The organism is Amycolatopsis sp. NPDC026612 (genome assembly GCF_040638285.1).
GTDB lineage: Bacteria > Actinomycetota > Actinomycetes > Mycobacteriales > Pseudonocardiaceae > Amycolatopsis.
In genome coordinates this window covers 56532-112888 of the sequence record NZ_JBEZYB010000018.1, presented here as the reverse complement: position 1 = coordinate 112888, position 56357 = coordinate 56532, and the positions used below count along the sequence as shown (strand labels likewise).

Sequence of the window (56357 nt, the reverse complement as noted above, 5' to 3'; positions counted from 1 at the left end):
CCGATGGCCAGCGCGTTGCCCGCCTTGGCGGCGTCGAACACGCCCTTACCGGAAGCGCCGGCGGCGTGGTAGATGACGTCCGCGCCCTTGGCGATCTCGGCCGCGGCCTTCGCGTTGCCCTTCGGCGGGTCCTGGAACCCGGAGAAGTCACCGGCCGGGGTGAGGTACTGGTCCTCGATCTGGATCTTGCTCGAAACCGTCTTCGCGCCCTGCAGGAAGCCGGCCTCGAACTTCTGGATCAGCGGGGTGTTGACGCCACCCACGAAGCCGATGTGGCAGGCCTTGCTCTTGTACGCGGCGGCGACGCCGGCCAGGAACGAACCCTGCTCCTCGGCGAAGACCAGCGGGGTCACGTTCGGCAGCGTGATCGAGTCGTCGTCGACGATGGCGAACTTGGTGTTCGGGTACTTGGCCGCGATGGCCTTGACCGCCGGCGCGTAGGCGAACCCGACCGCGACGATCGGGTTCAGGCCCGAGGAGGCCATCTGGTCGAGGCGCTGCTGCTTGGCCGACTCGGCCTCACTGGCGCTGGCGGTGCTCTCGCTGACCGTCGTCACGCCGAGGTCGGACTTCGCCTTGTCGGTACCCGCGGCGGCGGCGTCGTTGAACGACGCGTCACCCCGGCCGCCGACGTCGAAGGCCAGGCCGATCTTGAGCTGGCTGCCGTCGACCTTGCCACCGGCAGCGGCCGAGCTGCTCGCCGCGGCGGGCGCCGCGGGCGGCTTCTGCGCGGTGATGCAGTCCGAGCCACCCGACGAAGGCGCGGCGCTGTTGTTGCTGCTGCCACCGCTCGAGTCCTTGGCGCACCCGGCCAGGGTGAGCACCCCGGCCATGGCCACGGCGGCCAGCGCGGTTCCACGCATGCGACGCAACGTGTTTCTCCCTCCCCGCTGATCCAGCGGATGGTCAAGGGCACGACCCGGCCCTACTGCCGGGTCGACCGCCAGACCGTACCCGGCGGACCGGAATGCGCCATAGGAAAGGCACGCTACGTAACACAAACGTTTACTCACGAGTCGCGCGCGCGACGAACTGCACACCGAACGTGATCATCACCCCGACTCGACGCCGCTTTCGCTGATTCAGTGGCGGCGGGAGGCACCCGAAAGGCCTTTTTGTGTGACTCAGTGTGCCGGGCCGGCCCGCGGTAAGGCCGGCCCGGTCACTCTGTGGGAGGACGGCGCTCAGGCGCACGTCAGCCGCGCGGACGCCCAGTCGCTGCGGTCGTAGGAGTTGCCGTCGCCGCCGTCGGTGACGACCAGCCGCAGGTAACGGGCCCCGTGGAGGTCCGCCGCCAGCGGCACCGCCGGGTCCTGCCACGTCCGGATTCCCGTGGCGGCCACCTTCACGCCGTCGGCGTACACCTCGAACGTCGCCGAGCCCTGCTTGTTCGTGGCCTCGCGCTCGTCGTCGACGCCGACGTCCGCGGTGAACGCCGTGCAGCGGCCGCCCAGGAAGAAGACGACCTCGCTCGGCGCGTGCGCCCCCAGGCCCTTCGGGTAGACGACGCCGTTGATCGTCAGCGGTTTGCCGTCCCCGGCGGGGACGCTGCCGTTGGACATGTCGCGCTCGACCGGGCCGTACCCGTTCTTTTCCGCCGCCCAGCGCAGGTCACTGGCCCACGCGGGCGCGGTGGGCGGCGGCGCCGGCACGGTCAGCTGCTGCTCACCGGACCAGGTGACCTGCCCGAACCCGAGCGCGCGGTAGGTGACGCCGCCGCCCAGCACCGCCGTCGTGCCTTCGGCCCCGGCCGGCGGAGTCACCCGCCAGCGTCCTGCCGCCCGCTCGCCGGTGCCGAGCACGACGGCCCGCGGTCGCGCCACCTGTTCGACGTGCCAGCCGGCGGGCGCGGTGAGCGTCACGCGGGGGTCGAACACCGGAACGCGAGCCTCGTCGGTGGCGGACACCGTGACCTCGAAGGGCTGCCCGGCCGGCGTGATTTCGCCCGGGACACCCGGCACCGGCGAAGCCAGCTCGATGCCGGTGCTGACCAGCGGCGCGTTCCGCCACCACGAGCCGCCCGCGTGGACCCGGTAGACGACCGTCGCGTGCGGCGGGACGACCGCGGAGACGCGGGCCGCCGTCTGGAGGTCGCGGTGCGCCCAGAGGTCGCGCGCGGTGTACCCGGCGGCCTGTGGCAGCCCGGCGGCGGCCGCGGTGGTGCCGATCGTCGCACCGGACGTCGTCTCGTTGAACAGGGCGATCGCCACGTCGCCACCGGCGAGGGGCTTGGCGAACACCCAGTGTCCGTCCTGGTTGGACAGGACGCGGGCCTGGACGCCGCGGCGGTCCTGGTCGAGCGCGATGACCTCGGTGTTGCGCAGGACGTCGAAGTTCGCCGGCGACACCTTGCGCAGGTCTGCCCCGATGAGCAGCGGGGCGGCCATCATCGCCCACAGCGAGAAGTGGGCGCGGTACTCCTCGGTCGTCATCCCGCCGTTGCCGACCTCGAGCATGTCGGGATCGTTCCAGTGCCCCGGCCCGGCGTACGGCGCCAGCGGCGCGTTCGCCTTCAGGATCTGGAGCATCTTGGCCCAGTTGTCCTTGATGTCGCCGGTGGTCCGCCACAGGTGCCCGACGTCGGCGCCCCACTCCCACGGCTTGTTCTCGCCCCACTCGCAGAGCGAGTACACGATCGGGCGGCCGGTCTTCTTCAGCGCGTCGCGCATCTTCGCGTAGCGCTCGAGCGCGGGCCGTCCCTGGTTGTTGCAGTTGTCGTACTTGAGGTAGTCGACACCCCAGTCCGCGAACGTCTGTGCGTCGACGTCTTCGTGGTCGAGCGCGCCCGGCTGCGTCTTCGCGCAGGTCAGCGTGCCCGCGCTGGTGTAGATGCCGAACTTCAGCCCTTTCGAGTGGACGTAGTCGGCCAGCGCCTTGATGCCGCTGGGGAACCGGGCCTTGTTCGCCTGCATGCGCCCGTCGGCGTCGCGCTCCGGCTCGGCCCAGCAGTCGTCGACGTTGACGTACTCGTAGCCGGCGGCCTTCAGTCCTTTGTCGACGAAGATGTCGGCGGTGTCGCGGATGATCCGCTCGTCGACGGCGCAGCCGGTGGTGTTCCAGTTGTTGAAGCCCATCGGCGGGGTCGGCGCCAGTCCGTCGGGCAGTGCTCGTGCAGGCGTGACCGACACCACGGGCAGCAGGGCCGCGACGGCGATCACCAGGCCGAGTCGTCTCATCAGACGTCACCCCATCGTGAGAGATCCGATGTTTGCTCGAGCGACGGTAGGGATAGGGCCCCAGTTGGTCAATGACGCACGAATCGCACCAGCCATTCAGCGTAGCGCATCAGATATTAGATTCTACAAACATCAGATGACCACTCAGTGGGACCGAGTGCGGCCCCACGCCGCCGAGTGCGCTGCGCCACACCGCCGGGTGGCGGCGCGGGAATGCCGGTGTCTGGTCCATCACAGAGGGGAACCCGGAGGTGAGCCACGGTCCGGGTGCGGGTCTAGCATCCGAATCATCCAGGCTCGATGACGTTGACTTCGGCATTGCCGCCCCTCCGGCAGCGACTGCGGACCTCACCGGCCACCGGGCGCACAGTCAGACGTTGGAGGCCGTTCACCGATGTCCACCACGGCGAGCACTGCCCCGCAGGCAGAGGCGAGCGATCGGGCGGGTGCCTCACGCCGGCAGGGGACCTTCTACCGGGGCGACCCCGGCATGTGGTCCTGGGTGCTGCACCGCATCACCGGCGTGCTCACATTCTTCTTCCTGTTCGTGCACGTGCTCGACACCGCGCTGGTGCGCGTGTCGCCGAACACCTACGACCAGGTCATCGAGACCTACAAGACGCCGATCGTCAACCTCCTGGAGGTCGGCCTGGTCGGCGCGGTGCTCTTCCACGCGCTCAACGGCATCCGCGTCATGCTGGTCGACTTCTGGTCGAAGGGCCCGAAGCTGCAGAAGGCGATGCTGTGGGTCATCGGCGTCGTCTGGGTCGTCGTGATGGTCCCCGGTGCGTTCTTCATGCTGAAGCGCACCGTCGAAACGCTCTTCGGGGGTAACTGACATGGCCGAGTCGCTCGCCCTCGACAAGCCGCGCTCGCCGAAGCGCCCCGCCGCGCGCCGCAGCAACTTCGAGCTCTACAGCTGGCTGTTCATGCGGATCTCCGGGCTGGTCCTGGTCATCCTGGTGCTCGGCCACCTGCTGATCATGAACATCCTCGACGGCGGCGTGCACCGGATCAACTGGGGCTTCGTCGCCGGCCGCTGGGCCTCGCCGTTCTGGCAGTTCTGGGACCTCCTGATGCTGTGGCTCGCCGAGATCCACGGCGGCAACGGGCTGCGCACGATCATCGACGACTACGCCCGCAAGGACAGCACGCGGTTCTGGCTGAAGATCCTGCTGTACGTCTCGATGGTGCTGATCCTGGCCGTCGGCACGATGGTGATCTTCACGTTCGACCCGAACATGCCCGCGAACTGACTCCGGAGACCTCCCACCATGCAGTTCCACAAGTACGACGTGGTGATCGTCGGTGCCGGCGGTGCCGGCATGCGCGCGGCCATCGAGTCCGGCCAGCGCGCCCGGACCGCGGTCCTCACCAAGCTCTACCCGACCCGGTCCCACACCGGCGCGGCCCAGGGCGGCATGTGCGCCGCACTGGCGAACGTCGAAGAGGACAACTGGGAGTGGCACACCTTCGACACGATCAAGGGCGGCGACTACCTGGTCGACCAGGACGCCGCCGAGATCATGGCGAAGGAGGCCATCGACGCGGTCCTCGACCTCGAGAAGATGGGCCTGCCGTTCAACCGCACGCCCGAAGGCAAGATCGACCAGCGCCGCTTCGGCGGGCACACGCGTGACCACGGCAAGGCCGCGGTCCGCCGCGCCTGCTACGCCGCGGACCGCACCGGGCACATGATCCTGCAGACGCTGTACCAGAACTGCGTCAAGTACGGCACGGAGTTCTTCAACGAGTTCTACGTGCTCGACCTCCTCACCACCCCGGACGAGCACGGCAACCCGGTCGCCTCCGGCGTCGTCGCCTACGAGCTGGCCACCGGCGAGCTGCACGTCTTCCAGGCGAAGTCGATCGTGATGGCCACCGGCGGCGCGGGCAAGATCTTCAAGACGACGTCGAACGCGCACACCCTCACCGGTGACGGCCTCGGCATCATCTTCCGCAAGGGCCTCCCGCTGGAGGACATGGAGTTCTTCCAGTTCCACCCGACCGGCCTCGCGGGCCTGGGCATCCTGATCTCCGAAGCCGTCCGCGGCGAGGGCGGGATCCTGCGCAACGCCTCCGGCGAGCGGTTCATGGAGCGCTACGCCCCCACCATCAAGGACCTCGCGCCGCGCGACATCGTGGCGCGCTCGATGGTGCAGGAAGTGCTGCAGGGCCGGGGTTGCGGCCCGAACAAGGACTACGTCGTCCTGGACGTCACGCACATCCCCGAGGAGACGCTGAACGCGAAGCTCCCGGACATCATGGAGTTCTCGCGCACCTACCTGGGCGTCGACCCGGTGAAGGAGCCGGTGCCGGTGTTCCCGACGTGTCACTACGTGATGGGCGGGATCCCGACCAACGTGCACGGAGAAGCGTTGCGGGACAACGAGAACGTCATCCCCGGCCTGTACGCGGCGGGTGAGGTCGCGTGCGTGTCCGTGCACGGGTCGAACCGCCTGGGCACGAACTCGCTGCTCGACATCAACGTGTTCGGCCGCCGCGCCGGCATCGCGGCCGCGGAGTACGCGCTGGCCCACGAGCACGTCGAGCTGCCGGAGAACCCGACCACGCTGGTCGAGGAGCAGCTCGCGGGCCTGCTGTCGGAGCACGGCGACGAGCGCGTCGCCGACATCCGCAAGGAAATGCAGCAGACGATGGACTCGCACGCGTCGGTGTACCGGACCGAGGACACGCTGAAGCAGGCGCTGACCGACATCCAGGCGCTCAAGGAGCGGTACCAGCGGATCACCGTGTCGGACAAGGGCAAGCGGTACAACACCGACCTGCTCGAGGCCGTCGAACTGGGCTTCCTGCTGGAGCTGGCCGAGGTCCTGATCGTGGGTGCGCTGGCGCGCAAGGAATCCCGCGGCGGCCACGCCCGCGAGGACTACCCGACCCGCGACGACACGAACTTCATGCGGCACACCATGGCCTACAAGCAGGGCTCGGGTCTGTCGTCCGACATCCGGCTGGACTACAAGCCGGTCACCTTCACCCGCTACGAGCCGATGGAGCGGAAGTACTGATGACTGCGGCAACCACCGAGGACGCTCCCGCTGCGTCGGACGAGCACACCCCGATCACGGTCACGCTCAAGATCCTCCGGTTCAACCCGGAGGTGGATTCGGAGCCGCACTGGGAGTCCTACGACGTCCCGGCGCAGCGCACCGACCGGCTGCTGAACCTGCTGTTCTACGTCAAGGACTACATCGACGGCACGTTCTCGTTCCGCCGGTCGTGCGCGCACGGCGTGTGCGGGTCCGACGCCATGCAGATCAACGGCATCAACCGGCTGGCGTGCAAGGTCCTGATGAAGGACCTGCTGTCGTCGTCCGGGAAGCCGACGACGATCACGATCGCCCCGATCAAGGGCCTGACGACGTTGAAGGACCTGTACGTCGACATGGACCCGTTCTTCGAGGCGTACCGCGCGATCAAGCCGTACCTGATCACGTACGGCAACGAGCCGACGCGCGAGCGCATCCAGTCCCAGGCCGACCGCGACCGCTTCGACGACACGACGAAGTGCATCCTGTGCGCGTGCTGCACGTCGTCCTGCCCGGTGTACTGGAACGACGGTTCGTACTTCGGCCCGGCGGCGATCGTCAACGCCCACCGGTTCATCTTCGACTCCCGCGACGAGGGAGCGGAGGAGCGCCTGGACATCCTGAACGACGGCGAAGGCGTCTGGCGCTGCCGCACGACGTTCAACTGCACGGACGCCTGCCCGCGCGGCATCCAGGTGACCAAGGCGATCCAGGAAGTGAAGCGCGCCCTGCTCTTCAAGCGCGTCTGACGATTTCGCAACACCGAAGGGCCCTCCGGCGACTCCTGCCGGAGGGTCCTTCGCCATTGTTTTGTCCAGTCGCGAGATCTGGGCAGCCATGGGCGGCTGGGCTAGCCTGAAGGGTCGACGCCGATTACAGGATGCGAGCGCATGGGTGCTGGTTCGGAGCTTCGCAGGATTGTTTCCCGCAGACTGGCACCCCTCGTCGCTGACCTCGAAGAACACGTCTTCCGCTACGGCTATTTCCGCTCCCTCGCCGGGGCGCTCGCGTCACTCGGCACTGTCGGCCTGCTTGGCCAGATCCTCGGTCTCCCCTGGTTGCGGCTCACCTTCGCGACCTTGGCCGCCTGCCTGTTCGTGCTGGTGAGCGCGCTTTCCTTCGCGGGCACCCAACGCCTTCGCAGCAAAGTCGATCACATCGAACAACTCCTGCACACCTACGCCGACCACATGCATTCCAGTTCCCCGTTGTCGGTGCGGGAATGGCGGCAGGAAGTGGTCATCGAAGAAAACGGCGACGCCCATTGCCGGCGGGATCTGGTGCTCGAGGCCGCGTCCAACGGAACGCTCCGGTATGTGTCGGTGAACCTCGTCTACTACGGCACCACACGCCTGACGAACCGCGACCGGCGCAAGGTCCGGTGCCACGCCTACCACGCGGGCGAAGACGACATCGACGAGCGGACCCGGGCCAACGCCACGTCCGTCTGGACATTCAACCAGGACGGGAAACCGAAGCTGGAAATCTACCTCCACCTCGGCACAGTGGTCCAGGCCGGCGACCTGATCACCGTCGAATGGGATTGGCCCGGCTACTCGGCCGACCTGATGAACGGGACGGCTCCGGAGAGCTTCGACGTGCTGTTCAACAAGGAGATCGGCAAGTTCGAACACCGGGTCATCTTCCGGAACATCCGGATTCCCGCCGCCTTCAAGGTCCGCAACCAGGGCGCCCAGAACCTGCACCGCCACCGGCTCGGCCAGGACGTCGTGGTCGAGTTCTCGGCGGAGGGGCCCGAACTGCACACCCGCATGGGGTTCATCGCCGACTACTCACAGAGCTGACGAAAAAACGCCCGGACCCCCAAATGGCGGTCCGGGCGAAGGTGGCTGATCGAACGATCAGTTGCCACCCGTCTCGGAGCCGCCTGACATGGAAAATCCGTTCCTGAACCACTGCGGGAACAATGACTCATCTGCTCGGGCTATTGGTCCGGTCAGGCTACACCGGCTCCGGAGTGAAGTCTTCTCCGATCTACACCCAGTCAAGTGAAGCTGCCCGAAGGTACGCCAACCCAGTGAAAGGGGCCTCCCCGCTCGGCTGAGCGGGGAGGCCCTTTCCTGTTGCGGGTCAGCGCACCGCGTCCAGTGCGTTGACCAGGCCGTGGCCGTAGTACGAGTTGTTCTTCGCCGGTCCCGTGCACTCGGTCTCCGTCGACGCGCACTTCACCACGTCCGCCTCGCCCTCCAGCAGCCGCGTGAGCAGCCAAGGCGGCGCCCCGCGGAACCGGGAAGCCAGCAGGGCCGCAACGCCGGCCACGTGCGGGGAGGCCATCGACGTGCCGCACTTCGAGCCGTACAACCCGCCGAACACCGTGGTCGACAGCGGGCACGACGGGCCGGCGCCCTCAGGCGGCGCCTGGACGAAGTCCCCGCCGGGGGCCGTCACGTCGATCTCGCCGTAGTTGCTGAACGACGACTTCGTGCCCGCGTAACCCACCGACGAGACCGTCACGACCCCGTCGATCGCCTTCGGGAGGATGCCGCACGACGAGTCGACCGGGTGCGGGCGGTTCGGGTCAGTGGTCTGCTCGGTCGTGTCGAAGCCGGAGTTGCCCGCCGCCGACACGTTCAGGACGCCGCGGTGGGTCGAGTACTCGATCGCGCGGCGGACGGCCTCGTAAGCCGCCGCGTCGCCCGGTTCGCGGGAGCAGAAGAACATGCCCGGGTCGACGTAGTAACTGTTGTTCGTCACCTGGAAGCCGTGCTCGGCCGCCCAGACGAACCCGCACACCGCCGACTCCGGGAAGATGTAGCCGTCGTCGTTGACGACCTTCACCGAGGCCAGCCGCACGCCCGGCGCGATGCCGGTGAAGCCCGCGGCCTGGTCCTTGCCCGCGATCGTGCCCGCCACGTGCGTGCCGTGGTCCGACGTCGTCGGCGCCCAGGACGCCGGGGAAAGGTCCGGCGCGCCCGTCACGCAGCCCGCCGAGGACCGAGCGTCGACGGCGGCGCGCAGGGCCGGGTGGGTCGCGTCGATGCCCGAGTCGAGCACGCCGACCGTCACCGCGCGGCTGCCCTGGAAGATCTTGTTCGCTTCCGGCACGTGGATCGCCTTCATGTCCCACTGCTGCGCGGACAGGTCACCGGCGGCAGCCACCGAACGCGTGTCCTCCAGTGTCTTCACCGCACCGAGTGAACGCGCGGCCGCGCCGCCTTGGGAAGCCACGTCCTTGCTGCCCGAGTAGGCCCGGTAGACGCCGATCTTCTGCTGGAAGTCCGCGTTGCGCGAGGCGGCGATCGCGACACCGATCCGGTCGTAGTAAGCGACCTTGGTGCCGCACTTCGCCGCCAGCTCCTTGTCGACGGCCGACGCGCGGGTGCCCGGCTGGTACGTCACGACGTAGGTGTACGGCGTGCTCGTCGTGTCGCAGGCGGCCGGCGCGGCCTCCGCGGCCGGTACCGCCGCGAACAAGCCGCCCCCGACGGCCAGCACGAGCGGGGCCGTCATTCGGCGTAAACGGGACATTCCACCTCCAGGTTCGGTGGCCAACCTAAACCGGCCCTGCCGGACCGCACCACCGACCAAGGAGGGGGATTCAGGCGTCGACGCGCGAAGCGGCGCGCACCCCGCGCCAGCCGAGCACGCCGATGATCGTGCCCAGCACGAACGAGACGACGGTCAGCACGGCGTGCACCACGAAGTACGCGGTGGGCGAGCCGTCCGGAGCCCAGGCCCGGTCGCTGTCCCACAGGTTCTTGGCGAAGGTGATCCAGATGATCCAGGACCACCCGCCGAAGGCCAGCAGGAACACGGAGGTGCCTCGGGAAATGCGCATGCCCCTGAGTATGCGACGCGGGCCGCGGCGCTAGATTGCGTGGGTGCACTCCGCAGTCTCCCGGTCGCTCAAGGTCTTCACGACGACGCTCGCCGCCGCCCTTCTGGCCCTGAGCAGTCCCGCGCTGGCGGCCGGGGCGCCGCCGCAGGGCCAGTGCGCGGACCGCCAGGCGCCCCCGGCGCCGGTCGACACATCGGAGAAGCCCGCGCCGGGCAAACCGGCCCCGGCGCCGCTCGCCGTGCCCGCCGTCCCGGTCGGCGGCCCCCGGATGGCCGAATGCGGCCTGGTCACCCCGGACGGCGCGCTCAACCCGCCGGACGGCAACACCGCGGCGTCCTGGCTGGTGCAGGACCTCGACACCGGCGCGGTCGTCGCGGCGAAGGACCCGCACGCCCGGGAGCGGCCCGCGTCGCTGATCAAGACGCTGCTCGCGCTGCTCGTCGTCACCCAGCTGGACCCGCAGCAGGTGATCGTCGCGTCGAAGGAGGACGCCGAGCAGGAGTGCACCTGCGTCGGCCTCGTCGCCGGCGGCCAGTACTCCGTCGACCAGCTGCTGCACGGGCTGTTGATGCACTCGGGCAACGACGTCGCGCACGCGTTCGCCGCGGCGCTCGGCGGCGCCGACGCCGCGGTGGTGAAGATGAACGCGCTGGCCGCCCGCATCGGCGCGCTCGACACGCGTGCCGCGACGCCGTCGGGCCTGGACGGACCCGGCATGTCGACCTCGGCCTACGACCTGAGCCTGATCTTCCACTACGCGATGAAGCAGCCGGAGTTCGCGAAGGTCGTCGCGACGAAGAACTACGAGATCCCGCCGGCCGGCGGGAAGCCGGCCATCCCGATCTTCAACGACAACAAGCTGCTCGGCGTTTACCCCGGCTTCCTCGGCGGCAAGACCGGCTTCACCGACGACGCCCGCCACACCTACGTCGGTGCGGCGCAGCGGAACGGGAAGCGGCTCGCGGTCGTCATGCTGCGCGCCGAGCAGAAGCCGACCAAGGTGGTCGACCAGGCGGGCAAGCTGCTCGACTACGGCTTCGCGCTGGAAGAGGACCACGCCGTGCCGGTCGGCCAGATCACCTACCAGGCACCGGCCGCCACGCCGGCGAACGGCGACCCGTCCGCGCTCCCCGACGGCGGCACCGGCAACAGCGGCACGTCCGCGTCGGCCGCCACCGCGAAGGAGGACCCGTTCGGTGTCACCGGCTGGATCATCACGCTGGTGGTGTTCCTGGTCATCGTCGGCGGGTTCGTGGTCGGGCACCAGCGCAAGCGGTCCGCGAGCTAGCGGAAGCCGGGTCCGGGTTCCGGGGTCACCTTGTCGGCGGCGATCGCGCCGCCGCAGTGCCCGCAGGCCACGAACGTTTCGGCGATCTCGCCGCAGTCCTTGTGCCGCAACAGGATCGGCGGCCCTTCGGGTCCCGCGAGGTACCGGTCGCCCCACTGCATGAGCGTGACGACCGCCCCGAAGAGGTCCCGTCCGGCCCGCGTCAGCACGTACTCCGGCACCGGGTCGACGCGGTCGAGCACCCCGGCGTCGACGAGGGTCTTCAGCCGGGCCGACAACGTCGGGCGCGGGATGGCCAGGTTGCGCGCGAACTCGCCGTAGCGGCGCACGCCGAAGAACGTCTCGCGCAGGATGAGCAGGCTCCACCGCTCGCCGACCAGGTCGAGCGCGCGGCCGACCGAGTCCGCCGTGAACCGGTGCCCGAGGTCGTTCACAGCTGGTCCGTCCGGGCCGGGACGCCCAGCAGCAGCTTGCCGGACAGCTCGTAGCTGGCCGGGTTGACCTGGAAGTGGGCGGTCGCGGTGTGCGCGTCACGGAACCGGCGCTGCAACGGCGAAGTCTCGTAGATCGCGGCGCCGCCGCCGAGGTCGTACATGCTTTCGGCGACTTTCGCCGCCGTGCGTGTCGCGTGCGTGGCGGCCAGCCGGAGCCCCAGTTTGAGCGCGTCCGGCACCGGTTCGGTGCCCTGCGCGGCCTGCCAGGCGTCGTCGATGGCGCGGTAGAACAGAAGCCGCGCCGCGCGCAGGGCCGCTTCGGCCTCCGCGACGGCGGCCTGGGTCGCCGACCGCTCGACCAGCGACCGGCGGGAGCCGAGCGGTTTGCGCGTCGACGCGAGCTCGGCCAGGTCGTCGATGGCGCCGCGCGCGTTGCCCAGCGCGGCGGCCGCGACCGACAGCGCGAAGAAGCCGAAGAGCGGAAACCGGTGCAGCGCGCCGGCATCCGGGGGTGGGCCGGCCATCACCGAGAAGACGCGGTGGCCGGGGACGAACAGGGCGTCGGCGACGCAGTCGTGGCTGCCGGTGCCCCGCAAGCCGTTCGTGTGCCAGGTGTCCAGCACCTCGATCCCGGCCTTGGGCAACGCGGCGACGTAGAGCGCTTTGTCGTGGACGAACCCGGCGAAGAGCCAGTCCGCGTGCGGGATGCCGCTGCAGAACGCCCAGCGGCCGGACACGACGTAGCCGCCGTCGACCTTCTCGCCGGTCCCGCGCGGCGCCCAGACCCCGGCGGCGACCGTCTTCGGATCCCCGAAGACCTCCTCGGCACACTCCCGCGGGGCGTAGGCCGAGAGCAGGCTGCTCGTCACGGCGATCGAGACGCACCAGCCGGCCGACGCGTCCCCGCGCGCGACCGTCTCGGCCGTCTCGAGGCTCACGGCGGGCGGCGCTTCGGGGCCGCCGAGGTAGCCGGGAACGCCGGTGCGGAACAGCTGGGCGTTCGTCAGCTTCGCGACGAGCTCGGGCGGCAACGCACGCTGCCGCTCGGTGACCGGTGCCAGGGTCCTGGCGAGGTCGGCACACTCACGGGCGGCGTCCAGCAGCACGAAACCCTCCGGTTCGGATTTCTTACCGGTTCAGTTTCTTTACCGCCGGGCCGGGTGTCAAGGCTTGCGACGGCCCAGCCACGCGAGCACGGCCCCGGCGCCGAACGCCCCCGCGACGGCACCGAAGCCCGGCCCGCGCTGCACGGTGATGCTCTGCTCGAGCCGGACCGGAGGCGGCGGCGACGCGACGACCTCGCGCTGGTTCTCCTTCGCCGTCGCGGTCCAGGCGGTGACGAACAGCAGGAAACGGGAGACGAGGTTGGCGAACACGAGCAGGCCGATGACCGGCCCGAGCAGCGCGGCCGACGGCGACTTCGTGACGCTGGCCAGGTAGACGGAGGCGACCTGCTGCAGGACGACGAAGCCGACGGCGGCGAACACGGCGCCCTTGACGGCACTGCGCAACACGACCTGCTCCCGGGGCAAGCGCGCGATCACCCACAGGAAGACCAGGGTGTTGGCGAGCAGGCCGAGCACGATCGTCGCCACGCGGAGCAGGAAGTTCGCCCATGCGGCCTGGTCGAGGCCCACGAGTTCGAGCAGGAAATGGCCGACGCCACCCCCGATGGCGGTCAGCCCGAACGAGACGACGAGCGCGACGCCGAGTCCGACCAGCGCGACGAGGTCCTTGAACGTCTGCTTGACGAACGGCTGCGGCTGCTTCTCCTGGCCCCACTGCGCGGTGAGCGCGTCCCGGAGGTTCGACATCCAGCCGACGCCGGAATAGAGCGCGATGAGCAGGCCGAAGATCCCGACGCCACTGCCGGACTGGAGCGCGCCGTCGACGATGCTCTTGACCAGGGCCCGCGGCCCCTCCGGCACGGAGTTGTTGATGCTGTCGGTGATCTTCTGGATGATCGTCTGGTCGTGGTTGACGACCAGCCCGAACACGGCGAAGGCGACCATGAGCAGCGGGAAGACGGACAGCACGCTGAAGTAGGTGATGGCGGCGGCGTAGTGGTTGCCGTACCGCTCGGTGAAGGCGTCATTGGCCCGGATGAGGTGATCGAGCCACGGGTACTTCCGCCGCAGCCGCGGCAGCAGCTTTTCCTTCGTTTCTTCGTTCGCCACCGTGAAACGCTAACCACGCGCAGTGAACACCCGCAACGCGAGCGGCTCACGTGAGGGAGGCCCGGCAGCCGCCCGGCGGGCCGTCGAGCGGGACCGGCTTCACCGCACCGGCGGCAGGAACCCGATCCGCTGGTACGTCTTGGCCAACGTCTTCGACGCCACCTCGCGCGCACGTTCGGCTCCCGCGGCGAGGACCTTGTCCAGCTCCGCCACATCGTCCAAATAGGACTGCGCACGGTGTTGGACGGGGGTCACCCAGTCGACGAACACCTCGCCGAGGTCCTTCTTCAGGTCGCCGTAGCCCTTGCCTTCGTACGCGGCTTCGAGGTCGGCGATCGGCCGCTCGGTCAGCGCCGAGTAGATGGTCAGCAGGTTCGACACGCCCGCCTTGTTCTCGGCGTCGAACACGACCTCGCGCCCGGTGTCGGTGACCGCCGAGCGGATCTTCTTCGCGGACCGCTTGGGGTCTTCGAGGAGTTCGATGAGGCCGTTCGCGCTGGAGGCCGACTTGCTCATCTTGGCCGTCGGGTCCTGCAGGTCGTAGATCTTCGCCGTGTCCTTGATGATGTACGGCTCCGGCACGACGAACGTCTTGCCCAGCCGGTTGTTGAAGCGCTGCGCGAGATCGCGGGTCAGCTCGAGGTGCTGGCGCTGGTCCTCGCCGACCGGGACGGCGTCGGCCTGGTAGAGCAGGATGTCCGCGGCCTGCAGGACCGGGTAGGTGAACAGGCCGACACTGGAACGGTCGGAGCCCTGCTTCGCGGACTTGTCCTTGAACTGCGTCATCCGGCCGGCCTCGCCGAAGCCGGTCTGGCACTCCAGCACCCAGCTCAGCTGGGCGTGCTCGGGGACGTGGCTCTGCACGAACAGGGCGCTGCGCTGCGGGTCGATGCCGATGGCCAGCAGTTGCGCGGCCGAAACCCGGGTGCGCTGCCGCAGCACCTTCGGGTCCTGCTCCACGGTGATCGCGTGCAGGTCGACCACGGAGTAGAACGGCTCGTGCGTGTCCTGCAGCCGCACCCACTGGCGCAGCGCACCGAGGTAGTTGCCGAGGTGGAACGAGTCGGCGGTGGGCTGGATCCCGGACAGGACCCGCGGGCGGCGCTCTGCTGCGACGGTCTGTTCTTCGGACACGTCAGGATTCTTCCAGGCCGCGGCGACCGGCGGGCGCCGAGGGCCCTCAGGCGTTCGGGCGCGGCGTGAGGAACGGGCGCGTCGGCGTGACGTCGGGGTCGGCGAGGACGGCTTCGGCCATCGCGGTGACCGGGCCCGGGAGGCCGGGCAGGCCCGCGAGGTCCGGCACGACCGGGACGGCCTGGGCGAGCGCCGCGTCGGCCCGGGTCTTGCGCCGCTGGCGCAGCACGCCCAGCGTCATGCCGACGATGCCCAGCGCGACCGCGACCAGCCCGACGGGACCGAGCACACCGAAGCTGTCCGCGTTGGCGTCGGCCTGCGCGACCGTCATGACGTCGGCGAACGCGCTGCCGCCGCCGGCCAGGAGCAGAGCGGCCGGGACGAACGCGACCACCGCGGCCGTGCGGAAACCGCGCAGCGTGAACCCCAACAGGGTTTGACCTGGGTTGCGCACCGGAGTGCCTCCCGCCGAGTGACGAGCGAAACGCTCACCCATCCGAGTGAGACGCTGCGTGCTACTGGTCAAAAAACTACCGAGCGTGTCAAGACCTGCCGGTTTTGATCGACCCGGGAGTGAGAGTAGCGCTCAACCGGGGATACGGCCCGAGCACCCCCACGGTTCACTCGGATCACTCACACGAGTGAAGCGCGGACGCGGCACTACTACGCGAAGTAGAGCGTGCCCGGAGCGTGCCCGGTGGCGTGACAGGCCCTAGCCGGGGAAGTCGATGTCGTAGGTCGCGGTGACCGGGGCGTGGTCGGACCAGCGCTGGTCGTACGCGGCCGCCCGTTCGACGACGACGGAGACGACCTTCCCGGCCAGGCCGGGGGTCGCGAGCTGGCAGTCGATGCGCCAGCCGGAGTCGTTGTCGAAGGCCTGGCCGCGGTAGGACCACCAGGTGTACGGGCCCGGGCCGGCCGGGTCGAGCCGCCGCTGGACGTCGGCGTAGCCCGCCTCGGTGTAGACCCGGCCGAGCCAGGCGCGTTCACCGGGCAGGAAGCCGGAGTTCTGGCGGTTGCCGCGCCAGTTCTTGAGGTCGCCGGTGTCGTAGGCGATGTTCCAGTCCCCGGCGACGACGACCTCCCGCCCACCTGTGGCGGCCTTCGCCCGCAGCTCGACGAGGTAGGGCAGGAACGCGGCCATGAAGCGTTCCTTTTCGTGCTGGCGCTCGGTGCCGACGTCCCCGCTGGGCAGGTAGAGGCTCGCGACGACGACGTTCGGGAAGTGCACCTCGAGGTAGCGCCCGCTGTCCTCGAACTCGGGCTCCCCGAAGCCGACGCGGACCTCGCCGGGCTCGACGCGGCTGTACACGGAAACACCGTTGCGCCCTTTGACGGCCGACGGCGCGTGCACCGAGAACCACCCTTCGGGCTCGACGACCTCGGCGGGCAGCTGGCTCGCTTCGGCGCGCACCTCCTGACAGGCGACGACGTCGGCCTTCGTGGCGGCGAGCCACTCGACGAAGCCCTTTTTGGCGGCGGCGCGGAGGCCGTTGACGTTCACGGTGGAGACGGTCAGCACGCCGTGCACGCTACCGGCCGGGCCGGCGCGGGCAGCTTTGCCACACTGGGCTCCATGGGCGACGCGGCGAGCCGGCTGACGGTGCTGGGCAGTTGTGGCGCGTGGCCGGAGCCCGGCCGGGCCTGCGCCGGGTTCCTGCTCGCGCACGATGGCTTCCGCGTGCTCCTCGACCTCGGGTACGGGGCCGCGTCGCGGTTGTTCACGCACTGCCGCGACGGACTGCCCGGCGCGGTGGTGGTGACGCACGAGCATCCCGACCACTGCGCCGACGTCAGCGCGCTGGGGCGGGCGTGGCACTTCACGGTCCAGGCCGGCACGCCCTCGGCGAGGCTGCCGCTGCACTGCACAGCCGGCACGATCCGCCGGCTCGAGGCGATGGAGCCGCGCCCGCACCCGGCGACCCTGTTCGAGGTGCACGACCTCGCCGAGCCGGCCGACGTCGGGCCGTTCCGCATGACGCCGTACCCGCTGCCGCACCACCAGCCGAACTTCGGCGTGCGCCTCACCGCGCCCGGGCTGACGGTGGCCTACACGGGCGACACGGGACCGTCACCGCTGCTGGCCGAACTGGGCCGGGACGCGGACCTGTTCATCTGCGACGCCACCCTCCGCACCCCACCGCCGGAGGGAGAGCCCCGCTACCTGATGACCGCGGCGGAGGCAGGCCACTGGGCGGCGAAAGCCGGCGCACGCAGGCTCCTGCTCACCCACTTCTGGCCAGGCACCGACCGAGCGGCGGCCGTCGAGGAGGCACGCCACCGGTTCGGCGGTGAGGTCCTGGCCGCCGAGGAGGACCTCACGATCGCGCTCTGACCCCCGTCGGAGCGCGACCGCGAGACCCACCCGCCCGGCCCCCCTCGGATGGCAGCGCCGCCCGGCCGGACCCCTTCGGGTGGCAGCGCGCGGACGGCCCGGTGCCGGAGGCGGCCTTCCGAACGCAGCCGCCACGCTCCCGCGGCCGCCGAAGCCGACACCAAGGATCTCCCCTCGTGCCCGAACCCCCGTCCGAGCACGGTCCCCAGGCTCGATCCCCGCCGACCCGCACCACGCCACGCCACGCAAGCCACCCAGGGCCGCCCGGCCCGCGAGACTCCCCCTGGAGACCCCGCGGACACTCCGGACACCCCGGCCCGTGCCGCCATTCAGTTGTCGCCCGTCCCCGGACGTTCCCCTCCCTCCTGGGCAACCTCACGCCGCCCACCAGCGCTTTCCGACGTGATCAGTTCTAGCAGCACCCACCGACAAAAAAGGCGCCTTGACGCCTCAAGCTACGAACATTAGCTTTAAAGCTATGTAAAGTAACCACATGTCCCCCAGAGCCGGACTGACCACCGACGCCGTCGTCCAACTCGCCATGGCTGTCGTCGACGAGAGCGGACCCGGCTCGCTCACCCTCGCCAAGATCGCCGAACGCGCCGGTGTCGCCGCGCCGTCCCTCTACAAGCACGTCAAGAACCTCGCCGAACTCCGGCAGCTGATCGATCTCCGCGTCGTGCGGGAAATGGCCGAAACCCTCCGTGCCGCCGCCACCGGGCGCGAAGGCGGGGACGCCGTCGCCGCCGTCGCCGATGCCTACCGCGGCTACCTGCGGCGCCACCCGCACCGCACCGGCGCGCTGACCGCCGCTCCGGACCGTGGGGGCGCCGAACTCACCGCCGCGACCCACGCCGTGGCCGAAGTCGTCTTCGCCGTGCTGAGGCCGTTCGGCTTCGACCGCGCCCGAGCCGTCCACGCCACTCGCTGCATCCGCGCCGCCGTCCACGGCTTCGCCGGGCTCGAGGCTTCCGGCGGCTTCGGGCTCCCGGAAGACGTCGACGAAAGCTTCGAAGTGCTCAAGAAGATGCTGGTCCAGGGACTCACGAACTACTCGGAACAGGAAAAGGAATGACCTTCATCCTCGCCGTGCTCCTCTTCACCGTCGGGCTGGGCGTGCTCGACGCCCGCTTCCCCTGGACGGAGGCCCGCAGATGATCACCGGGCACTTCGGGCTGGCCGCCGCGGTCAAGGCGGGCCGGCCGGCCATCCCGATCTGGACACTCATGCTCGCCACCGCGTGGCTCGACGTCGTCTTCGTGCCGCTCTACCTCAGCGGCATCGAGACGATCGACGGCACGGGCTACGGCGGCGGCGTCATCCACGCCGACTACACGCACTCCCTCGTCGGGGCGCTCGTGCTCGCCGCCCTCTTCGGCGCCGTCGCGAGCCGGTGGCTCGGCCGCGAAGCCGGGCTGGTCCTCGGCGGTGTCGTGTTCTCGCACTGGCTGCTCGACCTCGTCGTGCACCGCGCCGACCTGCCGATCCTGCCCGGTAACGCGGGTGACCTGCCGACGTTCGGCTTCGGGCTCTGGCGGCTGCCGGTCGTCTCGGCCGTCGTCGAGCTGCTGATGCTGGCGATCGGGGTCGGCCTCTACTGGCGCGAAGCGGCGAAGCGCGACCCGAAGCGCGCACGCACGCTGGGCCTGTCGGCCGCGGCCTTCGGCGTCGTCACCCTCGCCGCCGATCTGCTCGGCGTCTGACGGCTCAGCAGGCGGAGCCGGCAACGGGCTGGGTGAAGGCAGCGGCCACCCACTTGTCGTCGGCCACCTTCCGGAAGCCGTTCTGCACGCCCGGCAGGGCATCGAACTGGGCGTCGCGCAGGTACTTGCCGACGATCTTGGCGTTGCCGTCCGCCGACTCGCGGGCGTTCAGCACGTCCGCGGTCACGGTCACCTTGCAGCCGGTGGCCGAAGCGCTCGAAGCCTGCTTGCCCGTGTTCATGGCGTAGACGATGACAATCAGGACGATGGCGCCCAAGACGATCAGAGTCTTCTTCGACATGCCTGCCTCCAACCCTCGAGCCCCGTCCCACGCCAAGGGTAGGCAATCCTTTACCCGCACCGACAGCGCCGGACGCAGCAACCACCCGGAGGCGCCAGCGGCGCACGCGCGAGGTGACAACGCGTGATCACGCGAAAGCCCCCTCCCCGGCGAACCGGGAAAGGGGGCTTTCGAAAACCGGAACTCAGCCCTGGGCGATCTTCTTCGCCAGGTTGTCGTCCAGCGTCGCGAGGAACTCCTCGGTCGTCTGGAACGGCTGGTCCTTGCTGATGAGCAGCGCGAGGTCCTTCGTCATCTGGCCGCTTTCGACGGTCTCGACGACGACCTGCTCCAGCGTGTTCGCGAAGCCGATCAGCTCCTGGTTGCCGTCCAGCTTGCCGCGGTGCTCGAGGCCGCGGGTCCAGGCGTAGATCGACGCGATCGGGTTCGTCGAGGTCGGCTTGCCCTGCTGGTGCTGGCGGTAGTGCCGGGTGACCGTGCCGTGCGCGGCCTCGGCCTCGACGGTCCGGCCGTCCGGGGTGCGCAGCACCGACGTCATCAGGCCGAGCGAGCCGAAGCCCTGCGCGACCGTGTCGGACTGGACGTCACCGTCGTAGTTCTTGCACGCCCAGACGTAGCCGCCCTCCCACTTCATCGCCGCGGCGACCATGTCGTCGATCAGGCGGTGCTCGTAGGAGATGCCCTTGGCGTCGAAGTCGGCCTTGAACTCGGCCTGGAAGATCTCCTCGAAGACGTCCTTGAACTGGCCGTCGTAGGCCTTGAGGATCGTGTTCTTGGTGGAGAGGTAGACCGGCAGGCCGCGGTCGAGGCCGTACTGCAGCGACGCGCGCGCGAAGTCCTCGATCGACTTCTTGTAGTTGTACATCCCCATGGCGACGCCGCCGCCCTCGGGGAACTTCGCGACCTCGAACTCCATCGGCTCGGAGCCGTCGTCCGGGGTGTAGCTGATGGTCAGCGTGCCCGGGCCGGGGACCTTGAAGTTGGTCGCCTTGTACTGGTCGCCGTGCGCGTGCCTGCCGATGATGATCGGCTTCGTCCACGTCGGCACCAGGCGCGGGATGTTCTGGATGACGATCGGCTCGCGGAAGATCACGCCGCCGAGGATGTTGCGGATCGTCCCGTTCGGGGACAGCCACATCTTCTTGAGGCCGAACTCTTCGACGCGTGCCTCGTCGGGGGTGATCGTGGCGCACTTGACGCCCACGCCGTGCTTCTTGATCGCGTTCGCGGAGTCGATCGTGACCTGGTCGTCGGTGCGGTCCCGCTCCTCGATACCCAGGTCGTAGTAGTCCAGGTTCACGTCCAGGTACGGGTGGATCAGCTTGTCCTTGATGAACTGCCAAATGATGCGGGTCATCTCATCGCCGTCGAGTTCGACGACGGTGCCCTGGACCTTGATCTTGGCCATGAGCAGCGGTGCTCCTTCCGCGGATCTTCGCGTTGCTTCATACGTCTCGCCGGTAGCGGTACAAGCGTACTGCTTGACGGAGCTGGATGGTTCCAGTAGTGGTCGGCATCAAGTCTCCACCCGCCGTTTGTGGCACGGATCACCGGGCGGGAACCCGCCGGTCAGCCGATCCGACCGCTCACCGAGCAGCGCTCGCGCCCGGCGGTGAACCAGGGCACGATGCCACCCGTGAAACCACAATGAGGGAGGTGACGGCCGTGACGACTCATCGGTACGCCGACCACGAAGAAGACTACGAGGGTTACGAGGAGTACGAGGAGTACGAGGAGCCCGCCGAAGCACTCGCCGAGCGGCCGCGCCGAGGCCCCTCGCACGTCGTCAGCGCGCTCGGCGGGATCGTGCTCACCCCGGTCGCCCTCGGCCTCGTGAGCTGGGGCGGCTTCCGCCAGCAGCAGCTCGTCCAGGCCACGCTCAGCACCAACCGCGACTCGCTCGGCATCGCGCTGCTGGCCGGTGGGGCAATCCTGCTGCTCGTCGTCGCCGCGCTCGGCGCGTTGTCGGCGGTCGGCCCGATCCTGGGCGGCCTGATCTACGGTGTGCTGCCCGGTGTCGCCGCGATGGCCGTGCCCGAATGGGGTTTCCGGCTGGTGAACATGATGCCGAAGAGCGACATCGCGTACGGCGTCATGGACTTCCTCTTCATCGGCGGCCTGCTCGGCGTGGGCTTCCTGCTCGTCGGCAGCGGACTGGCCAATGCACTGGTCCGGCGGCGCCGCGAAGCCTGACGCGCGCCGGTGGCATCATCGGCGGATGGGACTGTTCACCGTCGCGGAGGCACGCGACGAACTGACGCGCCTGCGGCCGGTCCTCGACGAACTCGTGCGCGTCCGTGCCGACGCCGCCGAGCTGGCGGCGTCACTGCGGCCGGGCGGCCGGGCCACCGAACTGGGCGGATTGCCCGAATGGAAGGCCGCGCAGGCCCGCCTCGACGACCTGATGACGACGGTGCAGCGCACCGGCGCCGAGCTCAAGGGGTTCGCGCCGCTGCTGATCGACTTCCCGGCCGAGCTCGACGGCACCGACGTACTCCTGTGCTGGCTCGAAGGCGACCGCGACCTGGGCTGGTACCACCGCACCGACCTGGGGTTCGCGGGTCGTCGTCCACTGAAAATCCCTGGCCTCCCCGGCTACGTTGGGTCCGTGAGCGACGAATCCCGGGCCGCCTTCTTCGACGGCACCGCCGAGCACTACGACGAAGACACCTTTCACGCATCCGTGGCGGAAGCCCTGGTCGAGCCGCTCCCCGGCGCTCCCGGACTCGTCCTCGACGTCGCCACCGGGACGGGCTTCGCGGCGTACGCGGCGCTACAGCTGAAGCCGGCGCGCGTGCTGGCTGTCGACTTGTCGCCGGCCATGCTCGCGCGGGCCGAGGCGAAAGCGCCCGCGCAGGATCCGGACGGGCGGATCGAATGGCGGGTCGGGCCGGCGGTGCCGATGCCGGTCGAGGACCACTCAGCGGACGTCGTGCTGTGCGCGTCCTCCCTGCACTTCCTGGGCGCGGTGGCGTTCGCCGACTGGTTACGAGTGCTGAAACCGGGCGGACGGCTGGCGTTTTCGGTGGTGTCCGGGGCGCGCTTCAAGCCGTCCGGGCCGTTCGCCGAGTTCGTACCGGGGGACCTGTCCTTCCCGACCGGCGAGGCCGGCGCCGCGGCGCTGGCCTCGTCGGCGGGCTTCGTGGACGCTTCGGCGCGGACGTTCACCGCCGACGGCGGGGGCCGGATCCGCAGCGTCTTCCTGGTGCACGCGACAGCGCCGTGACTCAGGCGGTGCAGGGCACCGGGGCAGGGTGCTGCTCAGCGGTGCAGCGACGCTCCCTTGAGGATCTTGTCCACGGCGTTCTTCGGGCCGTGCACCGCCATCCCGGCCAGCGCCAGCTTCTCCCCCGGCACCGCGCGCACCGCCGCCCGGTTGTCGGCGTCGTTGCCGGTGTGGAACAGCTCGTCGGTGAAGATCGAAAACCGCAGCCCGCGGCCCAGCGCGCGGCCGTGGGCCGCGGTCAGGACGTCCGCCGTGCCGGAGAAGACCATGATCGGCTGGCCGAACATCGGCAGGTACTGCGTGCCGTCGGCGTCTTCGTAGGGCTCGCCCATCAGCTCCGGGGTCACGTGGGCGATCCCGCTCACCAGGAACGCGGTGACGTTCAGCCGCTGCCAGGACGCCAGGTCGTCGCGGAGCAGGACGGCGATCTTCGTGTCGAAGGAACTCATGCCGGAAGACTCGCCCGGCCGCGACGCCCGTGTCTTGTACGTTCTTGACATGGAGGCGCGCGTTTCGGCTTGGCGGCCGGCGGTCCCGGGGATCGCCGAGGTCTTCCACGCGCGCTTCACCACGCACGCCTACCCGCTGCACACGCACGACACGTGGACGTTGCTGATCGTCGACGACGGCGTCATCCGCTACGACCTGGACCGCCACCACCACGGCGCGCTCGGCCCGGCCGTGACGCTGCTGCCGCCGAACGTCGCCCACGACGGACGGGCCGCGACCAGCCACGGCTTCCGCAAGCGCGTGCTCTACCTGGACACGTCGGTGCTGGGCGACGACCTGATCGGCGCGGCGGTCGACCGCCCGAGCCTCGCCGACGGCGTCCTGCGCACCCGCATCCACCAGCTCCACGAGTCCCTCGCCGAACCCGGTGACGCGCTGGAAGCCGAAAGCCGGCTCGTGCTGGTCGCCGACCGGCTGCGCACCCACCTCGGGCGGACGGCGGCGCACGAACCGAAGCGCGGGCTGGCCGACGACCTCCGGGACCTCCTCGACGCCCGCCTGCCGGAAGCGGTCACGCTCGCCGAAGCCGCCGAGACGCTCGGCGCGCACCCCGCGTACCTCGTCCGCTGCTTCGGGTCCCGGTTCGGCCTGCCACCGCACCGCTACCTGACCGGCCGCCGGGTCGACCGGGCACGCCGGCTGCTGCTCGGCGGCACCCCGGCCGCCGAAGTGGCGGCCGCGGCCGGGTTCACCGACCAGGCCCACCTGACGCGGCACTTCAAGCGGTACCTGGGCACGACGCCCGCGCGCTACGCGAAAACCCGGTGACGGCGTCGTTACGATCCGGAGATGGGGTTCCTCGCCAGGATCGGCGGCCTGCGGTTCGCGGTCACCGTCCTCACCGGCATGACCGCGCTCCAGATGGCGCTCATCGCGTTCGGCAACATCACCGACTTCGGCACGAACCAGGCTTTCGTCCAGCACGTGCTCGCGATGGACACGACGTTCCGCTCCCCGGACATGATGTGGCGCGCGATCACCGGGCCGGGTCTGCAGAACACCGCGTACGTGGTGATCATCGCGTGGGAGACGCTGACGGCGCTGGTGCTGATCGCGGCGTTCGTCGCGTGGCTCCGCGGGAGCACGGCGGCCAGGCGGCTGTCGACGCTCGGCTGGGTGATGTGGGTGCTGCTGTTCGGCGTCGGCTTCCTCGCCATCGGCGGCGAGTGGTTCCAGATGTGGCAGTCGGAGAAGTGGAACGGGCTGCAGCCGGCGTTGCAGAACTTCCTGATCGCGACGGTGGCGCTGGTTGTCGCCCACTTGCCGGGGGCGGCTACAGAGCCTTCGCCGCCGCCTTCTCGGCCTTCTTGAACGCCCGGACCTCCTGCAGCGTCTTCGGGCTCACGACGTCCGCGATCGAGCGACGTGATCCGCGGTCGCCGTACGCGCCCGCTGCCTCGCGCCAGCCCTTCGGGCGAACGCCGTACTGCTTGCCCAGCAGGGCCAGGAAGATCTTCGCCTTCTGCTCGCCGTAGCCGGGCAGAGCCTTCAGGCGCTTCAGCACCTCCGCGCCGTCGGGCTTGGGGCGGCCGGCGGTCCAGATCGCCTCGGCATCGCCGTCGTAGTGCTCGACGATGTGCCGGCAGAGCCCCTGGACGCGGCGCGCCATCGAGCCGCCGTAGCGGTGGATCGCCGGCGGCGTCACGCACAGCTGGACGAACTCCTCCGGATCCGCCTCGGCGATCTTGCGGACGTCGAAGCCGTCCATCCGGTCGGCGATCTTGCGCGGCCCGATGAAGGCGACCTCCATCGGGATCTGCTGGTCGAGCAGCATGCCGACGAGCAGCGCCACCGGGTCCTCGCTGAGCAGCCGATCGGCCACTTCCTGACCGGTCAGGTGCAGTTCACGCGTCATGCGCGCCATCTTGGCAGGCCGGGCCCGGCCGCGGGACTTCCGGCGTGCCCGACTGCGCTCAGCCGACGGCGACCGGCTCCCGAGGCTCGCGGACCCGCCCCCACGCCGAGCCCACCAGCAGCAGGGCCACGAGGGTCAGCGCGGCCGCGATCTCGGGCAGCAGCAGCGGGCCACCCGAAGCGAGCACCGCTCCCCCGACGACGCCGGACAGGCCGACGCCGAGGTAGATCGCGGACGCGTTGAGCGAGAGCACCAGCCCGGCGTGGCCCGGGGCCAGCTCGATCAGGCGGTGCTGCACCGGCGGGTTGAACGACCACGTGGCCAGTCCCCACACGAACAGCGAGATCCCGGCGGCGATCGGTGTCACCGTCGTCAGCGGCAGCAACGCCAGCACGGCGGTGATGACCACGGTGACGACGAGCAGCGGCGTCCGCGAGCCCCAGCGGTCGGTCGCCCGGCCGCCCGCGAAGTTGCCGATCGCGCCGCCGACGCCGTAGCAGAAGAGCAGCACCGTCACCGTGGTGCCGTGCACGCCGGCGGTGGCGGCCAGCAGCGGTGACACGAACGTGTAGACCATGAACGCGGCCAGGCAGGCGAGCACCGTCGTGGCCAGCATGACCAGCACCCGCGGGTCGCGGCCCGCGGCGAACCGCTCGGCGAGCCCGACCCGCGGTGGCGCGGCGACCGTGGGCAGCGCCAGCCGCACGGCCAGCGCGCTCGCCAGCGAGAACGCGGCGACCAGCGCGAACGCCGGCCGGTAGCCGAGGTGCTGCGAGATGAGACTGCCGAGCGGGACGCCGAAGATGAGCGCCACCGTCAGGCCGCCGAACACCAGCGCGACGGCGCGGCCCCGGCGCTCGGGGGCGGTCAGCTCGGCCGCCACGGCGCTCGCCGCGGGCGTGAACACCGCGGCGCCGACCGCGGTCACCACCCGGGCGACCAGCAGGGAGCCGTAGCCGGGCGCGAGCGCGGCGAACAGGTTGCCTGCGCCGGTGACGGCGAGCGCGGCGACCAGCAGCGTCCGGCGTTCCCAGGTGCCGGTGGCGGCGGCGAACAGCGGCGAGCCGATCGCGTACGCGATGGCGAACGCGGTCACGAGCTGCGCCGCGGCCGTGGCCGAGACGTGCAGCTCGCCGGTCAGCGCGGGCAGCAGCCCGGCGACGATGTAACCGCTGGTCCCGACGCCGAAAGCGCCGAAGGCGAGTACCGAGATCCTCGAAGGAGCGGGTGCGGACATGGGCTGAGCCCCCAAGCGACGCAGGGATTGGTTCGACGAACGTCGTAGTTCGACAGTCACCGTACTACGCCGCCGCCGCAATTTCGACCGGCGTCGTACAATGGACGCATGGCCAAGCACGGGACCCTGCCGCCGCTCTACTACCCGGCCCAGGAGGAGATCACCGTCGAAGGCGTGCTTCGCGCCCTCGCCGACCCGGTACGGCTGGCCATCGTCCGCCAGCTCGCGGCCAGCGATCGGGAAATCTCGTGCAGTGGCCTGACCGTCCCGGTGACGAAGTCCACAATCACCCACCACCTGAGCATCCTGCGCCAGGCCGGTGTCGTGGCCGGCCGCCAGGAAGGCACGACGCGGTTCAACTCGTTGCGCCGCACCGATCTCGACACCCTGTTCCCGGGCCTCCTGGACGGCGTTCTGGCGGCTCCGCGCTGATCGCCGCGTTACGGTGTGGATCGTCACCCGATATCGGGATGACAACCGCCCCCCTCGCTTGTTGGACTGGGACGTAGGCAGCTCACGGCGCTGGGGCCGATCGGCTGCCTTCTTTTCTGTCCGTCGACTGAACCGATCCAGAAGACCGGCTCAGTAATCGTTTACCCACCTTGGAAGGAGTGCCGTGCCCGTCGCGCTGCTCGCGCTCGCCATCGGAGCCTTCGGCATCGGGACCACCGAGTTCGTCATGATGGGCGTGCTGCCCCAGGCGGCCGCCGACTTCGGCGTCGACATCCCGACCGCCGGCTACCTCATCTCCGGTTACGCCCTCGGCGTCGTCATCGGCGCCCCCCTGCTCACGGCAGCCGCGGTGCGGCTGCCGCGCAAGACCATGCTGCTGGCCATGATGGGCCTGTTCACGCTGGGCAACGCCCTCTTCGCGCTGTCGCCAAACCAGGAGTTCGGCGTCGCGTTCCGGTTCCTGGCCGGCCTGCCCCACGGCGCGTTCTTCGGCGCCGGCGCCGTCGTCGCCTCCGGCCTCGTCGGCCCCGGCCAGCGCGCCAAGGCCGTGTCGATGATGTTCCTCGGCCTGACCCTGGCGAACGTCATCGGCGTGCCGCTGGGCACGCTGCTCGGCCAGCGGGTCGGCTGGCGCGCCACGTTCGGCGTCGTCGCCGTGATCGGCCTGGTCGCCGCCGCCGCCATCGCGAAGCTGGTGCCGCACCAGGGCAAGCCCGCCGAGGCGTCGCTGCGCACCGAACTCGGCGCGTTCAAGCGGCCCCAGGTCCACCTCGCGCTGGCGATCGTCACGTTCGGGCTCGGCGGCGTGTTCGCCTGCCTGTCCTACATCACGCCGATGCTGACCGACGTCGCCGGCTACTCGCCGTCGAACGTCACCCTGCTGCTTTCGCTGGCCGGGGTCGGCATGACGATCGGCAACCTGCTCGGCGGCCGGCTGGCCGACCGGGCGCTGATGCCGGGCCTCTACATCGCCCTGCTGGCGCTGGCGTCGGTGCTGGGCATCTTCACCATCACGGCGCAGGGCAAGGTCGGGGCCGCGATCACGATCTTCTTCGTCGGCGTCGCCGGCTTCATGATCGGCCCGATGATGCAGGCGCGGATCATGGAAAAGGCGGGCGGCACTCCGTCCCTGGTGTCGGCCGCCGTCCAGTCCGCGTTCAACATCGCCAACTCGATCGGTGCCTACCTCGGCGGCCTGGTCATCGCCGGCGGCCTCGGCCTGGTCGCCCCCAACTGGGTCGGCGCCCTGCTCGCGGTCTTCGGGCTCACGCTGGCGATCGTGTCGGGCACTTTGGACCGTCGCGAAGCCCGCGCCGAACGACGCGAACTCGCCCTGGCTTCCTGACAGCCACTCCCAAAAGCGGCACTTTCACGTGAAAGTGCCGCTTTTGGCGGTCGTTCAGGAGGAGCCGAACGGGCCGCCGATGATCGTCAACGCGACGAACAGGACGGCCGCCGCGAGCGCGGTGAAGGTCACGATGTCCACGACCTTGCCGCGGATCGCGAGCAGGCCGGCCCCGGCGGCCGGCAGGACCGCCCGCAGCACCGCGGCGAGGAGGAGCGCGGCGCCGATCAGCGCCGTGCCCTCCCGCCAGTGGTACTGGAAGATCCGCAGGGCGGCGACGGCCACCACCAGCAGCACTGCCGTGAACGGCAGCTGGGTGAACCGGCCCTGCTTGCGCCGGCGGTCCGACAGGTCCCGCCGGTCTTCGGTCATCGTCATCGATCCCGGACCGCGCGTTCCGCCGCCTCGACGACGTTGCTGACGAGCATCGCCCGGGTCATCGGGCCCACCCCGCCCGGGTTCGGCGAGATCCAGCCGGCCACCTCGGCCACGTCCGGGTGAACATCGCCGGTGAGCTTCCCGTCCACGTGGGACACACCGACGTCGAGCACCGCGGCGCCCGGGGCGACCATGTCCGGCGTGATGATCCCGGGCACGCCGGCCGCGGCGACCACGACGTCGGCGCGGCGGACCTCGGCGGCGAGGTCGCGGGTGCCGGTGTGGCACAAGGTGACGGTGGCGTTTTCGCTGCGCCGGGTCAGCAGCAGGCCCAGCGTGCGGCCGACGGTGATGCCGCGGCCGACCACGGTGACGTGCGCGCCGTTCAGCTCGACGCCGTGGCGCTTGAGCAGCTCGATGATCCCGTACGGCGTGCACGGCAGCGCGCCGCGCTGGCCCAGCACGAGCCGGCCGAGGCTGACCGGCGCGAGGCCGTCGGCGTCCTTCTCCGGGTCGATCCGCTCGAGCACGCGGTTCGCGTCGAGGTGCTTCGGCAGCGGGAGCTGCACGATGTAGCCGTGGCAGGCCGGGTCGGCGTTCAGCTCGTCGATGACGGCTTCGAGCTTCTCCTGGGTGATGTCGGCCGGCAGGTCGCGGCGGATCGAGTTGATCCCGATCTTGCCGCTGTCGGCGTGCTTCATCCGCACGTACGAGTGCGAGCCCGGGTCGTCGCCGACCAGGACGGTGCCCAGGCCCGGCGTCACCCCCTTCGCGGCCAGAGCCGCGACGCGGGGCTCGAGCTCCGCGAAAATGGCGTTCTTGGTGGCCTTGCCGTCGAGAATCTTCGCCGTCACGGGCCCCATTCTGGCAAAGCGGCCTCCGCGCGTCGCTTCCAGGCGCGGATGGTCGCAGCCCGTAGACTGGCCGCTACCCCACACGGTCCACTCGCGACGATGCCCGCGATCAACCTGTGATCTACCGCACGTCGCATCATCCGAGGTCAGGCCGTGTGTCACCGGGTGGCCGAGCGGCAAAACCCACATGCGGGGTGCACTCGCGCGCGCGAACAGTCAAAATGTCTCCGTGGCACAACCGACGACGCAGCTGAACGCGACCGAGCAGGACACCCTGGTCAAGCAGATCGGACTTGCCCTGCTCCGTGCCGCCCCGCGCGACTGGCGCAAGGTCACCGCGGAGTACCGAGCCGTCGGGAGGTACCACGAGCTGACCGGCGAGATCGTGACCGAGGACGGCACGGTGCACGAGTGGCTCGCCACTCACGACATCGCGACCCTGTTCGGCAGGCTCCGCGGCGGCATGTACCGCGACGGCCGCGGGACGTGGTTCAACGCGCGCTACCAGCTGGATCACCCCTCCAGTTACAACCTCGAGTACAACCGCGACGAGCCGGTGTGGAACCTCGCGCCGCCACCGCAGGCCTACTCCGACGAGCTGCGGATGTTCCCGCGCACCGAGGAGAACGTGCCCGAATGGCTGATCCGGCGGATGTCCGGGCTCGGCCCGGAACACCCGGGGCCGCACTTCCGGATCGCCCGGATCTTCGACACCGTCGGCCCGGCGGGCCGCCCGGTGATCAACCGCCCCGACCTCGAGGTCGAGGAGCAGGACCGGCTGCTGGAGTACCTGGAGAACGCGCCGCTGGTGGTGCCGGAGCGCGGCTACGACATCGACCGGCTGGCCGCGACGCCGGAGGCCACCGTCCCGGTCGCCTTCCACAGCGACGGCCAGTGGATCTGGCCCGCCGCCGTCAACTTCTACCTGCACAAGTACGGCGTTTCGCCCGAACCGGACCTGGTGGAGCACGTCCGCGCGGTCGGCTTCACTCGGCCACCCGTGGACGAACCGACGCTGCAGGCCGCCGCCGCGTACCTGACCCGCGGCAACCAGCCACCGCCGCCGCAGCAGCGCCCGGCCGGGCCGCCGCCCCAGGGCCCGCCGCCCCAGCAGCCGATGCCGCCGCAGCAGCAGGCCCCGGTCGGCCCGCCGCCTGGCGCGGCCCCGCCCATCGCGCCGCTGCAACCGCCCGTGCCGGTGGAGGCGCCGCTCTCGGTGCACGCCCCCGCCGAGCCGGAGGCGCCGGCCGAAGAGCACGAATACGCCCCAGAGGCCGAGTACGCCGAAGAGGGCTACGACGACCAGGAGTTCGACGACCGCTTCGCCGAGGAGGACCACCAGTACGGCGAAGGCGAGTACGCCCAGCAGCCGGACCACGCGGCCGGGGCGAACGGCTCGTCGCCGGAGCCGGGCCGGGTGCCCGACCTCGAGGAGACCGCGGAGTACGTCCCCGACCAGCCGATCGGCGACGGCCCCGAGCCGCCGCGGGACGGCCAGCCCTTCCTGCGGCGCGAAGACGAGCACGCCGCGTTCCAGCCCCCGCGGGAGGACGAGCACGCCTTCCAGCCCGGCCAGGCGGCCGAGCAGCAGGCGTTCGAGCCGGGCCTGCCGCGGCACGACGAGGAACCGGCCGCCCACCACGAGGACGAGCCGTCGCACGCGGCGTTCGGCGCGGGTCCGGCCGGACCGGACGACGAGTCCGGCCACGCCGCGTTCGACACCGGACAGGCGGACGAACCGGCGCACGCCTACCAGCCCGGCCAGCCACCACGGCACGACGACGAACCGGCGCACGCCGCCTTCCAGCCGCCGCGGCACGAGGACGACGCACCGCACGCGTTCCAGGCCCCCGGCCAGCCGCCGCGGCACGAAGACGACGCACCGCCGGCCTTCCAGCCCCTGCGGCACGAAAGCGAAGCGCCGCATGCGTTCCAGGCGCCCGGCCAGCCGCCGCGGCACGAAGACGACGCACCGCACGCCTTCCAGCCCCCCGGGCAGCCCCCGCGCCACGAAAACGAAGCGCCGCACGCCTTCCAGCCCCCAGGTCAGCCGTCCCGGCGTGGGGAGCAGCCCGCGTTCGACCCGGGCCCGCCGACCATGATCACCCAGCCCGAGGTGCCCGGCGTGCTGCCGGTGCCGGATCCGCCGGCCCCCCAGCCCGCCGCCCAGGCGGAGCCGGCCGGTCCGCCGCCGCAGGCACCCCGGCCGGGGCGCCGGGCGCTGCGCCGCGAGACGCCGGACCACCCGGTGCTCGCCGGGCTGCAGGCCAAACTGGACGAGCTCGACGTGCCCGAAAGCGGCTACAAGCTGGGCGAACCCGCCGAACACGGGTGGAGCGTCGAAGAGGTCGAGGACGGCTGGCGCGTCGGCTGGTACGACGGCAAGCTCAGCAATCCCGCGGTGTTCGGCGACGCCGAGGACGCCGCCGCGTTCATGCTCGGCAAGCTGCTGCTCAACCCGGAGGGCCACGTGCCCGCCGAGGAGCCCCCGGCGCCGGAACCGGAGCCCGAACCCGAGCCGGAACCGGCACCGCAGCGGGTCGTCGCGACGCTGTCGCCCGAGGTCGCGACCGGCTCGTACCCGGTCCGCAAGCCCGAGCCGGTGCCGCCGCAGGAACAGACGGCGTTCACCAGCGCGGCCGAGCTGTTCGGCGACCTCGAGGACGAAGACGAGCCGCCGGCACCGCCGCGCCAGCCGGCGCCGCCCGCCCCGGCCCCGGCCGGGCCGCCCCCGCAGGCTCTGCAGCAAGCCGGGTCGCTGCCGCCGGCGCCGCCCCGGCGCGAGCCGCCGTCGGCTCCGACCGTCCTGGCCCCGGCGCCGCAGGGCGTGCTGCCGGTCCCGCCCGCGCCGCCGCGCCGGGAGGACGTGGCCCGTCCGGCGGTCAACGGCGGAGGCGGCGGAGGCCAGCAGCAGTGGCCGATCGGGCCGATGGCCGGCGAGCCGCCGCTGACGCTGTTCCGCGGCAAGGAGCTGCGCGAGCTGCCCGCGGGCAGCGAACTGGACCGCTTCGGCGGTCCGAACGGCAACCTGACGTACGCGGCGGGCACGCCGTTCGCCGAGCGATCGCTGGTGCCGGAGTGGGTCAACCGCCCGTACCACGTCTACCGGGTGCAGCGGCCGCTGGAGGCGCTGGCCGGTGTCGCGATCCCGTGGTTCAACCAGCCGGGCGGCGGGGCGGCGTACCTGCTGCCGGCGTCGATCGAGGATCTCGTGGCCGAGGGCGACCTGATCGAGCTCGACCCGGGCGAACCCCCGATCGACTGAGTGCTCGCGAAGGCCCCGGCAGCGCGCTGCCGGGGCCTTCGTGGTTTCAGCGGATGATCAGGCCGTGCGCGGCGGCGAAGGCGATCGCCGTTTCGACGTCGACCTCCGCACCCCGCAGATCGGCCTGCACCAGGGCGTTCGCGTCGAGGCGCGCACCACGCAGGTCGGCGCCCTCGAGCTTCGCCCCCTGCAGGCGGGCGCCGGTCAGATCACTGCCGCGCAGGTCGGCGCCGGTGAGGTCGGCTTCGGTCAGGTTGGCTTCCCGCAGCCGCAGCCCGGACAGCCCGAGCCGGCGCAGCCGCGCCTTCGCCAGCGACGCCAGGGAGAGATCGCACTCGGTGAGCGCGATCCCGCCGAACCCGCTTTCGGTGAACGACGTCCCCAGCAGCGAACACGACGTCCAGCGGCTCTCCGCGAGCACCGTCCGGTCGAAGGTGCACGACCGGAACGCCGACGCGTCGTGCCGGGAGCGCGACAGATCGGCCCGGCTGAACACGCAGTCGTCGAAGGTGCAGCCTCGGGTCCGCAGCCCGCTCAGGTCGGCTCCGGTGAAGTCGCAGCCGGTGAACCGCCGCTTTTCCCACCATTGTCCGGACAACACCGCTTCGCGGTAGTCCTCCCCGGTCTCCAGCACGGCCCCCAGGGTGCCACACCGGCCGGAGCGGCCCGCATCCGTCCACTATGGACGGGGCGGGACCAGCTCGGCCCCCTGGACGTAGGCCATCGCCTCGACGTACTCGGGCAGCTGCGCGCGGCGCGCCAGCTCGGCTTCGTCCAGGTCCTCCAACCGTGTCTGGATCCACCACAGGTTGCCGAAGGGGTCGCGTACCCGGCCGACGCGGTCGCCGAAGAAGAGCACGGTCTGGCGCGTCACCTCGGTGGCACCGGCTTCGATCGCGCGCCGCTGGGTCTCTTCGCTGTCCGGCACGTAGAGCCGCAGGAAGGCCGGGGTGGCGGCCCAGCCGTCCGGGGAGTCGAACGCCATCACGACGGCGTCGCCGATGCGCACTTCCGCGTGCCCGATCTTCCCGTCCTCGCCGACAACCCGGGCCAGCTCCTCGGCGCCGAAGGCCCGTTTCAAGAAGCCGAGCAGACCGTCGGTGTCGCGGCCGATGATCCACGGGGTGACCGTCGTGTAGCCGTCGGGAACGGGGTTGACCATGTTTCCTCCTCGGTTCGTCGCCTCGAACCTAGAACCGAAATAGGTCAGGAACTGACCGTCAGCCGGAAATGCGCGTGCTCCGGTTGAGGCCTCCGCTAACGTGACCGGATGCCCGACGAGCACTACACCGACGCCGACCTCGCCGCGCTCTACGACGCGATGAACCCACGGGAGAGCAGCGGCGACTTCGAGTTCTACCTGCCGATGATCATGGCCGCGGAGGCTGTCCTCGACGTCGGCTGCGGTACCGGCTCCCTGCTGCACTGGGCGCGGGAATCCGGCCACGAAGGACGGCTCGTCGGGCTCGACCCGGCCGAGGGCATGCTCGCCCAAGCCCGCCGCCGGGACGACGTCGAGTGGGTGCACGGCGATTTGTCGACCGCTTCTTGGGACGGCGAGTTCGACTTCGCCGTGATGACCGGGCACGCGTTCCAGGTGCTGCTGACCGACGACGAGCTGCGCACGGCGTTCGCGGCGGTCCACCGCGCGCTGAAGCCGGGCGGCCGGTTCGGCTTCGACACGCGCAACCCGGCCGCCCGCGGCTGGGAGCGCTGGACACCGGAGAACGTCTGGGAAGCCGGCGAGATCCGCTCGTGGAACGACGCCGGCCCGTTCGAGAACGGGTACGTCACCTTCAAGACCACGTACGAGAGCCCGAACTGGGACGCGCCGCAGTACAGCGAGAGCACCTTGCGCTTCCTCGACGTCGCCTCGCTGAACGGGTTCGTCGCGGAAGCCGGGCTGGTGGTCGACGAGCAGTACGGCTACTGGGACCGCACCCCGGTGACGGACACCAGCCCGGAAATCGTCACGATCGTCCGGCGTCCCCTCACCTGAAGTCCCGCGACTTCGCCTTGATGCGCATCGGCAGCGGCTCGACGCGGTGCGCGAGGACGCTGACCACGCCGTCGGCCTTCTCCACCACGCCGCGGATGAGCAGCGCCGGGCTGCCGCGCGCGACGCGGTGGTAGCGCTGCCAGAGGCCGAGCGTGCAGATCACGTTGACCATCCCCGTTTCGTCCTCGATGTTGAGGAAGGTGACACCGCCCGCGGTGGCGGGGCGCTGGCGGTGCGTGACCGCGCCGCCGATCAGCACGCGCGCGCCGTCGTCGAGGTCGGCCAGGCCGCTCGCCGGGACGACGCCGAGCTCGTCGAGCCGGTCGCGGATGAACTCGGTCGGGTAGCTGTCCGGCGACACCCCGGTGGCCCAGACGTCCGCCGCCGCGACGTCGAGCCCGTCCATCCCGGGCAGCACCGGCGCCGGCCCGCCGACCAGGCCGGGCAGCGTCTCCGGGCGCTCCCCGGCCACGGCGCCCGCCGTCCACAGCGCCTGACGGCGATCACCGCCGAAGCCGGCGAACGCACCGGCCGTGGCCAGCGCCTCGATCTGGGGCGTGGTCAGCCGCACGCGGCGGGCGACGTCGGCCATGTCGCGGTACTCGCCGTTGTCCGCCCGCTCGGCCACAATGCGTTTTGCGACGTCTTCGCCGATCTTCCGCACGGTGCTCAGCCCGGTACGGACGGCGTGCAGCTTTCCCTTGTCCGGCAACGCTTCCAGCGTCGCGTGCGGCAGGCTTCGGTTGATGTCCGGGCCGTGCACGGTGACGCCGTGGCGCCGCGCGTCGGCGACCAGCGACTGCGGTGAGTAGAACCCCATCGGCTGCGCGCGCAGCAAGCCCGCCAGGAACGCGTCCGGGTGGTAGAACTTGAAGTACGCGCTCGAAAAGACCAGGTGCGCGAAGCTCAGCGCGTGACTCTCCGGGAAGCCGAAGTTCGCGAAGGCCTTGAGCTTCAGGAAGATCTTCTGCGCGAGCTCGTCGTCGACCCCGTTCGAAGCGGCCCCTTCGAGGAACCGCTGCCGCAGCCGGTCCATCTTCCGGTCCGACCGCTTCGACCCCATCGCGTGCCGCAGCTGGTCGGCCTCCGCCGCGGTGAAGTTCGCGACGTCCAGCGCGATCTGCATCATCTGCTCCTGGAACAGCGGCACGCCCTTGGTCTTGTGCAGCGCCTTCTCCAGCAGCGGGTGGTCGTAGGTCCACTTCTCGCGGCCCTGCTTGCGGCGGATGTACGGGTGCACCGAGCCGCCCTGGATCGGGCCGGGCCGGATCAGCGCGACCTCGACGGCGAGGTCGTAGAACTCGCGGGGCTGCAGCCGCGGCAGCGTCGCCAGCTGGGCCCGGCTCTCCACCTGGAACACGCCGATCGCGTCGGCGCGGCACAGCATGTCGTAGATCTTCTGATCGGCGAGGTCGAGTTCGGCGAGGTCGACGCGCTCGCCCTTGTACTCCTCGACGAGGTCGATCATGTAGTGCAGCGCGGAGAGCATGCCGAGGCCGAGCAGGTCGAACTTGACCAGCCCGGCGGCGGCGCAGTCCTCCTTCTCCCACTGGATCACGCTGCGGCCGGCCATCCGGGCCCACTCGACCGGCACGACCTGGCTCACCGGCTCCCGGCACATGACCATCCCGCCGGAGTGGATGCCCAGGTGCCGCGGGAAGTCCTCGAGCGCGAAGGCGAGCTGCACGACGTCGTCCGGGATGTCGTGGTCGTGGTCCTTTTCGGTGCTGCGCAACGAGCCCCAGCGGTCGATCTGCTTGCTCCAGGCGTCCTGCTGGCCCGGTGAGTAGCCGAGGGCACGGGCGGCGTCGCGGACGGCGGACCGGGCGCGGTAGGTGATCACGTTCGCGACCTGGGCGGTTCTCAGGCGGCCGTGTTTGCGGAAGACGTACTGGATGGCCTCTTCGCGGCGGTCGGACTCGATGTCGAGGTCGATGTCGGGGTAGCCGTCCCGGTCCGGGGCGAGGAAGCGTTCGAAGAGCAGTTCGTAGGCGACGGAGTCGACCTTCGTGATGCCGAGCGCGTAGCAGACGGCCGAGTTCGCGGCCGAACCGCGACCCTGGCACAGGATGCCGTTGTCGCGGCAGAACCGGACGATGTCCCAGACGATCAGGAAGTAGCCGGGGAAGCCCAGCTCTTCGATGATGGCGAGCTCGTGTTCGACCTGCGCCTTCGCCTTGTCTTCGTGGGCTTTGCCGGCGAAGCGTTCCTCGGCGCCTTCCTCGGTGAGCTCGCGGAGGTAGGTCGTTTCGGTGTGGCCGTCGGGGACGTCGAAGGGCGGCAGCTCGGGAGCGATCAGCTTCAGCGGGAACGCGCATTCCATGCCCAGCAGCGCACTGCGCCGGACCGCACCGGGGTACCGCCGGAACAGGACGTCCATTTCGGCGCCACTGCGCAGGAACGCCGTCCCGGCGGCCGGCAGCCAGCCTTCGAGTTCGTCGATCCCCCGCCGGGCCCGGATGGCGGCGAGCGCGTCGGCCAGCGGCGCGCGTTCGGGCCGGGCGTAGTGCGCGGCGGTGGTGGCGACGGTCGGCAGGTTCAGCTGCCCGGCGAGCTCCGTCAGGACGTCGTTGTGGGTGCTGTCGAGCGGCTGGCGGTGGTCGGTGAGCTCGACGTAGACGTTGTCCGGCCCGAAGCGGTCGACGAGGATCCGGAGTTGTTCCGCGGCGGCCGCCGGGCCGTGCGCGACGAGGGCCGAGCGCACCGCGCCTTTGCGGCAGCCCGTCAGCACCACGCACTGCCCGGCGACCTCCTCGGCGACCGCACCGAGGTCGTACACCGGCCGTCCCTTTTCGGCCTTGTGGTGGATCTGACCGGCGGTGATGGCGCGGCAGAGGGCCCGGTAGCCCTGGTCGCCGCGGGCGAGCAGCAGGAGGTGCTCGCCTTCCGGATCGGGGACGCCGTTCTGCGGGCCGGAGAGCCCGAAGCTGAGTTCGGTGCCGAAGACGGTGTTGACGCCCAGTTCCCGCGCGGCCTCGGCAAACCGCACGACGCCGTACATCCCGTCGTGATCGGTGAGCGCGATGGCATCCAGTTCGAGGCGCGCGGCCTCTTCGACGAGTTCTTCGGGGTGGCTTGCGCCGTCGAGGAAGCTGAAGTTGGAGTGGCAGTGCAGCTCGGCGTACGGGACGCGGACGGTCTCACCGCCGTCGTCGCGCCCGCGCGCGGGGAGGCCGGCCGGCCGCCGGTAGCCCTCGCGATGACGGCTCCAGGCGGGACTGTCGCCGTGGTCCCCGGGCGGCAGGCCGCCGGCGAGGCTGCGGGCGAGGTCCTTCCAGCGGACGGGTGGGTTGTTCCAGCCCATTCAGTGGCTCCCGGGCTCGTCTCGCTGCTGTTGCTGTTGCTGCTCGGCTTCGCGGCGTCGGCGGTGCCAGTTGGAGGGGTGGTTCCAGCGGGAACGGGCTTCGGCGTCGCTCATGCGGCACCCGTTCTCCCGCGAGGGGCGGGGAACCGGGAGAGCGATCACCGGGCAGACCCAGTCGTCGTCGGAAACGGGCAGCTGTCCGTGGACCGACCACCGGTCGCCCGGGTCGGCCTGAGGCGCGGGAGGCTCGTCGGAGGCGGGCTCGGGAATCTCGCGCAGCCACTCGCGCTCCTCAGCCGTGCCGCGGGGTGTGGCCCCGGGGTGGGCTCGCAGCCAGTTTCGCAGCCGTTGTGCGTAGTCCTCGTCCATGCTCAGTCGTACACTCCCTCGACCGTCCACAGTGGATTTTCCGTGCCTGCGCAGTGCACCAGCACCGCTTCGGGCGGCTCGTCTTCCTCGCCGGCCAGCACCAGCTGCAGCCGCGCCCGCCGCGGGCCCGGCCGCCGTCGGTCGCCCGCCAGGGACCACGGGCCCGCCCAGCCGACCACCTCCCGGTCCGCGCCACCCGCGATGGTCAGGCGTCGCGGGGGCGCCGTCACCTGGTCGCGGGCGGTAATCCCGACGGCCCGGCCGCCGTCGTCGAAGACCTGCGCCGGCACCGGCCGGGCGAGGACCGTCGCCGGGGACGGGGACGGCAGCCGCCCCGGCCAGGTCGCGTCCGGCGGCGTCGTCCGCTCGCGCGGGTCGCCCCAGGGCACCAGCCGGACCCGGCCCGCGGGGTCGCGGCCGCCGTCGAGCAGCGGGGTGAGCACGCCTTCGGGCCCGAGCAGGCCCTGGACCCGCACGAACGCACGAGCCGCGCGTTCGTCGTCCTCGTCGGAGCCGCCGTTGCGCCACAGGTCGAGCTGCAGTGACCGGCCTTCGACGACCTCCTCGGGTTCCAGCCGCAGCCGCACCACGCCGGACGTCGGCCGCTGCCCGGGCGCGGCCCGGAGCCACCCCTCGAACTGCCAGCGGACGCGATCGGCGACGCCGGTGGGGGTCAGCGGTTCCGCGCACCGCCACGACCGGCCGAGGTGCTCACCTTCTTCGGTGACGGCGTAGATGCCGAGCCGGGTGCAGGCGAGACCGTGCCCGGCGAGTGCCGTGCAGAACCGCGTCGCGAGGCCCTTGGCGAGGAACGCGGCGACGTCGATCCGCTCGACGACCGGGTCGAACTCCTCGGTCAGCGTCAGTTCCGGCGGTGGCCGTCGCCTCAGCGGCGGCCGTTCGGAGCGTCCGCGCGCCAGCCGGTGGGCCAGCACCCCGGCCGCGCCGAAGCGGTTGGCGACGTCGCGTTCCGGCAGGGCGGCGAAAGCGCCGAGCGTCTTCAACCCGAGCCGGCGCAGCAGGTCGACGAGTTCCGCGCGGTCGGCGCCGGACTGGTCGAGTTCGGTGACCGGAAGCGGCGCGAGGAACTCGGCCACGCACCCGGGTGCGACGAGCTCACCGCACCGGGCGGCGAGCGTCGCGGCGAAGAGTCCCTCGGCGACGCCGACCTGGCACTCGACCCCGGCCGCGGCAGCGACCTCGTCGACGAGCCGTTCGACGAGCGTGTGTTCCCCGCCGAAGTACCCCGCGGCACCGGTGACGGGCACGGCAACCAGCCCCGGCCGCACGACCTCGACCCCGACGACGAGCCCCTCGACCGCCCGCGCGACGGCCTCGAACAGCCGAGCATCCCGGCCGTCGTCGGCCCCGAAGACGGCCAGCTCCGGACAGTTCGACTGCGCTTCCCGCCGCCGCATCCCCCGCCGGACCCCACCTCGCCGGGCCACGGCGTTGCAGGCCACGACCCGGTTGCCACCGAAGACGGCAACCGGCTGGGTCACGGCCACCCCGCCGATGGCTGCGGCCGCGACGGCGGGCCAGTCCGGGCACCACAGGACCAGCATGCGGGTGGGCGTGCCGGGGGTGCCGCGTTGGGCCGGGACGGTCATGAGGCCTCCCGCAGCCGACGGCCGAGGCGCCCCGGACGGAGGGGCCGGTTCGCGTCCCCGAATGGCCGGGTCGCGTACCGGGAGAGTCGGTTGGCTTGCCCGGATGGCTGGGTCGCGCACGCCGACGGACGACACGCGGCACTGGCGGGATACGGGCAGGCCAGGGTGAGGTGAGCGGCGGATGTCCTTTGAGGACGGCGGTGAGCGCTCATGCGGTGGCCTCGCGAAGCGCGGGCCTCGGGACCGCTCGGGTCACCTGGCCGCCCGCGGCCGGGAGGGCGAGCTCGGCCGAGACCGGGCGAGCCGCCGCGCCGCGGCCGTGGACTCGGACGGTCACCTGGCGCGAACCGAGGTGGCCGTAACCGTCCGACGGGCCTGTCCAGGACCCGCGACGGCACGACAGCTCGACGTCCGCGCCTGGCCAGGCTCCGGCCGAGAGCAGCACCGCGCCGCGGTGGCGAGCACGGGCCGACAGCCGCCGCGCCACGGCTGGCTGCACTGTCTCGGAATGGACCGCCACCAGGTCCACGCCGTCGAGCAACGCCGCGACCACCGCCGGGAGCTCCGTGCCCGGCTGCGGGACCAACGCCAGCCGGCCGAGGTCCACGCCGTACTCGGCCGCCGCCGTGAGGCCCAGCGACGGCATGCCGATCACCGCCGCCCAGGCTCCCCGCGCGGTGGCCTCGGCGAGCAGCACGAGCAGCAGCGATGTCCCCCCGTGGACCGCCACCGTGCTCCCGCGCCGGAGGCCGGCGCCGGGCAGCAGCCCGGCCAGCGCCGGGACGACCGGGAGCACCCTTCCCGTCGCCCTGGCCCGCTCGGCCTGGGCCGCCACCCGGCTCGCCGTGCTGACCCCGGGCAGGGCCGCCAGCCGGGCCACCGGCGGCTCCACCACAGCAGTCACCGCACGCACCTCCCCACCACGGACTAGGGCCGGCGGTCGAGCCTCTCCCAAAGAACGCGACCGACGGCGCTGGTTCGCCGCGGGGAAGGCGGCGGTTCCATGTCGAACACCTGTTCGACATGGACAAGTCAACCGTGAACCGTCCAGGGTGTCAAGTCACCCGGTAGTGGGGTATGCAGCCTGGAAGGCCAGCCGCTCGTCGGCACCCGCGGCGATCCGTTCGAGCTCGTCGTCGAGGGCCAGGAAGGTCTCCCACCGCGACCCGCCGAGCCGCTCGGTGACCCGCTCCTCCAGCGCCGGCACCCGCTTTCCCTTCCACACCTTGTCCGCCAAGGTGACGAGCAGGTCTTCGAGGGTGGCGCCGGGAACGTCCCACGAACCATGCGTCCGCGCGAAGCGCGCCGAAGCCTCCTCGATTCCCTGCGAGAGCAGCAACGAATACCCGGCGAGCTCGTGCGCCGACCCCGGTCCGGACAGCTCCGCGGGGTGCCGGACCTTCCCGATGTCGTGCGTGGCCGCGCCGAACAGCACGGCAGGTACGTCGAAGTCCACCCGCGGCCGCGCCCAGCCGGTCAGCGTGACGGCGACGTCGTGCACCACCCGCAGGTGCGCACCCCGCCGCGGCGGCGCCGCCAGCGCTTCCAGCACCGTCCGGGCCCGAGGCGGCAGCGGGGCGAACCCCGGGGCGTCGAGAGCGTCGCGCAGGAGCATCCCGCCACCATAATGAAGTTGCCCGCGCCGGAGCCGATCATTAGACAGACGGCGTGGAGCTCACCGACGCCGGCCCCGAAGACGGCCCGGAACTGCTGGTCCTGCAGCGCTGCTGCTGGGTCCAGGAGGCCGTTCTCAACGCCACCCTCGACATCCCCGCCCTGCACGAAACCCTCGAAGACGTGCGTGACTGGACGAAGACCTGGTCGGTGTGGGTGCTGCGGCAGGACCACCGCCTGATCGGCGCCGTGCGCGCCCGCCTGGACGGGGACCTCTGGGAACTCGGCAGGCTGATGGTCGCACCGGACCTCGCCGGCCGCGGGCTGGGCCGCCGCCTGCTCGCCCACGCCGAAGCGCAGGCGCCCGCCGAAGCCCGCCGGTTCGGCCTGTTCACCGGGCCACGCAGCGCCCGCAACATCGCCCTGTACCAGCGGGCCGGCTACCGGCTCACCGACCCGCCCGCCGCCGGCGGCCACATCGCCGGCGCGGTGTACCTCGAGAAGGACGTCACGCTGCGCGAAAAACCCGGCCCGGCCGCCTGACGCTGCGACGTCGGCTAGATTGCCGGTGAACTTGGGGGGTGGCGATGACCGAACCGCGGAGACGGCCGGTCCTGTGGATCGCCGGCGCGCTCGTCGCGGCGGCAGCGGTGGCCGCCGTCGTGCTGACCGCCGGTGGCGCGGTGCCCGGTGCCACGGCCGCGGCACCGCCGCCGACGACCATCGGTGCCGAGTGGCGCTCGTTCCGCGCCGACGTCACCGGCATCCGGCCCGGCACGAACGACCACAGCCTGTTCGTGCAGGTCGCGCTGCCCGGCAAGGACCCCGGCTGCGTCCGGGAGCCCCGGATCGAGCAGCTCGTGGAGGCGAAGACCGACATCCGCGCCGACGTCGTCTACTCGACGCGGCCCGCTGCAGGCGGCTGCCAGGACAAGGTGCCCGCGGAGCTGCGGCTGACAACATCCGGCCCGATCGCGGACCGGACGGTGATCCTCAACGCCGACACCGGCAGCGCCTGGCACAAGCTCGGCGCGGGCTGGGGACACTGCGATCGCCAGGGCACCTGCGCCGCACCCGCCGACCACTGCGACCCCGCGTGGATCGGCGCGGCGGTGTCCGCCGCCGGCGCCGAAAGCCCGGGCACCACCCGCGCCTGCGACCCGGGCTGGCTGGTCCTCGACCTGCTGGCGCGCCAGACCGAGCCGCCGTCCCGCACCGCTTTCCGCTGGGGCGACGCGGGCTGGACGGCGTTCGCGCAGGTCCGGTCCGCCGGCTGCGCGGAAATCCTGGCGGCCGAACGGAAGTTCCCGGCCGCGCTCTGCAAGGCGCTGCCCGCACCCGGGTGAGGGCGGGGTCCTAGCGGGACAGCCTCTTGACGATCTCCGCGCCGACCGCCTGCACGGTGGCGTCGGATTCCTCCTGGGGCATCGGCGACTTCGAGAAGAACCCCTTGTCCCAGCCGGTCACCTCGAGGAAGACGACGGTCGTGCCCTTCAGGACGTGCAGTTCGGCGCCGCTGAACGCGCTGTCGCCGGCCAGCCGGACCAGCACCGCCTTGTCGCCGATGCCCCGCACGTCCGTCGGGGTGATCTCCGGCCTGGTCGGCAGGAAGTCGCCGTTCGCCCTCTCCCGCGCGGTCTCCCCGGAGTACCGCGTGATCTGGACGTGCAGGGTGGCGTCGCGGACGTTCTCGTCCGGCCCCGGCTTCCAGCTGCAGCCGACCTGCTTCAGGTTGGGCAGGTCCTGGCTGCCGTTTCCGCCCAGGACGAAACTCGGGAAGCCCGCCTTCGCCAGCACCTCGGCCGGCACCTGGCACTCGGCGGGCACCGGCGACGACGACGGTGCCGCGCCGGTGCTCGCGAAGTAGTCGCCCGCGAAGATGCCCAGCGGGATGCCCGCACCGAGCAGTACGACGACGGCGCCGATGCTCCCGAAGATCAGCCCGGTCCGCTTCTTCTTCGGCGGCGGCGCCGGTGCGCCGTGCCCGGCAGGCGGATACCCCGGAGGCGGATACCCGGGCTGCTGCGGATACCCCGGCTGCTGGGGATATCCCGGTTGCGGCGGGTAGCCCGGCTGCGGCGGGTACCCGGGCTGCGGCGGGTACCCGGGCTGCTGCGGGTACCCGGGCTGCTGCGAGCCCGGGTACCCCTGCTGACCTTGGCCGTACTGCGGCGGTTGCTGCATCGAGCCCTCCCTCTCGAAGCGCGGGTCAGTGACATCCGGAGCTTCGCCCCGGGACCGGGGGCTCCGCCACCCGGAGCCCCCGAAAGCGGTTAGTGCGCGAAGTGGCGCGTCCCCGTCAGGTACATGGTGACGCCCGCCTTTTCCGCGGCCGCGATGACCTCGGGGTCGTGGACCGAGCCGCCGGGCTGCACGATCGCGCGGACACCCGCTTCGGCCAGCACCTCCAGGCCGTCCGGGAACGGGAAGAACGCGTCCGACGCACCGACCGAGCCCTTGGCGCGGTCACCCGCCCTGGCCACCGCGAGCCGCGACGAGTCGACCCGGTTGACCTGGCCCATGCCGACGCCGACGGTCGCGCCCCCGGCGGCCAGCAGGATCGCGTTCGACTTGACCGCGCGCAGCGAGCGCCACGCGAACTCGAGGTCGCGCAGGGTCTGCTCGTCGGCCGGGGCGCCGGTGGCCAGCTTCCAGTTGGCGGGGTCGTCGCCGGAAGCGTCGATCGCGTCGACGGACTGCAGGAGGACGCCACCGGAGATCGGGCGGAACTCGATCGACGACGCCGGGGTGGCCGGCAGCTTCAGCAGCCGGATGTTCTTCTTGCGCTGCAGGATTTCCAGGGCTTCGGCGTCGAAGTCCGGGGCCAGCACGACCTCGGTGAAGACCTCGGCGATCTGCTCGGCCGCCTCGCGGCTGACCGGCCGGTTCGTCGCGATGACGCCGCCGTAGGCCGAAACCGGGTCGCACGCGTGCGCCTTGCGGTGCGCTTCGGCGACATCGACGCCGACCGCGAGGCCGCACGGGTTGGCGTGCTTGATGATCGCGACGGCGGGTTCGGCGAAGTCGAACGCGGCCCGGCGCGCGGCGTCGGTGTCGACGTAGTTGTTGTAGGACATGGCCTTGCCGTGCAGCTGTTCGGCGTGGGCCAGCCCGGGCCGGTCGCTCTTGTACAGCGCGGCCTTCTGGTGCGGGTTCTCGCCGTAGCGCAGCACGTCGGCGCGTTCCCAGGTGGCGCCGAGGAAGTCCGGGAAGCCGGCGTCGACAGTGTTCTCGTCGGGGGCGTACGCGCTGGCGAACCACGAAGCGACGGCGGTGTCGTACGCCGCGGTGTGCGCGTACGCCTGGGCGGCGAGGCGCTTGCGGTCTTCGAACTCGAAGCCGCCGTCGGAGACGCGCTCGAGCACCCAGCCGTAGCGGGCCGGGTCGACGACGACCGCGACACTGCCGTGGTTCTTCGCCGCCGCGCGGACCATCGCCGGGCCGCCGATGTCGATGTTCTCGACGCAGTCCTCGGGGCTCGCGCCGGAGGCGACCGTCTGCGCGAACGGGTACAGGTTCACGACGAGCAGGTCGAACGCCGCGATGTCCAGCTTGCGCAACTGCTCGACGTGGCCGGGGTTGCCCTGGTCGGCCAGCAGCCCGGCGTGCACGTTCGGGTGCAGCGTCTTCACCCGGCCGTCCAGCGACTCCGGGAACCCGGTGACCTGCTCGACCGGCGTGACCGGGACACCGGCGTCGGCGATGGCCTTCGCCGTGCCGCCGGTGGAGACGATCTCGACGCCGGCCGCGTGCAGGCCGGTCGCGAGGTCCAGCAGGCCCGCCTTGTCCGAGACGCCGATCAGCGCCCGGCGGACCGGACGCCGTCCCAGGTCAGTGCTCACGAAATGTCACCTTTCGTCCGTCCACGGTGCAGCCACCGCGGCCGAGTCGCTCGATCGTTTCCACCAGCAGCCTGCGTTCGACGGCCTTGATCCGTTCGTGCAGGACGTTTTCGTCGTCGTCGCTCTCCACGACGACCGCCTCCTGGGCGATGATCGGCCCGGTGTCGACCCCCGCGTCCGCGAAGTGCACGGTCGAGCCCGTGACCTTGACGCCGGCCGCGAGGGCGTCGCGGACCGCGTGCATGCCCGGGAAGGACGGGAGCAGGGCGGGGTGCGTGTTGATCACCGTGAACCGGCCGAGGAACTGCTCGCCGAGGATCTTCATGAACCCGGCGGAGACGACCAGGTCCGGCCGGTACGCCGCGACGGCCTCGGTCAGCGCCTTGTCCCACGCGGCGCGGTCCGGGTGGTCGGCGACGCGGACGGTGAACGACGGGATGCTGAGGCGCTCGGCGCGGGTGAGGGCTTCGACGCCGGTGCGGTCGGCGCCGACCGCGACGACCTTGGCCGGGAAGCCGGACCGCCCGGTGGCGTCCAGCACCGCCTGCAGGAGGGTGCCGGAGCCCGACGCGAGCACCACGAGCTTCACCGGAGTGGGCAGCTCCAACCGTTGAGACAGAGCGGGCTCCTTGCCGCGGGCGGTGCGCCGCCGGGCGCACGGCGCTTCACCAGGTCACGTCAACCCTAACGGTCGCCCTCGGCCGCCTCGACGTCGCCGCAGGTCTCGGTGCCTCCGGTCACAGCTTCGCCGGGTTCCGGGGCTTCTTCGGCCGGTTCTTCCAGGCCGAGTTCGGCGTCGGCCTCGGCTTCGAACTCCGCGTCCTCGGCGGCCGTTTGCTCGTCCTCTTCGGACGCTTCCGGCTCTTCGGACGCTTCAGCCGCTTCGAATTCCGCGACGGCTTCGGATGCTTTTTCGGCGTCGACGTCTTCGGCGTCCTCGAAGGCCTCGTTGTCTTCGAGCGCTTCGGGCGGCGGCGCGGGCGGCTCGTGCTCGCCGGCGAAGAACGCGACGAACGAACCCGGGATGACGATCCAGCAGAAGGCGACGATCGAAGCGACGCCGACGGGGATGCTCACCGGGTCGAACGGGCCGTCGCCGAGGCGGCCGCCGGCCAGCGTGCCCAGCACGACACAGCCCAGCGCGACGACGGCGCCGGCCGCCGCGACCGCGCGGATGCGCTGCGCCGGATCGGCGTCGGCCTTGCGCAGCGACCAGCCGGCCAGCGCACCGGCCGCCGCGGGCAGCACCAGCAGCGCCGGCCACCACGCCGCGTGGTGTTCGGGCAGGCCGCCGAGCAGCGGGACGGCAGGCACGGCGCCACCGCGGTAGCCGAACATGCCCACACTGAGTGGTCCGATCGAGAACCCGGGCCCGGTGACGAAGGACAGCGCGGCCGTCACGGCGTTCGGCAGGTACAGCAGGGAGAGCAGGAACAACCCGAAGCTGGTGCCGAACCCGGGCTCGTAGCTGTCGGACACCGTCGCCCACGACAGCCCGGTCGCGACGGTGAACACGGCGGCGCCGCAGGCCACCAGGACCGCCAGGCTCAGCGCGCCGGCCCGCAGCCCGCGCAGGGCGAGCGCGTCCAGGCGTTCCGCGACCACGTCCGGCAGCCCGCACGACCGGATGATGCCCACGCCCGAGGCCGCCGCGGCGAGCAGGCCGGGCCCGGCGAAGGCGGCCACCGGGTTCGCCGTCACCGGCGAACCCTGCGCGCAGAGCGCGATGACGAGCCCCAGCACCGCGTGCGCCCCGGCGATCGCGATCAGCACCGGCCGTGCCTCGCGGAACGACCGGCACCCGAGGCGGCGGGCGGCGCCGGACGCCGTCCGCGCGGCCAGGACGACCACACCCAGCGTCGGCAGCAGCGGCAGCATCCCGAGTGGGTGACCGCCGAGGCCGAGGCGCACCTGGTGCGCGGCGAGCCAGCCGGGCCCGGCGGCCAGCAGCACCCCGGTGGCGGAGAAGGCGGTGCGGCCGGCGGTGAGGGCGACCAGGGCCAGCACGGTCGCCACGGCGGTGTAGCCGGTGACCAGCGGGCCGAGGGCGGCGGCGAGCAGCACGCGCACCCGGGCGCCCCCGGGGAGTCCGGCCTCCGGCCGGAGGCCGCCCACCTCTTCACCCGGCGGGTGGGGGTCGTCGGTGAGCACGTCCATGATCAGCACCCTGACATCCGGGCTGGTCCGTCCGGGTGAGCCACGCCGCCGCCGGACGGGGTTGCTCACCCGGTCGGGTCCCCCCGGACGCGAAACACCCGCTGTGACGCGGTGCGTCACAGCGGGTGTTCGGATGGGGGGTGGTTCAGTTCGTCTTGCCGAAGCCACCGGGCGGCGTGCCCGGGTGCTCCGGCGGCGGCTGCTGCTGGAAGAACTGGCCCTGCTGCGGGGCGTAGGTCGTGGCCTGCTGCCCCGGCGGCGGGGAGGTCGACGGCGGGTTCGGCGAGCCGTACTGGCCCGGCTGCGAGAAAGGCGCCTGCTGCTCACCGCCGGCGGCACCCGGCCCCGGCCCGTGGCCCGGCTGGCCGAACTGCTGACCGGGCTGGCCGTACTGCTGCTGCTGGCCCGGCTGACCCGGCTGGCCGTACTGGCCGCCGTAGGACGGCGCTGCGGCCTTCGGCGCCGGCGGCTTGACGATGCCCTGCTCGATCAGCAGCGCACCCACCGCGACGAGCATCTGCAGGATCCCGAGGATCAGGATGACGGTGACGATGCCGGGCGTGGTCTGCATCCCGACCAGCGCGTCCAGGACCTCGAGCGCGCCGAGAACGCTGAGCAGCGCCGCGAACGGCAGCGTCTTCGGGCCCTTCGGCAGCGCGTGCATCGCGGCGAGCAGGCCACCGGCCAGCAGGAGCGTCCCGCCGAGGCCGACTTCGCCGTTGTCGGAGAAGCCGAGGAAGTACTGCACGAGGCCGAGGCCGGCGACGACCAGGGCGAGCAGCAGCGGCAGGTTCTGCGTCAGGCCCGCCGCACCGGACGGCGCCTGGTGCGAGTGCGGCGGTTGCTGCGCCGGGAAACCACTGGACGGCGGTCCGGGGGGCTGCTGGCCGCCACCCTGCTGGGGGTAGCCAGGCCCGCCGCTGGGGAAGGTCATCGGATGCACTCCTGTCGGTTCGACCGGCACTCCGGGCGCGCGGGCGCCCGGGAAAGACGAGGCGGCTTGTGTGCGCAGAACGCTAGCGCACTCGACGGCCGCCAGCCCACCAGACGCGTGAATACCTCGCGGGGTTTCGTGCCGGAACGAGGAAAGGCCGGGCACCTGTGCGGTGCCCGGCCTTCACCAGGAGGTGCGCCCGGATTTTCCCCGGGAGTCCGGAGGGCTGGCCCCCGGCCCCCGGAGGCGGCCTCCGGGGGACACGGCGTCAACCTCAGCCGAGGTTGTTGTACAGCTCACGCGCCAGGACGGCGGTCTCGCTCGGGGTCTTGCCGACCTTGACGCCGGCGGCCTCGAGGGCCTCCTTCTTCGCGGCGGCCGTGCCGGAGGAGCCCGACACGATGGCGCCCGCGTGGCCCATGGTCTTGCCCTCGGGCGCGGTGAAGCCCGCGACGTAACCGACGACCGGCTTCGTCACGTTCTCCTTGATGTACGCCGCGGCGCGCTCTTCGGCGTCGCCGCCGATCTCGCCGATCATCACGATGACCTTGGTCTCGGGGTCCGCCTCGAACGCCTCGAGGGCGTCGATGTGCGTGGTGCCGATGATCGGGTCACCGCCGATGCCGACCGCGGTCGAGAAGCCGATGTCCCGCAGCTCGTACATCATCTGGTAGGTCAGCGTGCCGGACTTCGACACGAGGCCGATCTGGCCCGGGCCGGAGATGTCGGCCGGGATGATGCCGGCGTTCGACTTGCCGGGGCTGATCACGCCGGGGCAGTTCGGCCCGATGATCCGGGTCGTGCCGCCCTTCGCGACCGCGTGCGCCCAGAAGTAGGCCGAGTCGTGCACCGGGATGCCTTCGGTGATGACGACGGCCAGCGGGATCTCGGCGTCGATCGCCTCGACGACCGCGTCCTTCGCGAACTTCGGCGGCACGAAGATGACCGACACGTCGGCGCCGGTCTCCTTGATCGCCTCTTCGACGGTGCCGAAGACCTTGAGGTCCTTGCCCTCGATGGTGACGGTCTGGCCGGCCTTGCGGGCGTTGACGCCGCCCACGATGTTCGTGCCCGACTTCAGCATCTTGGTGGCGTGCTTCATGCCCTCGGAGCCGGTGAGCCCCTGGACGATGACCTTGCTGTTCTCGTTGAGGAAGATCGACATCTCACGCACCTGCCGCGGCGAGCTCGGCAGCCTTGTCGGCCGCGTTGTCCATTGTGTCCACCACGGTGACCAGCGGGTGGTTCGCGTCGGCCAGGATCTGCCGGCCTTCGACGACGTTGTTGCCATCCAGGCGGACGACCAGCGGCTTGGCGGCCTCGTCGCCCAGGATCTTCAGGGCCTCGACGATGCCGTTCGCCACCGCGTCGCAGGCGGTGATGCCGCCGAAGACGTTGACGAAGACGCTCTTCACGTCGGTGTCGTTGAGGATGACGTCCAGCCCGGCCGCCATGACCTCGGCCGACGCGCCGCCGCCGATGTCGAGGAAGTTCGCCGGCTTCACGCCGCCGTGCTTCTCGCCCGCGTACGCCACGACGTCCAAAGTGGACATGACGAGGCCCGCGCCGTTGCCGATGATGCCGACCTGGCCGTCGAGCTTGACGTAGTTGAGGTTCTTGGCCTTGGCCTTCGCCTCGAGCGGGTTCTCCGCGTCCTTGTCCACCAGGGCCTCGTGGCCCGGCTGGCGGAAGTCCGCGTTCTCGTCGAGGGTGACCTTGCCGTCGAGGGCGATGATCTTGTCCTGCGGGTCGCGGACCAGCGGGTTGACCTCGACCAGGGTGGCGTCCTCGGAGACGAAGGTCTCCCAGAGCTTCACGACGACGTCGGCGGCCTCGTCGATGATGTCGGCCGGGAAGTTGCCGGCCTTCAGGATCTCGAGCGCCTTCGCCTTGTCGACACCGGTGATCGAGTCGACCGGGATCTTGGCGAGCGCCTCGGGGCGCTCGACGGCGAGCTGCTCGATCTCCATGCCGCCTTCGGACGACGCCATCGCCAGGAAGGTCCGGTTGGACCGGTCCAGCAGGAAGGAGAAGTAGTACTCGGACGAGATGTCCGAGGCTTCGGCCACGAGCACGCGACGCGTGATGTGGCCCTTGATGTCGAGGCCGAGGATGGCTTCCGCCTTCTCCTTCGCCTCGTCCGGCGTCTGGGCCAGCTTGACGCCGCCCGCCTTCCCGCGGCCGCCGACCTTCACCTGCGCCTTGACGACGACCTGGGTGCCGATCTGCTCCGCGGCGGCTTTGGCTTCTTCGGGGGTGCTAGCCACCGAGCCCGGCAGAACCGGTACTCCGTGGGCGGCGAAGAGATCCCTCGCCTGGTACTCGTAGAGGTCCACTACTCCAGTCTCCTGACGACACGCCACTGCAGGTGGTCCGCGACCGGACCGCGCTGTCGGACCAGTCGAGGTTAGCGACCTGCGCAGACGCGGGGGACTCCGCACCTGGTGAAGTCGGTCACCGTGCGCGGTCAGACGGTGCTTCACCGGTGTGAGACCGCCCACCGGCGAGCACTTTCACCACTTCTTCGGCGGTGCCGGCCGTGAAGACGCGGACGTCTCCGAGCGCGTCCCCGAGGTCGCCGGGTGGCGCGGCGCCGAGCACGCCGACCGCGTCCGGGTCCTCCTGTTCGGCAGTGCGGACGATCTGCTCGACGGTGTCCACGAGTCCGGCGTGGACGACCTCCATGCCCTCGTCACGCAGGACGCGGCCCAGCGCGACGGCGGCCGGATCGGGGTGGGTGAACTCGACGAGGAGCACCCGGGGGCGGTCACGGCGCACGACGTCCACCGGCGACCGCCATGCCGGCGGCGATCAGCAACGCGGCCGTGGCGGCGAGCGCGATCCAGAACCCGGCGGCCGGGCTCGCGCCGCCGAGCGCGCCGCCGACGAGCGGCAGCTCCGCGGCGTGCAGGGCGGTGAGCAGGGCAGCGCCGGCGAGCACGGCGGCCGCCGGTTTCGGCCGGGACCGCGTCGCGAGCGCGGCCGCGCCGACGACGACCGCGGCGGCGGTCAGCAGACCCCACGACGGGGTGTCGAAGCGGGACCAGAGACCGGCGGCGGCGTAGCCGGGGACGGCGAAGACGGGCAGCCCGAACGCGGCGATGGCCAGCACCGCACCGGCGACGGCGGGGGTGAGCACGGTGCCGGCCGGTTCGGTGGTGTCCCCGGCGTCTTCGCGTTCGACGACGCCGGTTCCGGCCGCGGCGAGCGCGGCCAGGGCGGCGAGCACGAGCGCGGCGAACGTCCAGGCGGCGCCGGCACCGAGGTCGTAGGTGAAGACCGGGGCCGCCGCGCCCCCGAACCCGGCGAGGTTGCCGGCCTGGGTGGCGGTCAGCGCAGTGTTGAGAACGGCCGTGCCGGCCAGGACGACCCCGGCCCAGACGATCCCGAGCACGGGCCGCGCGACGGCGGCCGCCTTCGGGACGAGCACCCCGGCGGCGGGGACGGCGAGCACGAGCGCGGCGGCGAGGAGGAACCAGCGGGCGGGGCTGTCGGCGGCGGCGCTGACCGGCGTGGTGGTGCCCGGGTTCAGCGCGGTGACCGCGACCTGCGGGGCGAAGGCGCCGATGAGCGCGGCGACCGCAGTGGCCAGGCCGAGCAGTCCGGTGGTGAGCCGCCACCAGTAGAGACCGGGCAGCTTCGCGCTCCCGGCAACGTCCGCTTCGGACTGTTCGGTGCGTTCGGTCAGCCGCGTCCCGGCGAGGCCGGCGACGATCGTCGTCGCGACGAGCACGAGCGCGGGTCCCCAGGTGACGTGCAGGTCGTCCCGGAAGAGGCCTGCCAGCACGGGCGGCGCGGCCACCCCGAAGGCGGCGGCGGCCAGCCCGCCGAGCGCACCGCGGGCGACGTGTTCGGCCGGCGCGGCGAGCGCGACGACGGCGGTCAGCGGCAAGGCGGCGGCCAGCAGGAGGTAGCCGCCGAGGGCGGGCCACGGTCCTTCGAACGCGGCGCGCGCGAGCAGGAAACCGTTGTCGGAGTGGACGGGAGCGGTCAGCAGCCCGGCCCCGGCGACGACGGCGAGCAGCGGGACCAGCAGCCGCCAGCGCCGCCGTTCGGGTTCTTCGTGACTCCGGAGGGCGCGCCAGGCGACCAGACCGGCGGCCCCGGTGAGCACGTGCCCGGCAACGAGCAGCCAGAACCCGCCGCCGACGCCCGAACTGCCGAGGAACCGGTCGGGCAGGTACAGCTCGGGCCGGATGGTGAGCGGGCCGTTGACGGCGAACTGCAGGTCGAGCAGCAACCGCCCGGGCGCGAGGGCGGCGAGCCCGAGGACGAGTCCCCCACCGAGCCCGGGTTTCCCGGCAACGGCGAACCAGCCGGCGGCCACGACGGGCCCGAGCGCGAGGAGAGCGAGCCACGGCCAGCTGGTGAATCCGGGACCGGCGGCGGGCGAGACGGGAACAAAGGCGGCAGCGGTGAGGGCGACGGCGCCGAGCGCGGCCAAGCCGAGCGCGACGGCCAGGGGGCGGTTTTCGGTGTCGTCGGCCCAGGGTGCGGGTTCGGTGGTTCGCGCGGCCGGGCCGGCGGCCGGCTTGGTGCGGGCGGGTTTGGGGGGACCGCCTTGCTTTTTGCCGCGGGCGCTGGGGGTGGAGTTGGGCTGCGGCTGCTCGGCGGAATCGCTGACGGCAGCGGCCCGCTTCCCGCCGCGGGGGTCGGTGGTCGACTCGGGCCGCGACTGCTCCCCGGAGCCGCTCGCGGAGGCAGACGCGGAGTCTCGCGCGCCACTGGCCGGGTCGGGCCGCGATGACTCGGCGGCCTTCTGCGCGGCTCGGGTCGCGGCGGAAGGCTCCGGCGTGGGCTCGGCGGAACCGTCCGGGGAGGCCGCGAAATCCTGCGGTGCGCCAGACGAACTCGCGGCCTGCTGACCCGGCTCTCGCGCCGCGGGTTCTTGCCGGGGGCCGGGGGTGCTTCCGGTGGGGGGCTCTGCGCGTGGGGGCATATTGCCCGCGACGCTAGCAAGTTCGGACCGGCGGGGAGCCGTCGCCGGGGCGCGAGTCGTCGAAGGCGCTTCAACCTCCTCTGGCAATTCGTTATTCCGGCCTCCAGGGCCTCGAAGACCCGCCGAGGGCCTCCGAAGCGGCTTCGAAACGCTTCGATCCCGTAAGGCACGTCACACCGAACGCCGTAAACCCCCTCTAACTTTGAGTGATTTACACAGGTGAGCGTTGCGCGGACTCCACCTGAACGGCCGATAGCGGGGGTACGTCTTGCCGACAGCGGTACCCCTTCGTTACTGTCCCGAGGTCCCCATTACAGTCAGGTCACGAAGTAGGACACCGAGCAAACCACCCCCGAGGTTGGCTCACCGGGTTCCCCCGCCCGCGGTCCTCGACCCGACTCCCCGACGATGGAAGGCCCTGTCTTGGCTTCACACCGCTCCCCCGGCGGCCAAGCTCCTTCCCCGGCATTGAAGGACGCACTGGAAGGTGCGGTCGTTCGTGTCCGGGGTGCGCACCGCATCGCCCCGCCCTCTTCGGCCCTTCGCGGCCGTGTCGTGGTTGCCGCCGTTGCGGCTGGTGCGTTCGCCGCCGCCGCCGCGGGCTCGACCCTCAAGACAGTCACCGATTCCGACACCGCCTTCACCCCCCTGGCCAGCAGCCAGGACGCCAGCGCTTCGCTGACCGCTGGAGGTGCGGGCTCCGGGGGCGCCCCGGAACTCCTGCCGACCGGCCACACCGTCGACGCCTCCGCCGAGGCCGCCAAGCTCGCCGACAGCGCCTCCGTCACGCAGGCCCGTGAGCAGCGCGAAGCCGACGCCGCCAAGAAGGCCGCCGAAGAAGCCTCTCGCCCCAAGACCTGCCTGCCCGCCCACGGCACCTTCACCTCGGGCTTCGGTGCCCGGTGGGGCGCGAGCCACCTCGGCATCGACATCGCCAACGCCATCGGCACCCCGATCTACGCCGCCTCCGACGGCACCGTGATCGAGGCCGGCCCCGCCAGCGGCTTCGGCCTCTGGGTGCGGGTGCAGCTCGACGACGGCACGATCCAGGTCTACGGCCACATGAACAGCTTCTCCGTCAAGGAGGGCCAGAAGGTCAAGTGCGGCCAGCAGATCGCCGAGATCGGCAACCGCGGCCAGAGCACCGGCCCGCACCTCCACTTCGAGGTCTGGCAGGACGGCACCAAGAAGATCGACCCGCGGCCCTGGCTCGCCGCGCGCGGCATCGTCATCTGATCCGCTCGTTCCCCACCCGGAAGCTCGCCCCCGGCGAGCAGGTACCACCAGCGCGCACGACAGCGGAAACCCGGCCGTAGAGCACCTTGCTGCTCCGGCCGGGACACCGCGGACAGCTCCGGCCCGCGAAGAGCGCGGAAAGCCCCCGCCCCGCTGAGCCGCTCGTGCGCTGGAACCGGTCACAAGATCAAGGTTCACCGCTGCGGGCCCACCACAAACACCCGAATCGGGTGAGTCTTCGGTTCCCGGCGAAGGCCGCCGCAGGGCAACGGGCGGTTCCGGAAAGCCGGCTTCGCCGCGACAGCCCGGCACCGGAAGCGCCGCAGACCGCGACGAATCCCCGCCGGCATCCGACGTCACCAGAGATCCGATCCAGGCTCCCACAGGCGCCTCAGCGGCCGCAACCGCCTACCGCTGCCCACCCGGCAACCGGCGGATGAAGTACGCCACCGCGACCTGCCACACCGTGCACAGCTCCGTTGGCCGCCGAACCGGCAGCCAGCCCCAGGGCGCAGCTCCCCCTGCGCCCCCCGCGGAGCGGACACGCGCGGCGCTCCGGGCCCTGGTCGTCCAGCGGCGTCCCCGGCCGCAGGTGACACAACGCCCGTCCGCGCCGAGCTCGTGCTGCCTGAGCAGCGCTCGCCAAGCGGCGGCCAGCCGGCACGCCTCCGCTCCCGCATGCGAAGGAATTCCCGAGACCCCCGAAGGCTCCCGACCCCGATCCGGAACCCTCGTCCCCAGAACTCCTCGCAGGTATTTTTGTACCCCTTCGGCCAGCAGCCCAAACAGCACCGCGTCCACACCACACTACCCCCTCAGTCGAACTCGTGTTCGATTACGGGGTCAGTTGTACCGGGTGGGTACGACGATTCCGGCGGCGATCGTCGGGATCGCCGCCGGATTCACTCGGACGGGTAGAGCCAGAGGCTAGAGCTTCACCATCGGGACGCTGCCGATCAGCATCAGGCGGACCTTGCCCGCCTGGCCGAAGTCGATCGTGGCCGTCGCGCGCGGGCCGACGCCGTCACACGAGATCACGGTGCCGAGGCCGTACTTGTCGTGGCTGACGCGGTCGCCGACGTCCAGCTTCAGGGCCACCGTGTCCTTCCAGCCCTTGCCGAACGACGGCGTGCCCGAAGAAGACGGCGACGCAGACCGGCGGCCGCCCCAGGTGGTCGCCGCCCGCGGGGTGCCGCGCGAGCCGGAACCGAACGAGCCGAAGCCGCTGCTGGACGGCTCCAGCCGCCGCCAGTCGACGAGGTCCGGCGGCAGCTCGTCGAGGAACCGCGAAGCCGGGTTCATCGACGGCTGGCCCCACGCCGAGCGCGTGATCGCGCGCGAGACGTACAACCGCTTCCTGGCGCGCGTGATCGCGACGTACGCCAGGCGCCGTTCCTCGGCGAGCTCCGTCGGGTCGCCCAGCGCCCGCATGTGCGGGAAGACGCCGTCCTCCCAGCCGGTGCAGAACACCACCGGGTACTCCAGGCCCTTCGCGGTGTGCACGGTCATCAGCGTGACCACGCCCGCGCCGCCGTCGCCTTCCTCGCCGCCGTCGGGCGACGGCACCGAGTCCGCGTCCGCGACCAGCGACACGCGCTCGAGGAACGCCGGCAGCGAGCCCGGCGCCGGGACGCCGTCCTCCACGACCAGCTCGGCGTTCTCGTCCGCGACGACCTCGGCGGTGATCTCGGTGAACTCACGGGCCACGGTGACGAGCTCGTCCAGGTTCTCCACGCGCGTGTGGTCCTGCGGGTCGTCCGACTCCTCGAGCTCGGCGCGGTAGCCGGTTTTCTCCAGCACCGCTTCGAGCACGTCGTGCACCTCGGCGCCGTC

At 71.4% G+C, this 56357-nt stretch carries 54 protein-coding genes and 1 pseudogene (2 of these 55 cut by a window edge); 21 read left to right on the top strand and 34 right to left on the bottom strand.

Going from position 1 to position 56357, the window contains the following annotated elements; genetic code table 11:
• A protein-coding gene (locus AB0F15_RS19165) for a BMP family ABC transporter substrate-binding protein (protein WP_360271605.1) crosses the window boundary here: on the bottom strand, positions 1-863 show its 5' portion. 280 nt of this gene lie to the left of the window's left edge; 863 of the gene's 1143 nt are visible here — the first part of the coding sequence; the start codon lies at positions 861-863; its stop codon lies off the left edge, out of view.
• A 321-nt stretch (positions 864-1184) separates the two neighbouring features.
• A complete protein-coding gene (locus AB0F15_RS19160; RefSeq protein WP_360271602.1) occupies positions 1185-3176 on the bottom strand; it encodes an NPCBM/NEW2 domain-containing protein in 1992 nt (663 codons plus the stop codon).
• A gap of 394 nt (positions 3177-3570) precedes the next feature.
• Here AB0F15_RS19160 and sdhC point away from each other — a divergent pair, with 394 nt between their 5' ends.
• The 5 genes from sdhC to AB0F15_RS19135 all read left to right on the top strand — a co-directional run bounded on the left by sdhC (position 3571) and on the right by AB0F15_RS19135 (position 8031).
• The gene (sdhC, locus tag AB0F15_RS19155) at positions 3571-4014 is read left to right on the top strand and encodes a succinate dehydrogenase, cytochrome b556 subunit (RefSeq protein ID WP_360271600.1); all 444 of its coding nucleotides are present in this window, start codon (positions 3571-3573) and stop codon (positions 4012-4014) included.
• A gap of 1 nt (position 4015) precedes the next feature.
• The gene (locus AB0F15_RS19150; RefSeq protein WP_360271597.1) at positions 4016-4432 is read left to right on the top strand and encodes a succinate dehydrogenase hydrophobic membrane anchor subunit; all 417 of its coding nucleotides are present in this window, start codon (positions 4016-4018) and stop codon (positions 4430-4432) included.
• Positions 4433-4450: 18 nt separating this feature from the next.
• Positions 4451-6205, top strand: a complete 1755-nt coding sequence (gene sdhA / locus AB0F15_RS19145; protein WP_360271594.1) for a succinate dehydrogenase flavoprotein subunit — start codon at positions 4451-4453, stop codon at positions 6203-6205.
• Entirely contained in the window at positions 6205-6975 is a 771-nt protein-coding gene (locus AB0F15_RS19140; RefSeq protein ID WP_360271591.1) for a succinate dehydrogenase iron-sulfur subunit, read from the top strand. The genes sdhA and AB0F15_RS19140 overlap by 1 nt, the downstream gene beginning before the upstream one ends.
• A gap of 141 nt (positions 6976-7116) precedes the next feature.
• A complete protein-coding gene (locus AB0F15_RS19135; RefSeq protein WP_360271589.1) occupies positions 7117-8031 on the top strand; it encodes a hypothetical protein in 915 nt (304 codons plus the stop codon).
• A 286-nt stretch (positions 8032-8317) separates the two neighbouring features.
• Here AB0F15_RS19135 and AB0F15_RS19130 read toward each other — a convergent pair whose 3' ends face one another.
• Both AB0F15_RS19130 and AB0F15_RS19125 read right to left on the bottom strand, forming a co-directional pair.
• Positions 8318-9715, bottom strand: a complete 1398-nt coding sequence (locus AB0F15_RS19130) for a S8 family serine peptidase (protein ID WP_360271586.1) — start codon at positions 9713-9715, stop codon at positions 8318-8320.
• A gap of 70 nt (positions 9716-9785) precedes the next feature.
• A complete protein-coding gene (locus tag AB0F15_RS19125) occupies positions 9786-10025 on the bottom strand; it encodes a hypothetical protein (protein ID WP_360271584.1) in 240 nt (79 codons plus the stop codon).
• Positions 10026-10068: 43 nt separating this feature from the next.
• Here AB0F15_RS19125 and AB0F15_RS19120 point away from each other — a divergent pair, with 43 nt between their 5' ends.
• Positions 10069-11313 carry a peptidase M15 gene (locus tag AB0F15_RS19120; protein ID WP_360271581.1) on the top strand — a complete coding sequence of 415 codons (1245 nt, stop codon included), beginning with the start codon at positions 10069-10071 and terminating at the stop codon, positions 11311-11313.
• On the opposite strand, the gene AB0F15_RS19115 is transcribed toward AB0F15_RS19120, so the two are convergent.
• From AB0F15_RS19115 to AB0F15_RS19090, 6 genes are all read right to left on the bottom strand, one after another.
• Positions 11310-11747 carry a helix-turn-helix domain-containing protein gene (locus tag AB0F15_RS19115; protein WP_360271578.1) on the bottom strand — a complete coding sequence of 146 codons (438 nt, stop codon included), beginning with the start codon at positions 11745-11747 and terminating at the stop codon, positions 11310-11312. The two genes, AB0F15_RS19120 and AB0F15_RS19115, sit on opposite strands and share 4 nt — an antisense overlap.
• On the bottom strand, positions 11744-12853 hold the full coding sequence (locus AB0F15_RS19110; RefSeq protein ID WP_360271575.1) for an acyl-CoA dehydrogenase family protein: 1110 nt from the start codon (positions 12851-12853) through the stop codon (positions 11744-11746). The genes AB0F15_RS19115 and AB0F15_RS19110 overlap by 4 nt, the downstream gene beginning before the upstream one ends.
• Positions 12854-12910: 57 nt before the next feature.
• On the bottom strand, positions 12911-13924 hold the full coding sequence (gene yhjD, locus AB0F15_RS19105) for an inner membrane protein YhjD (protein ID WP_360271572.1): 1014 nt from the start codon (positions 13922-13924) through the stop codon (positions 12911-12913).
• A gap of 99 nt (positions 13925-14023) precedes the next feature.
• Complete coding sequence (gene trpS, locus AB0F15_RS19100; protein ID WP_360271569.1) at positions 14024-15058, bottom strand: tryptophan--tRNA ligase; 1035 nt, start codon at positions 15056-15058, stop codon at positions 14024-14026.
• Between the two features lie 46 nt (positions 15059-15104).
• Entirely contained in the window at positions 15105-15512 is a 408-nt protein-coding gene (locus AB0F15_RS19095; protein WP_360271566.1) for a hypothetical protein, read from the bottom strand.
• Between the two features lie 258 nt (positions 15513-15770).
• On the bottom strand, positions 15771-16589 hold the full coding sequence (locus AB0F15_RS19090) for an exodeoxyribonuclease III (protein WP_360271563.1): 819 nt from the start codon (positions 16587-16589) through the stop codon (positions 15771-15773).
• 45 nt (positions 16590-16634) lie between these two features.
• Here AB0F15_RS19090 and AB0F15_RS19085 point away from each other — a divergent pair, with 45 nt between their 5' ends.
• From AB0F15_RS19085 to AB0F15_RS19075, 3 genes are all read left to right on the top strand, one after another.
• Positions 16635-17393: an MBL fold metallo-hydrolase gene (locus AB0F15_RS19085; protein ID WP_360271560.1), complete on the top strand. Its 759-nt coding sequence runs from the start codon at positions 16635-16637 to the stop codon at positions 17391-17393.
• Between the two features lie 493 nt (positions 17394-17886).
• A complete protein-coding gene (locus tag AB0F15_RS19080) occupies positions 17887-18468 on the top strand; it encodes a TetR/AcrR family transcriptional regulator (RefSeq protein ID WP_360271557.1) in 582 nt (193 codons plus the stop codon).
• Between the two features lie 79 nt (positions 18469-18547).
• A complete protein-coding gene (locus tag AB0F15_RS19075; RefSeq protein WP_360271554.1) occupies positions 18548-19096 on the top strand; it encodes a permease in 549 nt (182 codons plus the stop codon).
• Positions 19097-19100: 4 nt separating this feature from the next.
• On the opposite strand, the gene AB0F15_RS19070 is transcribed toward AB0F15_RS19075, so the two are convergent.
• Together AB0F15_RS19070 and AB0F15_RS19065 are read right to left on the bottom strand one after the other, a co-directional pair.
• Positions 19101-19397, bottom strand: coding sequence for an SH3 domain-containing protein (locus AB0F15_RS19070; protein ID WP_360271552.1), 297 nt, complete (start codon positions 19395-19397; stop codon positions 19101-19103).
• Between the two features lie 184 nt (positions 19398-19581).
• On the bottom strand, positions 19582-20805 hold the full coding sequence (locus AB0F15_RS19065; RefSeq protein ID WP_360271550.1) for an NADP-dependent isocitrate dehydrogenase: 1224 nt from the start codon (positions 20803-20805) through the stop codon (positions 19582-19584).
• A gap of 257 nt (positions 20806-21062) precedes the next feature.
• Here AB0F15_RS19065 and AB0F15_RS19060 point away from each other — a divergent pair, with 257 nt between their 5' ends.
• The 3 genes and pseudogenes from AB0F15_RS19060 (at position 21063) to AB0F15_RS19050 (ending at position 22623) form a co-directional block, all read left to right on the top strand.
• The gene (locus AB0F15_RS19060; RefSeq protein ID WP_360271548.1) at positions 21063-21590 is read left to right on the top strand and encodes a hypothetical protein; all 528 of its coding nucleotides are present in this window, start codon (positions 21063-21065) and stop codon (positions 21588-21590) included.
• Between the two features lie 25 nt (positions 21591-21615).
• Positions 21616-21993, top strand: a pseudogene (locus tag AB0F15_RS19055) (DUF2203 domain-containing protein); the annotation flags it as partial.
• A 12-nt stretch (positions 21994-22005) separates the two neighbouring features.
• On the top strand, positions 22006-22623 hold the full coding sequence (locus tag AB0F15_RS19050; RefSeq protein ID WP_360271688.1) for a class I SAM-dependent methyltransferase: 618 nt from the start codon (positions 22006-22008) through the stop codon (positions 22621-22623).
• A gap of 35 nt (positions 22624-22658) precedes the next feature.
• Here AB0F15_RS19050 and AB0F15_RS19045 read toward each other — a convergent pair whose 3' ends face one another.
• Positions 22659-23072, bottom strand: coding sequence for a DUF2000 domain-containing protein (locus tag AB0F15_RS19045; protein ID WP_360271546.1), 414 nt, complete (start codon positions 23070-23072; stop codon positions 22659-22661).
• A 49-nt stretch (positions 23073-23121) separates the two neighbouring features.
• Between AB0F15_RS19045 and AB0F15_RS19040 the strand changes: the two genes are divergently transcribed.
• Together AB0F15_RS19040 and AB0F15_RS19035 are read left to right on the top strand one after the other, a co-directional pair.
• Positions 23122-23901, top strand: coding sequence for an AraC family transcriptional regulator (locus AB0F15_RS19040; protein WP_360271544.1), 780 nt, complete (start codon positions 23122-23124; stop codon positions 23899-23901).
• A gap of 21 nt (positions 23902-23922) precedes the next feature.
• Entirely contained in the window at positions 23923-24444 is a 522-nt protein-coding gene (locus tag AB0F15_RS19035) for a DUF2165 domain-containing protein (protein ID WP_360271542.1), read from the top strand.
• On the opposite strand, the gene AB0F15_RS19030 is transcribed toward AB0F15_RS19035, so the two are convergent.
• Both AB0F15_RS19030 and AB0F15_RS19025 read right to left on the bottom strand, forming a co-directional pair.
• On the bottom strand, positions 24407-24988 hold the full coding sequence (locus AB0F15_RS19030) for an HhH-GPD-type base excision DNA repair protein (RefSeq protein ID WP_360271540.1): 582 nt from the start codon (positions 24986-24988) through the stop codon (positions 24407-24409). The genes AB0F15_RS19035 and AB0F15_RS19030 overlap by 38 nt on opposite strands.
• A gap of 58 nt (positions 24989-25046) precedes the next feature.
• Positions 25047-26225, bottom strand: a complete 1179-nt coding sequence (locus tag AB0F15_RS19025; RefSeq protein WP_360271538.1) for an MFS transporter — start codon at positions 26223-26225, stop codon at positions 25047-25049.
• A 108-nt stretch (positions 26226-26333) separates the two neighbouring features.
• Here AB0F15_RS19025 and AB0F15_RS19020 point away from each other — a divergent pair, with 108 nt between their 5' ends.
• Positions 26334-26657, top strand: coding sequence for a metalloregulator ArsR/SmtB family transcription factor (locus AB0F15_RS19020; protein WP_360271536.1), 324 nt, complete (start codon positions 26334-26336; stop codon positions 26655-26657).
• 184 nt (positions 26658-26841) lie between these two features.
• Entirely contained in the window at positions 26842-28023 is a 1182-nt protein-coding gene (locus tag AB0F15_RS19015) for an MFS transporter (protein WP_360271534.1), read from the top strand.
• A gap of 54 nt (positions 28024-28077) precedes the next feature.
• On the opposite strand, the gene AB0F15_RS19010 is transcribed toward AB0F15_RS19015, so the two are convergent.
• Together AB0F15_RS19010 and AB0F15_RS19005 are read right to left on the bottom strand one after the other, a co-directional pair.
• Entirely contained in the window at positions 28078-28401 is a 324-nt protein-coding gene (locus AB0F15_RS19010; protein WP_360271532.1) for a DUF3017 domain-containing protein, read from the bottom strand.
• Positions 28398-29255, bottom strand: coding sequence for a bifunctional methylenetetrahydrofolate dehydrogenase/methenyltetrahydrofolate cyclohydrolase (locus AB0F15_RS19005; protein ID WP_360271530.1), 858 nt, complete (start codon positions 29253-29255; stop codon positions 28398-28400). The genes AB0F15_RS19010 and AB0F15_RS19005 overlap by 4 nt, the downstream gene beginning before the upstream one ends.
• A 187-nt stretch (positions 29256-29442) precedes the next feature.
• Here AB0F15_RS19005 and AB0F15_RS19000 point away from each other — a divergent pair, with 187 nt between their 5' ends.
• Positions 29443-32520 (top strand): glycohydrolase toxin TNT-related protein, encoded by a 3078-nt coding sequence (locus tag AB0F15_RS19000; protein WP_360271528.1) that lies wholly within the window; start codon positions 29443-29445, stop codon positions 32518-32520.
• 46 nt (positions 32521-32566) lie between these two features.
• Here AB0F15_RS19000 and AB0F15_RS18995 read toward each other — a convergent pair whose 3' ends face one another.
• Complete coding sequence (locus AB0F15_RS18995; RefSeq protein ID WP_360271526.1) at positions 32567-33154, bottom strand: pentapeptide repeat-containing protein; 588 nt, start codon at positions 33152-33154, stop codon at positions 32567-32569.
• A gap of 45 nt (positions 33155-33199) precedes the next feature.
• On the bottom strand, positions 33200-33682 hold the full coding sequence (locus AB0F15_RS18990) for a VOC family protein (RefSeq protein WP_360271524.1): 483 nt from the start codon (positions 33680-33682) through the stop codon (positions 33200-33202).
• A gap of 108 nt (positions 33683-33790) precedes the next feature.
• Between AB0F15_RS18990 and AB0F15_RS18985 the strand changes: the two genes are divergently transcribed.
• Positions 33791-34519, top strand: coding sequence for a methyltransferase domain-containing protein (locus AB0F15_RS18985; protein WP_360271522.1), 729 nt, complete (start codon positions 33791-33793; stop codon positions 34517-34519).
• Here the strand turns inward: AB0F15_RS18985 and AB0F15_RS18980 are convergent.
• The 5 genes from AB0F15_RS18980 to AB0F15_RS18960 all read right to left on the bottom strand — a co-directional run bounded on the left by AB0F15_RS18980 (position 34512) and on the right by AB0F15_RS18960 (position 41417).
• Complete coding sequence (locus AB0F15_RS18980) at positions 34512-37823, bottom strand: error-prone DNA polymerase (protein ID WP_360271520.1); 3312 nt, start codon at positions 37821-37823, stop codon at positions 34512-34514. The genes AB0F15_RS18985 and AB0F15_RS18980 overlap by 8 nt on opposite strands.
• Positions 37824-38192 (bottom strand): hypothetical protein, encoded by a 369-nt coding sequence (locus AB0F15_RS18975; RefSeq protein ID WP_360271518.1) that lies wholly within the window; start codon positions 38190-38192, stop codon positions 37824-37826. It abuts the gene before it with no gap.
• 2 nt (positions 38193-38194) lie between these two features.
• Positions 38195-39757, bottom strand: coding sequence for a DNA polymerase Y family protein (locus tag AB0F15_RS18970; RefSeq protein WP_360271685.1), 1563 nt, complete (start codon positions 39755-39757; stop codon positions 38195-38197).
• A 253-nt stretch (positions 39758-40010) separates the two neighbouring features.
• Positions 40011-40706, bottom strand: a complete 696-nt coding sequence (locus AB0F15_RS18965) for a hypothetical protein (protein ID WP_360271516.1) — start codon at positions 40704-40706, stop codon at positions 40011-40013.
• A gap of 156 nt (positions 40707-40862) precedes the next feature.
• Positions 40863-41417: an HD domain-containing protein gene (locus tag AB0F15_RS18960; RefSeq protein ID WP_360271514.1), complete on the bottom strand. Its 555-nt coding sequence runs from the start codon at positions 41415-41417 to the stop codon at positions 40863-40865.
• A gap of 53 nt (positions 41418-41470) precedes the next feature.
• On the opposite strand from AB0F15_RS18960, the gene AB0F15_RS18955 reads away from it, so the two are divergent.
• Positions 41471-41959: a GNAT family N-acetyltransferase gene (locus tag AB0F15_RS18955; protein WP_360271512.1), complete on the top strand. Its 489-nt coding sequence runs from the start codon at positions 41471-41473 to the stop codon at positions 41957-41959.
• A 44-nt stretch (positions 41960-42003) separates the two neighbouring features.
• Positions 42004-42762: a hypothetical protein gene (locus AB0F15_RS18950; protein WP_360271510.1), complete on the top strand. Its 759-nt coding sequence runs from the start codon at positions 42004-42006 to the stop codon at positions 42760-42762.
• Positions 42763-42772: 10 nt separating this feature from the next.
• Here AB0F15_RS18950 and AB0F15_RS18945 read toward each other — a convergent pair whose 3' ends face one another.
• From AB0F15_RS18945 to AB0F15_RS18905, 9 genes are all read right to left on the bottom strand, one after another.
• Complete coding sequence (locus AB0F15_RS18945; RefSeq protein ID WP_360271508.1) at positions 42773-43600, bottom strand: hypothetical protein; 828 nt, start codon at positions 43598-43600, stop codon at positions 42773-42775.
• 89 nt (positions 43601-43689) lie between these two features.
• Entirely contained in the window at positions 43690-45258 is a 1569-nt protein-coding gene (purH, locus tag AB0F15_RS18940; RefSeq protein WP_360271506.1) for a bifunctional phosphoribosylaminoimidazolecarboxamide formyltransferase/IMP cyclohydrolase, read from the bottom strand.
• Positions 45248-45865: a phosphoribosylglycinamide formyltransferase gene (purN, locus tag AB0F15_RS18935; protein WP_360271504.1), complete on the bottom strand. Its 618-nt coding sequence runs from the start codon at positions 45863-45865 to the stop codon at positions 45248-45250. The genes purH and purN overlap by 11 nt, the downstream gene beginning before the upstream one ends.
• A 77-nt stretch (positions 45866-45942) precedes the next feature.
• Positions 45943-47424 carry a DUF6350 family protein gene (locus tag AB0F15_RS18930; protein ID WP_360271502.1) on the bottom strand — a complete coding sequence of 494 codons (1482 nt, stop codon included), beginning with the start codon at positions 47422-47424 and terminating at the stop codon, positions 45943-45945.
• Positions 47425-47560: 136 nt separating this feature from the next.
• On the bottom strand, positions 47561-48349 hold the full coding sequence (locus AB0F15_RS18925; RefSeq protein WP_360271500.1) for a DUF5336 domain-containing protein: 789 nt from the start codon (positions 48347-48349) through the stop codon (positions 47561-47563).
• Positions 48350-48623: 274 nt separating this feature from the next.
• Positions 48624-49514 carry a succinate--CoA ligase subunit alpha gene (gene sucD, locus AB0F15_RS18920; protein ID WP_103353387.1) on the bottom strand — a complete coding sequence of 297 codons (891 nt, stop codon included), beginning with the start codon at positions 49512-49514 and terminating at the stop codon, positions 48624-48626.
• A gap of 1 nt (position 49515) precedes the next feature.
• The gene (gene sucC / locus AB0F15_RS18915) at positions 49516-50685 is read right to left on the bottom strand and encodes an ADP-forming succinate--CoA ligase subunit beta (RefSeq protein ID WP_360271498.1); all 1170 of its coding nucleotides are present in this window, start codon (positions 50683-50685) and stop codon (positions 49516-49518) included.
• 118 nt (positions 50686-50803) lie between these two features.
• On the bottom strand, positions 50804-51136 hold the full coding sequence (locus AB0F15_RS18910; protein WP_360271496.1) for a cobalamin-dependent protein: 333 nt from the start codon (positions 51134-51136) through the stop codon (positions 50804-50806).
• Complete coding sequence (locus AB0F15_RS18905) at positions 51117-53288, bottom strand: hypothetical protein (RefSeq protein ID WP_360271494.1); 2172 nt, start codon at positions 53286-53288, stop codon at positions 51117-51119. Before AB0F15_RS18905 ends, AB0F15_RS18910 begins: the two co-directional genes overlap by 20 nt.
• Before the next feature lie 555 nt (positions 53289-53843).
• Between AB0F15_RS18905 and AB0F15_RS18900 the strand changes: the two genes are divergently transcribed.
• Positions 53844-54524, top strand: coding sequence for a M23 family metallopeptidase (locus AB0F15_RS18900; RefSeq protein ID WP_360271492.1), 681 nt, complete (start codon positions 53844-53846; stop codon positions 54522-54524).
• A gap of 927 nt (positions 54525-55451) precedes the next feature.
• Here AB0F15_RS18900 and pcrA read toward each other — a convergent pair.
• Positions 55452-56357: the end of a DNA helicase PcrA gene (pcrA, locus tag AB0F15_RS18895; RefSeq protein ID WP_360271490.1), read on the bottom strand. 1509 nt of this gene lie beyond the right edge of the window; 906 of the gene's 2415 nt are visible here — the last part of the coding sequence; its start codon lies off the right edge, out of view; its stop codon occupies positions 55452-55454.

What these genes read in the sequence shown, in the direction of transcription:
- AB0F15_RS19085 (WP_360271560.1), top strand. Translation starts at nt 16,635, where the DNA reads ATGGGCGACGCGGCGAGCCGGCTGACGGTGCTGGGCAGTTGTGGCGCG.
- AB0F15_RS19010 (WP_360271532.1), bottom strand. Translation starts at nt 28,401, where the DNA reads ATGACGATGACCGAAGACCGGCGGGACCTGTCGGACCGCCGGCGCAAG.
- AB0F15_RS18980 (WP_360271520.1), bottom strand. Translation starts at nt 37,823, where the DNA reads ATGGGCTGGAACAACCCACCCGTCCGCTGGAAGGACCTCGCCCGCAGC.
- AB0F15_RS18975 (WP_360271518.1), bottom strand. Translation starts at nt 38,192, where the DNA reads ATGGACGAGGACTACGCACAACGGCTGCGAAACTGGCTGCGAGCCCAC.
- AB0F15_RS19020 (WP_360271536.1), top strand. Translation starts at nt 26,334, where the DNA reads ATGGCCAAGCACGGGACCCTGCCGCCGCTCTACTACCCGGCCCAGGAG.
- AB0F15_RS19160 (WP_360271602.1), bottom strand. Translation starts at nt 3,176, where the DNA reads ATGAGACGACTCGGCCTGGTGATCGCCGTCGCGGCCCTGCTGCCCGTG.
- AB0F15_RS19080 (WP_360271557.1), top strand. Translation starts at nt 17,887, where the DNA reads ATGTCCCCCAGAGCCGGACTGACCACCGACGCCGTCGTCCAACTCGCC.
- AB0F15_RS18905 (WP_360271494.1), bottom strand. Translation starts at nt 53,288, where the DNA reads ATGCCCCCACGCGCAGAGCCCCCCACCGGAAGCACCCCCGGCCCCCGG.
- AB0F15_RS19035 (WP_360271542.1), top strand. Translation starts at nt 23,923, where the DNA reads ATGGGGTTCCTCGCCAGGATCGGCGGCCTGCGGTTCGCGGTCACCGTC.
- AB0F15_RS18945 (WP_360271508.1), bottom strand. Translation starts at nt 43,600, where the DNA reads ATGCAGCAACCGCCGCAGTACGGCCAAGGTCAGCAGGGGTACCCGGGC.
- AB0F15_RS19075 (WP_360271554.1), top strand. Translation starts at nt 18,548, where the DNA reads ATGATCACCGGGCACTTCGGGCTGGCCGCCGCGGTCAAGGCGGGCCGG.
- AB0F15_RS18925 (WP_360271500.1), bottom strand. Translation starts at nt 48,349, where the DNA reads ATGACCTTCCCCAGCGGCGGGCCTGGCTACCCCCAGCAGGGTGGCGGC.
- AB0F15_RS18970 (WP_360271685.1), bottom strand. Translation starts at nt 39,757, where the DNA reads ATGCTGGTCCTGTGGTGCCCGGACTGGCCCGCCGTCGCGGCCGCAGCC.
- AB0F15_RS18990 (WP_360271524.1), bottom strand. Translation starts at nt 33,682, where the DNA reads ATGGTCAACCCCGTTCCCGACGGCTACACGACGGTCACCCCGTGGATC.
- AB0F15_RS19065 (WP_360271550.1), bottom strand. Translation starts at nt 20,805, where the DNA reads ATGGCCAAGATCAAGGTCCAGGGCACCGTCGTCGAACTCGACGGCGAT.
- AB0F15_RS19045 (WP_360271546.1), bottom strand. Translation starts at nt 23,072, where the DNA reads ATGAGTTCCTTCGACACGAAGATCGCCGTCCTGCTCCGCGACGACCTG.
- AB0F15_RS19130 (WP_360271586.1), bottom strand. Translation starts at nt 9,715, where the DNA reads ATGTCCCGTTTACGCCGAATGACGGCCCCGCTCGTGCTGGCCGTCGGG.
- AB0F15_RS19025 (WP_360271538.1), bottom strand. Translation starts at nt 26,225, where the DNA reads ATGTCCGCACCCGCTCCTTCGAGGATCTCGGTACTCGCCTTCGGCGCT.
- sucD (WP_103353387.1), bottom strand. Translation starts at nt 49,514, where the DNA reads ATGTCGATCTTCCTCAACGAGAACAGCAAGGTCATCGTCCAGGGGCTC.
- sdhA (WP_360271594.1), top strand. Translation starts at nt 4,451, where the DNA reads ATGCAGTTCCACAAGTACGACGTGGTGATCGTCGGTGCCGGCGGTGCC.
- AB0F15_RS18960 (WP_360271514.1), bottom strand. Translation starts at nt 41,417, where the DNA reads ATGCTCCTGCGCGACGCTCTCGACGCCCCGGGGTTCGCCCCGCTGCCG.
- AB0F15_RS19125 (WP_360271584.1), bottom strand. Translation starts at nt 10,025, where the DNA reads ATGCGCATTTCCCGAGGCACCTCCGTGTTCCTGCTGGCCTTCGGCGGG.
- AB0F15_RS18950 (WP_360271510.1), top strand. Translation starts at nt 42,004, where the DNA reads ATGACCGAACCGCGGAGACGGCCGGTCCTGTGGATCGCCGGCGCGCTC.
- AB0F15_RS19070 (WP_360271552.1), bottom strand. Translation starts at nt 19,397, where the DNA reads ATGTCGAAGAAGACTCTGATCGTCTTGGGCGCCATCGTCCTGATTGTC.
- AB0F15_RS19000 (WP_360271528.1), top strand. Translation starts at nt 29,443, where the DNA reads ATGCGGGGTGCACTCGCGCGCGCGAACAGTCAAAATGTCTCCGTGGCA.
- AB0F15_RS19150 (WP_360271597.1), top strand. Translation starts at nt 4,016, where the DNA reads ATGGCCGAGTCGCTCGCCCTCGACAAGCCGCGCTCGCCGAAGCGCCCC.
- AB0F15_RS19140 (WP_360271591.1), top strand. Translation starts at nt 6,205, where the DNA reads ATGACTGCGGCAACCACCGAGGACGCTCCCGCTGCGTCGGACGAGCAC.
- AB0F15_RS19030 (WP_360271540.1), bottom strand. Translation starts at nt 24,988, where the DNA reads ATGACGCGTGAACTGCACCTGACCGGTCAGGAAGTGGCCGATCGGCTG.
- sdhC (WP_360271600.1), top strand. Translation starts at nt 3,571, where the DNA reads ATGTCCACCACGGCGAGCACTGCCCCGCAGGCAGAGGCGAGCGATCGG.
- AB0F15_RS18985 (WP_360271522.1), top strand. Translation starts at nt 33,791, where the DNA reads ATGCCCGACGAGCACTACACCGACGCCGACCTCGCCGCGCTCTACGAC.
- AB0F15_RS19040 (WP_360271544.1), top strand. Translation starts at nt 23,122, where the DNA reads ATGGAGGCGCGCGTTTCGGCTTGGCGGCCGGCGGTCCCGGGGATCGCC.
- AB0F15_RS19135 (WP_360271589.1), top strand. Translation starts at nt 7,117, where the DNA reads ATGGGTGCTGGTTCGGAGCTTCGCAGGATTGTTTCCCGCAGACTGGCA.